56 protein-coding genes (2 of these 56 running past the window's edge) are annotated in these 55,769 nt (G+C 65.3%); 22 read left to right on the top strand and 34 right to left on the bottom strand.

The annotated features are described in order from the left end of the window. The 3 genes from lafA to MST27_RS17940 all read left to right on the top strand — a co-directional run. Nucleotides 1-816, top strand: the 3' portion of a protein-coding gene (gene lafA / locus MST27_RS17950) for a lateral flagellin LafA (RefSeq protein WP_243607306.1). The gene continues 21 nt to the left of window position 1, outside the view; only the last 816 of its 837 coding nucleotides appear in the window; its start codon lies beyond the left edge, outside the window; the stop codon is at nucleotides 814-816. A 315-nt stretch (nucleotides 817-1,131) separates the two neighbouring features. Continuing rightward, complete coding sequence (locus MST27_RS17945) at nucleotides 1,132-1,998, top strand: transcriptional regulator (RefSeq protein WP_243607305.1); 867 nt, start codon at nucleotides 1,132-1,134, stop codon at nucleotides 1,996-1,998. Then, nucleotides 1,995-2,477, top strand: coding sequence for a hypothetical protein (locus MST27_RS17940; RefSeq protein ID WP_243607304.1), 483 nt, complete (start codon nucleotides 1,995-1,997; stop codon nucleotides 2,475-2,477). The genes MST27_RS17945 and MST27_RS17940 overlap by 4 nt, the downstream gene beginning before the upstream one ends. A gap of 19 nt (nucleotides 2,478-2,496) precedes the next feature. On the opposite strand, the gene MST27_RS17935 is transcribed toward MST27_RS17940, so the two are convergent. The 17 genes from MST27_RS17935 to MST27_RS17855 form a co-directional block, all read right to left on the bottom strand. Further along, entirely contained in the window at nucleotides 2,497-3,405 is a 909-nt protein-coding gene (locus MST27_RS17935) for an OmpA family protein (protein WP_243607303.1), read from the bottom strand. Beyond that, entirely contained in the window at nucleotides 3,402-4,274 is an 873-nt protein-coding gene (gene motA, locus MST27_RS17930) for a flagellar motor stator protein MotA (RefSeq protein WP_243607302.1), read from the bottom strand. The genes MST27_RS17935 and motA overlap by 4 nt, the downstream gene beginning before the upstream one ends. Nucleotides 4,275-4,276: 2 nt before the next feature. Then, the gene (locus tag MST27_RS17925; RefSeq protein ID WP_243607301.1) at nucleotides 4,277-5,011 is read right to left on the bottom strand and encodes a FliA/WhiG family RNA polymerase sigma factor; all 735 of its coding nucleotides are present in this window, start codon (nucleotides 5,009-5,011) and stop codon (nucleotides 4,277-4,279) included. Nucleotides 5,012-5,021: 10 nt separating this feature from the next. Continuing rightward, entirely contained in the window at nucleotides 5,022-5,483 is a 462-nt protein-coding gene (locus MST27_RS17920) for a flagellar basal body-associated FliL family protein (RefSeq protein WP_243607300.1), read from the bottom strand. A gap of 34 nt (nucleotides 5,484-5,517) precedes the next feature. Next, nucleotides 5,518-6,669: a flagellar hook-length control protein FliK gene (locus MST27_RS17915; protein WP_243607299.1), complete on the bottom strand. Its 1,152-nt coding sequence runs from the start codon at nucleotides 6,667-6,669 to the stop codon at nucleotides 5,518-5,520. Continuing rightward, nucleotides 6,666-6,989: a hypothetical protein gene (locus tag MST27_RS17910; protein ID WP_243607298.1), complete on the bottom strand. Its 324-nt coding sequence runs from the start codon at nucleotides 6,987-6,989 to the stop codon at nucleotides 6,666-6,668. The genes MST27_RS17915 and MST27_RS17910 overlap by 4 nt, the downstream gene beginning before the upstream one ends. Then, the gene (fliS, locus tag MST27_RS17905; RefSeq protein ID WP_243607297.1) at nucleotides 6,973-7,371 is read right to left on the bottom strand and encodes a flagellar export chaperone FliS; all 399 of its coding nucleotides are present in this window, start codon (nucleotides 7,369-7,371) and stop codon (nucleotides 6,973-6,975) included. Before fliS ends, MST27_RS17910 begins: the two co-directional genes overlap by 17 nt. After that, a complete protein-coding gene (fliD, locus tag MST27_RS17900) occupies nucleotides 7,368-8,639 on the bottom strand; it encodes a flagellar filament capping protein FliD (protein WP_243607296.1) in 1,272 nt (423 codons plus the stop codon). The genes fliS and fliD overlap by 4 nt, the downstream gene beginning before the upstream one ends. Before the next feature lie 451 nt (nucleotides 8,640-9,090). Next, on the bottom strand, nucleotides 9,091-9,531 hold the full coding sequence (flgN, locus tag MST27_RS17895) for a flagellar export chaperone FlgN (protein ID WP_243607295.1): 441 nt from the start codon (nucleotides 9,529-9,531) through the stop codon (nucleotides 9,091-9,093). Beyond that, a complete protein-coding gene (gene flgM, locus MST27_RS17890) occupies nucleotides 9,528-9,797 on the bottom strand; it encodes a flagellar biosynthesis anti-sigma factor FlgM (protein ID WP_243607294.1) in 270 nt (89 codons plus the stop codon). Before flgM ends, flgN begins: the two co-directional genes overlap by 4 nt. Before the next feature lie 559 nt (nucleotides 9,798-10,356). Then, on the bottom strand, nucleotides 10,357-10,782 hold the full coding sequence (locus MST27_RS17885) for a flagellar FliJ family protein (RefSeq protein WP_243607293.1): 426 nt from the start codon (nucleotides 10,780-10,782) through the stop codon (nucleotides 10,357-10,359). Next, nucleotides 10,779-12,110 carry a flagellar protein export ATPase FliI gene (gene fliI, locus MST27_RS17880; protein ID WP_243607292.1) on the bottom strand — a complete coding sequence of 444 codons (1,332 nt, stop codon included), beginning with the start codon at nucleotides 12,108-12,110 and terminating at the stop codon, nucleotides 10,779-10,781. Before fliI ends, MST27_RS17885 begins: the two co-directional genes overlap by 4 nt. Before the next feature lies 1 nt (nucleotide 12,111). Then, the gene (gene fliH, locus MST27_RS17875) at nucleotides 12,112-12,810 is read right to left on the bottom strand and encodes a flagellar assembly protein FliH (RefSeq protein WP_243607291.1); all 699 of its coding nucleotides are present in this window, start codon (nucleotides 12,808-12,810) and stop codon (nucleotides 12,112-12,114) included. A gap of 6 nt (nucleotides 12,811-12,816) precedes the next feature. Further along, entirely contained in the window at nucleotides 12,817-13,884 is a 1,068-nt protein-coding gene (locus tag MST27_RS17870; RefSeq protein ID WP_243607290.1) for a FliG C-terminal domain-containing protein, read from the bottom strand. Beyond that, nucleotides 13,856-15,532, bottom strand: a complete 1,677-nt coding sequence (fliF, locus tag MST27_RS17865) for a flagellar basal-body MS-ring/collar protein FliF (protein WP_243607289.1) — start codon at nucleotides 15,530-15,532, stop codon at nucleotides 13,856-13,858. Before fliF ends, MST27_RS17870 begins: the two co-directional genes overlap by 29 nt. A gap of 20 nt (nucleotides 15,533-15,552) precedes the next feature. Further along, a complete protein-coding gene (fliE, locus tag MST27_RS17860; protein ID WP_243607288.1) occupies nucleotides 15,553-15,873 on the bottom strand; it encodes a flagellar hook-basal body complex protein FliE in 321 nt (106 codons plus the stop codon). An 18-nt stretch (nucleotides 15,874-15,891) separates the two neighbouring features. Next, complete coding sequence (locus MST27_RS17855) at nucleotides 15,892-17,274, bottom strand: sigma-54 dependent transcriptional regulator (RefSeq protein ID WP_243607388.1); 1,383 nt, start codon at nucleotides 17,272-17,274, stop codon at nucleotides 15,892-15,894. 3 nt (nucleotides 17,275-17,277) lie between these two features. Here MST27_RS17855 and MST27_RS17850 point away from each other — a divergent pair, with 3 nt between their 5' ends. From MST27_RS17850 to flhA, 8 genes are all read left to right on the top strand, one after another. Beyond that, entirely contained in the window at nucleotides 17,278-17,589 is a 312-nt protein-coding gene (locus MST27_RS17850; RefSeq protein ID WP_243607287.1) for a hypothetical protein, read from the top strand. Between the two features lie 132 nt (nucleotides 17,590-17,721). Then, entirely contained in the window at nucleotides 17,722-18,561 is an 840-nt protein-coding gene (locus MST27_RS17845) for a FliM/FliN family flagellar motor switch protein (protein WP_243607286.1), read from the top strand. Beyond that, nucleotides 18,558-18,929, top strand: a complete 372-nt coding sequence (gene fliN, locus MST27_RS17840) for a flagellar motor switch protein FliN (protein WP_243607285.1) — start codon at nucleotides 18,558-18,560, stop codon at nucleotides 18,927-18,929. The genes MST27_RS17845 and fliN overlap by 4 nt, the downstream gene beginning before the upstream one ends. After that, complete coding sequence (gene fliP, locus MST27_RS17835) at nucleotides 18,926-19,681, top strand: flagellar type III secretion system pore protein FliP (RefSeq protein ID WP_243607284.1); 756 nt, start codon at nucleotides 18,926-18,928, stop codon at nucleotides 19,679-19,681. Before fliN ends, fliP begins: the two co-directional genes overlap by 4 nt. A gap of 1,117 nt (nucleotides 19,682-20,798) precedes the next feature. Then, nucleotides 20,799-21,071: a flagellar biosynthetic protein FliQ gene (locus tag MST27_RS17830; RefSeq protein ID WP_045422699.1), complete on the top strand. Its 273-nt coding sequence runs from the start codon at nucleotides 20,799-20,801 to the stop codon at nucleotides 21,069-21,071. 20 nt (nucleotides 21,072-21,091) lie between these two features. Continuing rightward, nucleotides 21,092-21,871: a flagellar biosynthetic protein FliR gene (fliR, locus tag MST27_RS17825; RefSeq protein WP_243607387.1), complete on the top strand. Its 780-nt coding sequence runs from the start codon at nucleotides 21,092-21,094 to the stop codon at nucleotides 21,869-21,871. After that, nucleotides 21,864-23,003, top strand: a complete 1,140-nt coding sequence (gene flhB / locus MST27_RS17820; RefSeq protein ID WP_243607283.1) for a flagellar biosynthesis protein FlhB — start codon at nucleotides 21,864-21,866, stop codon at nucleotides 23,001-23,003. The genes fliR and flhB overlap by 8 nt, the downstream gene beginning before the upstream one ends. After that, the gene (gene flhA, locus MST27_RS17815; RefSeq protein WP_243607282.1) at nucleotides 23,000-25,096 is read left to right on the top strand and encodes a flagellar biosynthesis protein FlhA; all 2,097 of its coding nucleotides are present in this window, start codon (nucleotides 23,000-23,002) and stop codon (nucleotides 25,094-25,096) included. The genes flhB and flhA overlap by 4 nt, the downstream gene beginning before the upstream one ends. Before the next feature lie 1,472 nt (nucleotides 25,097-26,568). Here the strand turns inward: flhA and MST27_RS17810 are convergent. Then, nucleotides 26,569-27,264: a dienelactone hydrolase family protein gene (locus MST27_RS17810; protein WP_243607281.1), complete on the bottom strand. Its 696-nt coding sequence runs from the start codon at nucleotides 27,262-27,264 to the stop codon at nucleotides 26,569-26,571. A 272-nt stretch (nucleotides 27,265-27,536) separates the two neighbouring features. Between MST27_RS17810 and MST27_RS17805 the strand changes: the two genes are divergently transcribed. After that, the gene (locus MST27_RS17805; protein ID WP_243607280.1) at nucleotides 27,537-28,847 is read left to right on the top strand and encodes an MFS transporter; all 1,311 of its coding nucleotides are present in this window, start codon (nucleotides 27,537-27,539) and stop codon (nucleotides 28,845-28,847) included. On the opposite strand, the gene MST27_RS17800 is transcribed toward MST27_RS17805, so the two are convergent. Further along, the gene (locus MST27_RS17800) at nucleotides 28,848-29,180 is read right to left on the bottom strand and encodes a PilZ domain-containing protein (protein ID WP_243607279.1); all 333 of its coding nucleotides are present in this window, start codon (nucleotides 29,178-29,180) and stop codon (nucleotides 28,848-28,850) included. A gap of 182 nt (nucleotides 29,181-29,362) precedes the next feature. Beyond that, on the bottom strand, nucleotides 29,363-29,569 hold the full coding sequence (locus MST27_RS17795; protein ID WP_243607278.1) for a hypothetical protein: 207 nt from the start codon (nucleotides 29,567-29,569) through the stop codon (nucleotides 29,363-29,365). Nucleotides 29,570-29,762: 193 nt separating this feature from the next. On the opposite strand from MST27_RS17795, the gene MST27_RS17790 reads away from it, so the two are divergent. Together MST27_RS17790 and MST27_RS17785 are read left to right on the top strand one after the other, a co-directional pair. Beyond that, nucleotides 29,763-31,211: an iron-containing redox enzyme family protein gene (locus MST27_RS17790; protein ID WP_243607277.1), complete on the top strand. Its 1,449-nt coding sequence runs from the start codon at nucleotides 29,763-29,765 to the stop codon at nucleotides 31,209-31,211. A 23-nt stretch (nucleotides 31,212-31,234) separates the two neighbouring features. Beyond that, entirely contained in the window at nucleotides 31,235-32,182 is a 948-nt protein-coding gene (locus MST27_RS17785; RefSeq protein WP_243607276.1) for a methyltransferase, read from the top strand. 120 nt (nucleotides 32,183-32,302) lie between these two features. Here MST27_RS17785 and MST27_RS17780 read toward each other — a convergent pair whose 3' ends face one another. The 4 genes from MST27_RS17780 to MST27_RS17765 all read right to left on the bottom strand — a co-directional run bounded on the left by MST27_RS17780 (nucleotide 32,303) and on the right by MST27_RS17765 (nucleotide 37,018). Then, on the bottom strand, nucleotides 32,303-33,235 hold the full coding sequence (locus MST27_RS17780; RefSeq protein WP_243607275.1) for an AEC family transporter: 933 nt from the start codon (nucleotides 33,233-33,235) through the stop codon (nucleotides 32,303-32,305). Between the two features lie 854 nt (nucleotides 33,236-34,089). After that, nucleotides 34,090-34,614 carry a transcriptional regulator gene (locus MST27_RS17775; protein WP_243607274.1) on the bottom strand — a complete coding sequence of 175 codons (525 nt, stop codon included), beginning with the start codon at nucleotides 34,612-34,614 and terminating at the stop codon, nucleotides 34,090-34,092. A 68-nt stretch (nucleotides 34,615-34,682) separates the two neighbouring features. Then, entirely contained in the window at nucleotides 34,683-35,855 is a 1,173-nt protein-coding gene (locus MST27_RS17770) for a zinc-dependent alcohol dehydrogenase (protein ID WP_243607273.1), read from the bottom strand. Between the two features lie 299 nt (nucleotides 35,856-36,154). Then, on the bottom strand, nucleotides 36,155-37,018 hold the full coding sequence (locus tag MST27_RS17765) for an NAD-dependent epimerase/dehydratase family protein (protein WP_243607272.1): 864 nt from the start codon (nucleotides 37,016-37,018) through the stop codon (nucleotides 36,155-36,157). Nucleotides 37,019-37,185: 167 nt separating this feature from the next. On the opposite strand from MST27_RS17765, the gene MST27_RS17760 reads away from it, so the two are divergent. From MST27_RS17760 to MST27_RS17750, 3 genes are all read left to right on the top strand, one after another. Further along, complete coding sequence (locus MST27_RS17760; protein WP_243607271.1) at nucleotides 37,186-38,106, top strand: hydrogen peroxide-inducible genes activator; 921 nt, start codon at nucleotides 37,186-37,188, stop codon at nucleotides 38,104-38,106. Nucleotides 38,107-38,110: 4 nt separating this feature from the next. Further along, entirely contained in the window at nucleotides 38,111-40,186 is a 2,076-nt protein-coding gene (gene recG / locus MST27_RS17755; RefSeq protein ID WP_243607270.1) for an ATP-dependent DNA helicase RecG, read from the top strand. A 76-nt stretch (nucleotides 40,187-40,262) separates the two neighbouring features. Further along, nucleotides 40,263-41,666 (top strand): aminoacyl-tRNA deacylase and HDOD domain-containing protein, encoded by a 1,404-nt coding sequence (locus MST27_RS17750; protein WP_243607269.1) that lies wholly within the window; start codon nucleotides 40,263-40,265, stop codon nucleotides 41,664-41,666. Nucleotides 41,667-41,702: 36 nt separating this feature from the next. On the opposite strand, the gene MST27_RS17745 is transcribed toward MST27_RS17750, so the two are convergent. The 9 genes from MST27_RS17745 to gspE form a co-directional block, all read right to left on the bottom strand. Then, the gene (locus tag MST27_RS17745) at nucleotides 41,703-42,215 is read right to left on the bottom strand and encodes a type II secretion system protein M (RefSeq protein ID WP_243607268.1); all 513 of its coding nucleotides are present in this window, start codon (nucleotides 42,213-42,215) and stop codon (nucleotides 41,703-41,705) included. A 2-nt stretch (nucleotides 42,216-42,217) separates the two neighbouring features. Continuing rightward, the gene (gene gspL / locus MST27_RS17740) at nucleotides 42,218-43,354 is read right to left on the bottom strand and encodes a type II secretion system protein GspL (RefSeq protein ID WP_243607267.1); all 1,137 of its coding nucleotides are present in this window, start codon (nucleotides 43,352-43,354) and stop codon (nucleotides 42,218-42,220) included. Between the two features lie 3 nt (nucleotides 43,355-43,357). After that, nucleotides 43,358-44,335, bottom strand: coding sequence for a type II secretion system minor pseudopilin GspK (gspK, locus tag MST27_RS17735; protein ID WP_243607266.1), 978 nt, complete (start codon nucleotides 44,333-44,335; stop codon nucleotides 43,358-43,360). After that, nucleotides 44,332-45,045 carry a type II secretion system minor pseudopilin GspJ gene (gene gspJ, locus MST27_RS17730; protein ID WP_243607265.1) on the bottom strand — a complete coding sequence of 238 codons (714 nt, stop codon included), beginning with the start codon at nucleotides 45,043-45,045 and terminating at the stop codon, nucleotides 44,332-44,334. The genes gspK and gspJ overlap by 4 nt, the downstream gene beginning before the upstream one ends. After that, nucleotides 45,042-45,443, bottom strand: a complete 402-nt coding sequence (gspI, locus tag MST27_RS17725; RefSeq protein ID WP_243607264.1) for a type II secretion system minor pseudopilin GspI — start codon at nucleotides 45,441-45,443, stop codon at nucleotides 45,042-45,044. Before gspI ends, gspJ begins: the two co-directional genes overlap by 4 nt. Next, nucleotides 45,440-46,015: a type II secretion system minor pseudopilin GspH gene (gene gspH / locus MST27_RS17720; protein WP_243607263.1), complete on the bottom strand. Its 576-nt coding sequence runs from the start codon at nucleotides 46,013-46,015 to the stop codon at nucleotides 45,440-45,442. Before gspH ends, gspI begins: the two co-directional genes overlap by 4 nt. 4 nt (nucleotides 46,016-46,019) lie before the next feature. After that, the gene (gspG, locus tag MST27_RS17715) at nucleotides 46,020-46,454 is read right to left on the bottom strand and encodes a type II secretion system major pseudopilin GspG (RefSeq protein WP_243607386.1); all 435 of its coding nucleotides are present in this window, start codon (nucleotides 46,452-46,454) and stop codon (nucleotides 46,020-46,022) included. Between the two features lie 5 nt (nucleotides 46,455-46,459). Beyond that, complete coding sequence (xcpS, locus tag MST27_RS17710) at nucleotides 46,460-47,674, bottom strand: GspF family T2SS innner membrane protein variant XcpS (protein WP_243607262.1); 1,215 nt, start codon at nucleotides 47,672-47,674, stop codon at nucleotides 46,460-46,462. 105 nt (nucleotides 47,675-47,779) lie between these two features. Next, a complete protein-coding gene (gene gspE, locus MST27_RS17705) occupies nucleotides 47,780-49,291 on the bottom strand; it encodes a type II secretion system ATPase GspE (RefSeq protein WP_243607261.1) in 1,512 nt (503 codons plus the stop codon). 531 nt (nucleotides 49,292-49,822) lie between these two features. On the opposite strand from gspE, the gene MST27_RS17700 reads away from it, so the two are divergent. From MST27_RS17700 to MST27_RS17680, 5 genes are all read left to right on the top strand, one after another. Then, complete coding sequence (locus MST27_RS17700) at nucleotides 49,823-50,944, top strand: Re/Si-specific NAD(P)(+) transhydrogenase subunit alpha (RefSeq protein WP_243607260.1); 1,122 nt, start codon at nucleotides 49,823-49,825, stop codon at nucleotides 50,942-50,944. Between the two features lie 13 nt (nucleotides 50,945-50,957). Next, on the top strand, nucleotides 50,958-51,284 hold the full coding sequence (locus MST27_RS17695) for an NAD(P) transhydrogenase subunit alpha part 2 (protein WP_243607259.1): 327 nt from the start codon (nucleotides 50,958-50,960) through the stop codon (nucleotides 51,282-51,284). Continuing rightward, nucleotides 51,281-52,732, top strand: coding sequence for an NAD(P)(+) transhydrogenase (Re/Si-specific) subunit beta (locus MST27_RS17690; protein WP_243607258.1), 1,452 nt, complete (start codon nucleotides 51,281-51,283; stop codon nucleotides 52,730-52,732). The genes MST27_RS17695 and MST27_RS17690 overlap by 4 nt, the downstream gene beginning before the upstream one ends. A 164-nt stretch (nucleotides 52,733-52,896) precedes the next feature. Beyond that, on the top strand, nucleotides 52,897-54,486 hold the full coding sequence (locus tag MST27_RS17685; protein WP_243607257.1) for a gamma-glutamyltransferase family protein: 1,590 nt from the start codon (nucleotides 52,897-52,899) through the stop codon (nucleotides 54,484-54,486). 89 nt (nucleotides 54,487-54,575) lie between these two features. Further along, entirely contained in the window at nucleotides 54,576-55,271 is a 696-nt protein-coding gene (locus MST27_RS17680) for a GntR family transcriptional regulator (RefSeq protein ID WP_243607256.1), read from the top strand. Here the strand turns inward: MST27_RS17680 and mdaB are convergent. Further along, nucleotides 55,258-55,769: the 3' portion of an NADPH:quinone oxidoreductase MdaB gene (gene mdaB / locus MST27_RS17675; protein WP_243607255.1), read on the bottom strand. It continues 85 nt past the right edge of the window; only the last 512 of its 597 coding nucleotides appear in the window; its start codon lies off the right edge, out of view — the gene reads right to left on this strand; its stop codon occupies nucleotides 55,258-55,260. The genes MST27_RS17680 and mdaB overlap by 14 nt on opposite strands.

Genomic DNA, 55,769 nt, shown 5'->3' with positions numbered 1-55,769 from the left:
AACTACTCCGCTCTGACTACTAACACCGCCCTGAACAAGTCGAACAATGCTCTGACCACCAACCAGCAGCGTCTGGGTACTGGCCTGCGCATCAACTCCGCTGCCGACGACGCCGCCGGCCTGCAGATCGCCACCCGCCTGAACGCCCAGAGCCGCGGCATGGGCGTTGCCATGCGCAACACCGGCGACGCCATCTCCATGCTGCAGACCGCCGAAGGCGCGTTCAGCGAAACCACCGACATCCTGCAGCGCATGAAGGACCTGTCGACCCAGGCCGCGAACGATACCAACACGGCCGATGACCGCACCTCGCTGCAGGCTGAGTTCGACGAGCTGGGCAAGGAACTGACCAATATCTTCAACAACACCAAGTACGCTGGCGAAGAGTTGTTCACCACCAAACTGGCCGCACCCGTCAATTTTCAAATCGGTGCTAGCGCTGCTGAAACAATGGCATTTGACGTCAGTGCTGATATCGGCACGCTTACCACTACCCTGACCACCACAGTCCAAGCCCTGACGCTGGACTCAGCCGCGAACGCCGGTGCCGCCATCACGGGTCTGGAAACAGCTCTGGACGAAGTCGGTTCGATGCGCGCCCAGTTCGGTGCCACCATCAACCGCCTGAACCACGTCAACAACAACCTGGCGAACATGAAGGACAACACCGAGATGGCCAAAGGCCGGATCATGGACGCCGACTTCGCCGTGGAAAGCGCCAACATGAGCAAGAACTCCATGCTCATGCAGTCGGGCATCTCCATGCTCAAGCAAGCCGGCCAGATGCCGGGCATGGTCATGGGCCTGCTGGGCTAAAACCCCCGCGATCCATGCACCCAAAGGAAACCCCGGCTTGCCGGGGTTTCTTCGTTTCCGATCAGCGGCAGCCCGCCACGCCCCGCCTGCACCTAGAATGCCGCGCGCCTGATCGCGCCCGTTTCCCGCCGTTCGCCTCCGTTTCCGCATTCCGCGCCGTACCACCGCCTCAGCGCCGCTCAGGCCGTTCAGCAGATTCTTCGATCGAAGCGCTTGCCAGTTCAAATAACTGGCGCCAAGATGCCGCCACTTTGTTTTGCCAAGGTTTTCACAGCGGCGGAACCTTTTCAGCGAAAACCACGAACTCAGGCGCTCATGACCTCATCTCTGACCCCTTCGGCCACCGATGCCTTCGTCTGCCCTCTGTTGAAAACCGGTCGCGACGGCTGCTCGGCCCGTTTCGACCGCGCGCTCTACCAGCTGGTGCTCCAGCACGACGACCAAGAGCAAGTCCTCGATCTCGGCTTCGCCGGCAGTCGCGTCCTGGAGCGCCTGTTGCAGGTGCCCGGAGAAGTCGTGTCTCGCGACGAACTGCTCGGCTTCGCCTGGGAAGGCCGCGTCGTCGGTCAGGGCAGCCTGAATCAGCAGATCTACACGCTGCGCCAGGCGCTCTTCGACGGGCGCAGCCAGATCATCCAGACGTTGCCGCGACGCGGTTACCTGTTCAACCCGAACTATCTGCTCATCGACACCCCGTCCGCAGTGGACACCCCGCTGCTGGTCGACGCGCCTGTTGCGCCCGTCGAAGCGGCGATCATCGACCTGCCACTACCGGCACCGGCGCCGGCCCCTGTCGAGCCGCGCCGGACCCGACGCGCCTGGCAGCCGGCCCTGCTCGCCGGCAGCGCGATGATGGTGCTGCTGGGGCTGGCCATGCTGGGGTTCCGGCTGGCCAGCAGTGCCGCACCGTCGTTCACGCATCGGGTCGAAGCCGGCGCGCTGGAAGTGCTCTATGTGGAGAAAAACCAGCGCCTGCTCGATTCGCTGGTCAAGGAAACCGCTTCGCTGGTCGATACGTTGGGTGGCCTGAGCGCCGAGCCGGGCCGGCTGATCGTCAACGTGTCTCCCGGCTTCTATGAAATTCGCTGTCTGCAAGACGACGGTCGAGTCAACTGGCTAAAGGTTCACAAATCGCGCATAGCATCGATACCCAACGAACATCTGCAAGGTTGCCTGCAATGACACAGCACAACGAGACCGGCGCCGCAGCCAAGCGCATGCTGCAAGTGATGGTGCCATCGGCCTTGTTGCTATGGGCCTTCGTGGCGATGGGAACAAGCGGCAAGATGGCTTCGAGCCTTGACGGTCGCTACAGCTCCAGCGGGCATGTCGTGCTCAAGGACGGTACCTCGGTTCGGATCAGCCAGAGCCTGGTGTTCAACAAGGGCCGCTTCTATTCCATGACGCGCAACGCACCGGCGATCGTCGAGGCGTCGGGGCGGCTGGAAACGGATCTGCTGGGGCGCACCTCGCTGGTCATCGAGCAAGGCGAAGTCCATGGGCTGGACGCCGAGGCTCAGCTGGACGAAGAACTGGTCTTCAACCTCTTCTACGGCTCGCACACCGGCACCCGCATCACGCTGGAGCAGATCGGCAGCTGCCTGTACGGTGTCGAGACCCGGCAGGTCTATTGCGCCGACGATCATCCACATCGCGGCTGACCCTGCGGCCAACGTCCGGTCAGCCTTCCTTCCTGTTGTAGCTCGCGCCGCGTTCCGAGAAGCGCACCTGCCCGTAGCTGTCCCCGAACAGCTCCTTGTACAGCGCCTCGGCCGAGGCGGTCAGCAGGAGGATTTCGACACGACGGTTGGCGCCGTTCTGCGGATCCTCGGGACGTAGCGGCATGACATCGGCCTGAGCGGTCACCTGCAGCACCGACTGCTCAGCCAGCCCCGCCTCGACCAGCGCATGGCGGGCGCGCAAGGCGCGGTCACCGGAAAGATTCCAGTTGTTGTAACCGTTCGCCTGTCGGTAGGGCGTGGCGTCCGTGTGGCCACTGATGATCAGCTTGTTGTCGACCTTCGCCAGGACACCGGCGAGCACGCCGAGCAGCGTCTGGAAATGCGGGTTCAGGGTCGCGCTGCCGCGCTGGAACATGAAGCGTTGCTGGTCGTCCTTGATCAGGATGCGCAGGCCCTGAGGCACCACATCCACCTCCAGATTCGCCAGTGCGTCGACCTCGCTGGCCACTTCGCGCATCAGCTCGGCGAGCTTTTTCAGCTCCTCGGTGGAGCCGTACGTCTGGCTGCCGTCGGCATTGGCCGTCGACTCGCGGCGTTCCGACGGCTCGACTTGCGGCGGGCGGACCGGCACACCGTCGAGCTCCAGCGGTGAGGTGCTGGTGCCGTCGAAGATGCCGGCGCCGCCATCCACCAGCGGATTGCTCTCCATCTCGCCATAGGACGGGTTGGTCAACTCCATCTGCGGCTGGATGATCCAGAGCACCATGAACAGCGCCATCATCGCCAGCGTGAAGTCGGCAAAGGCCACCTTCCAGGCACCACCGTGCTCATCACCGTGGCCCTTCTTGCTGCGGCGCTTGATGATGATCTCGTGGTCGCCGCCCTTGCTCTTGTCCCGGCTTCTCATGCGGCGTCCCTTTGCTCCTCGTACTGGTTGACCCAGTTCTCGAGCTGCTTGAAGGCGGGTTTGACGTCCTGCTCGATCAGCTTGCGCCCGGCGTCGACCGCCAGCAGCGTGGGCTTGCCTGCGACGTGGGCGACCAGCGTGGTGCGCACGCATTCGAGCGCGGAGAGTTCGGTCTTGATGCGCTGGCTCATGGCGTTGGAGAGCGGGTCCATCAGGCAGTAGCAGAAGAAAATGCCGAGGAAGGTGCCGACCAGCGCCGCCGCCACGTGCGCGCCGATCTCGGCCACGCTGCCACCGATGCTGCCCATGGTGATGATGATGCCCATGATCGCCGCCAGGATGCCGAAGCCGGGCATCGCCTCGCCGATCTTGTGCAGCGAGCGCGCCGGCTGCAACAGCGCGTGTTCCATGGCTTCGAGTTCCTGTTCGAGGAAGCCTTCGAGCTCGTGCGCGCTGATCTTGCCCATGGCCATCAGGCGGAAGTTGTCGGCGATGAAGGCCATCAGGTTCTTCTCCGCCAGGATCAGCGGATAGCGGACGAACAGCTCGCTCTGGTCCGGCTCCTCGATGTGCGAATCGAGCACCTTGAGGCCACCGACGTCGACCATTTCCAGCAGCTCGTACAGGAGCATCAGCAACTGGCGCTGGAATTCCTCGCCGCGCCGCTTGTAGGCAAAGACGTCCTTGATCTGGTGCAGCATCTCGATGAGCACTTCCTTCGGATTACCCACCACCAGACTGCCCAGCGCTGCGCCCAGGATGATGACCACCTCGGCCGGCTGCCAGAGCACGCGCATGTCGCCGTTGGCCATGGCGTAGCCGCCAAGCACGCAACCGATGATGATCAAGGCACCTAATACTTTCTGCATGACTACTGACTTCTCTCTGATAGGTAACGACTGGCCTTGCCGATCGCCTGTTTGCTCAGCTGACAGACCCGCGCATCGCTGACGTCCAGCACCAGCGCGATCTCTTTCAGGCTCAGTTCGTGCTGGTAATAAAGCGTCAGCACCAGCCGCTCGCGCTCGTCCAGCCGCGCCAGCGCCTGGGCCAGCACGCGCTCCTTGATCAGGCGTTCCTCGAACAGCTCGGTGGCGTCGGGGAAATGCTCGTGGCCGCTCTGCAGCAGTTCGTCGAGGCTTTCGATGGCCTCGGACGAGTCGGCCCAGAGAAAGCCCTGGTAATCCTTCTCGCTCAGGCCGGTATGGGCCTTGATCTCCTCGTCGCTGGGCTCGTGGCCGAGCTGCCGGTTGAGCTCGCGGATGGCGTCGCGGACCTTGTGCGTCTGTTGGCGAACCTGGCGGGGCCGCCAGTCCTGACGGCGCAGCTCATCGAGAATCGCACCGCGGATGCGCAACGCGGCGAACTTGCCGAAGCCCTCGTCCGGCTCGCCGTAGCGTCGCAGCCCCTCGAGTAGGCCCATCATGCCGATCTGCTCCATGTCCTCTCGATCGAGCACCTGATTGGCCTGCAGCGACAGCTGCCGGACGATGCGCTTGACCAGCGGCAGGTACTGCATCAGCCAACGCTGCTCGACAGCCGGGGCGAAGACCGAGTGACTGGCCGGCGTGGCGCCGTAGTAGTCGACGGGGCAAGTGGCGCTCATGGCGGGGCCTTTATTGCACGATCAGCTTGTTGACCAGCACGTGCTTGAACGGCACGGCTGCGTTCTTGCTGGCAAAGTCAGCGAACAGGATGGTTTCGAGGCGTTCCTGCAGCTCGCTGATCTTCAATCCGCGAAGCTCGTCGAAGGGCAGCGAGGACAGGTAGCCGACCACGGAGTTGCGCACCAGCGGCTCGGCCTGTTCGAACTTCTTCGGCTCGTCAGAGAGATCGGCCTGCAGCGCCAGGTCGAGCACGAAGTAGTGCTCGCGACCGTCACCGCGGACACTGACGATGACCTTCGGAATCGCGTAGAACTCGTACTCCGAGGGCTCGACCGGCTCGGCGGCGGCCACCTCGGACGAGGCGGCGCCTTCCAGACCCGGCTTCAGCAACCAGTAGCTGACGCCGACGCCACCGGCCACGGTGACCACGTTGAGAAGCAGCATCAGCAGAACGAGACGGGGCGTCGTCATAACACACTCACAAATTGGCTAAGGGTTGGAACGGTCAAACAGTGATCAATACATCGCGGGCACGCTGTTCGCCGCCCGGGTTATCCGCCTGCGCCTCGGCACGGGCCGCCAGGGGCGCCTCGTCCGCCGGCAGGGCCGCTCGCTGGCGCTGCTGGCCCTGCTGCCCCCCGCTCTCGGCACCGACCTGCACGTTGACCTGCACGAAATGCTGGCCCACCAGTTCCTGGCGCAGCCGGTCACTGGTCTGTTGCAGCAGGCGGGCGACATCGGCGTTGGCGGCAGAGAGCTGAACGTTGAGCCGGCCGGATTCATGGCTGAGCAGAATTTCCAGGCTGCCCAACTCCGGCGGATCCAAACGGATGGTGGCGCTCTGGATCTTCTGCTGGATCTGCAGCTCCACGTTCTCGCGCAGGGCCATGAGCATCTGCTCGCCCCACTTGGCCTCGGGGCCCTGCAGCTTCAGGCCACGGTCCGTGGCCAGCGCTTGCGGTGCCTGTCCACGCTCGGCGCCGGCCTGCGGCTCGACCGCCTCGATCGACTCCGCAACGGCACGCATCTGCTCCAGCGCCGGCTCCAGCAAGGCTTGCGTAGCCTCGTCGCCGGACAGGCTCGCGACGCCGACCAGCACCGGCTCGATCACGCGGCCGGCGACCGGGCCGGGCCATCCGGACGGGCTGACCGGCACGCGATCGGCCGTTGCGGCACCTGGCAACGCCTCGTCAGGGGTCACGCCCCATTGCGATGCTACGAGTGCCTGCTCCGGCGCCGGCAGACCGGCGAACAGGGGCTCGAGCGGCGCCTGCGCGGTCGTGTCGACGGCCTCCGGCGACGCACCTTCGAGGCGAACGCCATCGCGCGCCTCGACCGCCGCCGATTGCTGATCGATCATCGCGAGCAACCACTGCTCGGGCGTCAAGCCCTGGCGCGTCTCGTCGACCTGACGGCTATCCTCGCGCGACGCCTGCTGTGGCTGCTGCGCGACGGCGGCGGCAGCAGCGGACGGCGGTACGTCCGGCAGCGCCTCGCCGGCTGCCGCCGCCTGCGCCATGCCGGCCTCGAAGTGACGCCGGGCCAGGTCAAGGGACGATGCGCGGGCAAAGCCCTTCACATCGCCGCCCGACGTCACGGCCGGTTGTGCGCCGGGCTCCGTCGCAGAGGCGCGCGCCATTGAAATCGAGGGGATCATCGCCTGTCTCCGGCCTGGAACATGTCGATCCGCTGATAGGCCGCACGGCCCTCGGCGTACTCCAGATGGTTGAGCAGCAGCAGGCGCAGCCGCTCGCATTCATCGGCGCAGGCTTGCAAGCCTTCGCCATGCAGTTGCTTGAGGCGGTGTTTGGCGGCGAGCGCCGGCTCGTCGAGCTGCAAGCGCTCGGCGAGGGCCTCCAGGCACTGGCGAATCGCGCCGTCGACGCTCGCGACCGCGGCCCAGTCGTTGGCCTGCAACGCCTGCTGCAGCTGCCCGTGCAGCGCCATCAGGCGTTCGCTGTCACTTACGCGCGGCACTGACGCCCTCCCAGCCTTCACGCAGGATGCCGAGCAGGTTGACCACTTCATCCAGGCCTTCGAGCGACAGCGTCACGCTGACGTCGGACAGCCGATAGATGCAGTACTCGTACAGGCGCGACAGGCCCTGAACCACCTCGCCACCGCCCTCTTCGTCCAGCGCGCCGTTCAGGCCGTTGAGGATGTTCATGCACTTTTCCAGCGAAGCGCCCTTCTGCTGGTAGCGCTTGTGCTCGATGTGCCCACGGGCGCGGGCCAGCTCGTCGAGCAGACCGTCCATGAGCACCAGCACCAGCTCGTAAGGCGAAGCCGATGCCGCACGGGCCTCGAGGTCTACCGAGCGGTAGCTGTCGTAACTGTCGTTGGGGAGATAAGTGTTCATCCGAACAATCCGTAGGTCTGCTCCATGGTCTGCATCGTCTGCATCATGGTGGTGTACTGCCTGAGGTAGCGGTTGTAGTGGGTGTCGTATTGCTGCTGGAGGTTCTCGAACTGCTCGTCGATGCGCCGCAGGCTCATGTCCAGCGTGTCCATGCGGTTCTTCAGCATGCCGTTGACGCTGCTGGTGTAGGCGGCAACGGTCTTGTCCATGCTGTCGAGCAGCTTGTCCTTGCCGCTGAAGAGCGCTTCGAAGCCCTCCGGATCGGCGGTGACGGCGGCCTCGAAACGGGTGCTGTCGAGGGTCAGCTTGCCGCTGCGATCGGCGCTGATACCGAAGTCGATCAGGCTCTTGCCGCCGAAGTCGGTGCGCAGCAGGTTGTTCAGGCGGCCCTCGATGGAGCGCACGCTGGAGTCGCCAGCCAGGGCGCCGCGAGCCGCACTGTCGCTGCCACTGCCGGTCAGCGTGTCGAAACTGGTCATCAGCGCGTTGAAGGCGTCGATGAAGCTCTGCACATTCGCCTTGGTGCCGGCCTTGTCCTGGCCGACGGTGACGGTCAGGGGCGTGTCAGTGGCGGTGTGCACCTTGCTGACGGTCATGCTCACGCCGTCGATGACGTTGTCGAAGGTGTTGCTGGCGCTGGTCAGCTCGATACCGCCGGCGCCGTAACTGCCGCCCAGGCGGATCAGCGCATCCTGCGCGGTGGATAGCGTCGTGGTGGTGGCCGCGGCGTTGCCTGCCAGGTCCAGCGTGAAGCCGTTGGCCGCGCCGCTCTCGTCACTGGTGATCACCAGGCTGACGGCACCGTTGCTGCGAACCAGCGTCGCCTGCGCCCCGAGGGCGGCGTCGTTGATGGCCTTAGCGGCTTCATCCAGGGTCGCGTAGCTGCTCAGGTCGAAGGCCTGGGCATTGAGCGTGAGCGTGCCGTTCAGGCTGCCATCGACCAACCCCTGCACCGCCACCTGCTGCTTGCCCGCCAGGCGCTCGACGAAGAAGTCGTAGGTACCCGGCTTGGCGGTCGCGCCCACGGTCGCGGTCGCATACCCCTCCTGGCTGAAGGTCGCGCTGTTGGTCAGCATGTTCGACGTGCTGCTGTTGAGCTTGGTCATTGCCGACTTGAAGGTCGTCAACGAGGTACGCAGCGTACTCAGTGCGTCGCGCTGGGCCTTGTAGCGCGCTTCGTTGCGGTTGAGCCGATCCAGCGAAGATTGCACTTCGTAGGTCGCCAACTGCGTCGACATCTGCTGTACGTAATCGGAATCTATAGCCATCACCATCCCCTCTTGAAGCAGGTAGAGCAAGTTGAATGCCAGTTCCTGAAAGCCCGAATTAAGGGGCTTTCAGAGCCAGTCATGCAGAAAGAAGCCTTCCGCTACAGCACGCGACGAGGAAACGGGGAAACGCCGTTTCCGCTTGAGCGAAGCGCGGAACATCTCCCTGTAAAGGCGACAGGATGGAAGGCTCGGTTAAGGGTGCGCGGCCCGGATTAATTCCAGCGAGCCGGCCCCTGGCGGAGGCGATGGGATTGATGCAATGTGCGGGATGCGTGATGTTCCATTCGGCTGGCGGGGCCGGGCGAATGAATTCGCCCCTACGGTTCGCGGCGGCGGGGTCGCAGCACGGCGTGCTTGGGCGTGGCTTTGGTGGAGCGGGATTTATCCTGCCGGCGGTGGCGGGCGAACGAATTCGCCCCCACGGCGTGGGTGCCGAGTGGCTCGCGCCTCAGTAGGCCTGGGGGGCGTAAAGGCGGGCGTCCTGACCACCGGCGAGCAGCTGCTGCAGGATGTCGTGGTGCATGGCCAGCAGCTTGCCGTTGTGCTCGTTGAATTGCTGGCACTGCACGGCCAGATCGCCGACCCGTTGCCAGTGCCGTTGGAGCGATTCACCCAGCGGGCCGGAGCAGCTGGCGAGCAAGCGCCGCATGCCGACGCCCGACGGCTCCAGGCGGAAGGCCGTGAGCACCTTGCTACGCCGTTGCGCGCGCGCCGCGATGGCTTCGACGCGCACAATGATCTGCAGGTTGATCCGATCGATCTCCGGCACGTCGCGCTCCAGCAGACGTCCGTAGAGCTCCTGCATCAGCTCGCGCAGCGCCAGGTAATCGCCGCAGTCCTGCTGCAGGTCTTCATCGACGACCGTTAGCAGCTTGTCGCGCTGATTCACGCATCGCTCCCGCGGTGATAGCTGAGCATGCTGCTCGCCAGCTCAGCCACATCGGTGGAAATTTCGCCGCGCTGCAGCGCCTGCTTGATCGCGGCGACGCGATCCAGGTCGACGTCCGGCATGGCACGCAGGGCGTCGTGCATCTGCTCCAGCGGCAGGCTTTCGGCCGGGCGCGGGGCGGATTGGGCGGCAGGGCGAGCGGTGGTCGGGCGAACCGTCTCGCTGGAGGCCGTGATGGCGGGCTTGAAGTGCCGACTGATTTCCATGATCTCGTTCCAACTCGGTGGTTACTGCCAAAGAAGCGACCGCACGGGCGAAAACCTTAAATCTTTTTTACGAGCGGGCTGCGCCCACCCATGTGGTGAGCCTGATCAAAGCCGCCCCTCACCCCAGCCCTCTCCCCGCAAGCAGGGAGAGGGAGCCGGTCGTGTCGCGCCTGCCAGTGCTGTGCGCGCCTTCGCCCACCAGGCCGTCAGGGCGCCGATCAGCACCCCTCACCCCAGCCGTCTCCCCGCAAGCAGGGAAAGGAAGCCGGTCGTGCGGGCCTGCCAGTGCTATGCGCGCCTTCGTCCATCAGACCGTCAGGGCCCATCACGTCGACCAGCCCCTTCACCCAGCTCTCTCCCTGCAAACCAGGAGAGGGAGCCGGCCGTGCGGGACCAGGCCGCGTGCTTTGCGCGACGAAGCAACCATGCGATGGATCAGGCGCCCCAGCGGCAAAGCGCGTACATCGGAGCGGCGGCTTGCACCTGCTCCCTCGCCCCTCCGGGGAGAGGGCCGGGGTGAGGGGCGCGGAGCCAAGCCAACGCCGAGCCCCATCACACCTCAAGCAATCTGGTTGCGCCACCAAGTCTGCGCCGCCAGCCCGTCCTGGATCTTCTGCTCCTGCGCCAGCAACGTCTGCTGCCATTGCTGCATCTTGGCGTCGATGACGTACTCGATCACCTTTTCGCTGCGCATGGCCTGCAGCAATTCCTGTTGAATCCGCGCCAGCGCCTGTTCGGCCACCGCCAGTTCGCGGCGTTGCAGCTCGACCATCTTGTACAGCGTGGCCTTGTAGCGTTGTTGGTTGTCGCGCTGCAGGGGTGTGTTCATCGGCACGGAGAACCCACAGAGCCGGCTGAGGCCCGTGATGTTGTTGCGATAGCGCTGGCAGAGGTTCTGCTGGTACTGAACCTGCCCGAGCATCTGCTTGACCCGGTTGCCGCGCAGGCTCGCCAGGCGCGTGAGCGTTTCGATCTGCTGTTTCATGGCTGTTTAATGAGGCTCTGCAAGATGGCCAGACTGGTTTCCAGCTCCGCGGGCTCACCGACGTCCTGGCGCAGGAAGCGCTCGATGCCGGGTGCCAGCTTCACCGCCCGATCGGTCTTGGGATCGGCGCCGGGGCTGTAGCCGCCCAGGGGAATCAGCTCCCTGATCTTCTCGTAGGTGCTGTAAAGCTCCTTGAGCTGGCGCGCCGCACCCAGGTGCGGCGGCTGGCCGACCTGGCTCATGCAGCGGCTGACCGAGGCGCAGACGTCGATCGCCGGGTAGTGGCCGGCATCGGCCAGGCGCCGCGAGAGCACGATGTGCCCGTCGAGAATCGCCCGCGCGCAATCGACGATGGGGTCCTGCTGGTCGTCGCCCTCGGCCAGCACCGTGTAGAGCGCGCTCAGGCTGCCCCGGTCGTTGGCGCCGTTGCCCGCGCTTTCCACCAGCTCCGGCAGCATGCCGAACACCGACGGTGGATAGCCCTTGGTGGCGGGCGGTTCGCCGAGCGCCAGGGCAATCTCGCGCTGGGCCATGGCGTAGCGGGTCAGCGAATCGACCAGCAATAACACATCGTTGCCCTGGTCGCGGAAATAGGCGGCGATGCTGTGGCACAGCTCGGTGGCCTTGAGGCGCATCAGCGGTGATTCGTTGGCGGGCGCCACCACCACCACGGCCTTCTTCAGGCCCTCTTCGCCCAGCGAATGCAGCAGGAACTCCTGCACCTCGCGCCCACGCTCGCCGATCAGGCCGACCACCACCACGTCGGCCTTGGTCTGGCGGGTGATCATCCCCAGCAGCACGCTCTTGCCCACACCGGAGCCGGCGAACAGCCCGACGCGCTGGCCCTTGCCCAGGGTCAGGGTGGCGTTGATCGCGCGTACGCCGACGTCCAGCGCTTCGCTGACCGGCTTGCGCTTGAGCGGGTTGACCGAGGGCAGTTCGGCCGGCAGCGGGTCGCGCCCGCTGAGCTTGCCCAGCTCGTCCAGCGGCTCGCCGAGCCCATTGACCACTCGCCCCAGCCAGGATTCATCGATATGCAGCTTGGCGTCGTCCGGCGCCGGAAAGACCCGCGAACCGGCGGTCAGCCCCACCGGCTTCTTGAACGGCATCAGATAGGTGATATCGCGGTTGAAGCCCACCACCTGCGCTTCGAGCATGCTGCCATCGCCCTGTTCGACATAGCAGCGCTGGCCGGTCATGCGCTGGCAGCCGAGGCTTTCCAGCAGCATGCCGGAGACGCGCACCAGCCGGCCGCTGACCTTGGCCAGCTGCACGGTATCCAGCGAACGCAGCGCCTCGTCGAGCCGGAAGCTCTCGCGCAGCGACATCTCAGGCTTCCGCCCGGATGTGGTCGGCCAGGGTGTCCATGCACGAATCCAGGCGCTGCTGGCAGCCGATGTCGGCCTCGGCCTGGGCGGTCACCACGCGGCATTCGCCCAGGGCCAGCTTTTCGTCCGGGATCAGACGCCAGGCCGCGGCGCGCTCGGGCGCCAGCTCCTTGATGCGGGTGCACTCCTCGGGGTTGAGCAGGATGCGCACGTCCTCCTGGTCGCCCGGCATGGCCGCCAGGGCCTCCTCCGCCAGGGTCAGCAGTTGCGTCGGATGCAGCGTCAGTTCGCAGCGGATCACCTGCTTGGAGACCTTCTGCACCAGCTCGAGCAACTGCTCACGACGGGCCTGTTCGAAATCCCGACGGAAACGCTCGACCTGCTCGACCAGTTGATCCAGCGGGCGCGCCGCCTGATCGAAGGCCTGGCGCCCCAGGGCGCGACCTTCTTCCCGGCCAATCGCCTTGCCATCTTCCAGCCCGCGCTCGAAGCCTTCCCGGTGCCCGGCCTCGCGGCCCTGCTCCAGGCCCTGCTCGTAGCCCTTGTCAATGCCTTCCTGAAAGCCATCGGCCACGGCGCGCTGCAGCGCCGCCGGGTCGCCGGCCATGCTGTCGGCCATCTCGGCGGCGCTGCGCACCCGCGGCGGGAAGCGGAATGGGCGCCAGGCGCGGCCTTCGCCCTTGATGATCTTGATGCTCATCGGCGCTTACTCGACCGTCTGCTCGCGGAACAGCTGGATCTGCAGCTCGCCATCGGCGGACATCTCGCGGACCACCGCCATGATGTCCTTGCGCACCTGCTCCACGCGGCTCAGCGGCACCGGGCCCTGGCGGCGGTTGATCGACTCCATCTGCTGCGCCTGGCGCTTGGGCAGTGCCGCCTGGATCGCCTTGACCAACGCCGGTTCGGCGCCCTTCAGCGCGACTACCCATTCGTCCAGCGGGATCACTTCCAGCAGGGTCTGCAGCACATCCGGGTTCTGCCGCGAAAGGATGAAGAAGTCATACATTTCATCCTCGATCTTCTCGACCAGCTCCTCGTTGTGCGCGCGCAGCAGCTCGAACATCTGGTCACGGTTGCCCTTGAAGCGGTTCATGATGTCGGCCGCCTGCTTCACACCACGGACCTGCGAGCCCTGCGTGCTGAGCACCTGCAGGCTGCGATCGATCAATTGCTCCAGCTCGGCGATGACATCGCTGTTGACCTCACTGAGATTGGCGATGCGATAGAGCAGCTCATCCTGGCGCTCGGCCGGCATGCATTCGAGCACGTCGGTGGCCATGCCTGGCGGCAGGAAGGCGAGGAACACCGCCTGCATCTGCGCGTGTTCTTTCGCGATCAACGCGGCGAACTGCTTCGGATCGAGCCATTCCATCTTCGCCATCTTGGCGCGGATCTCCTCGCCATAGATGGAATCGAGCAGCGAACGGGTGATGTCGCCGCCCAGCGCCTTGCCGAGCATGCCGGCGAGGTAGCTGCGCGAGGCGCCCTTGATGCTGCTCTGCTCCTTGTAGTCGTCGAAAAAGCGGCTGATCACATCGGAAACCATCGGCTGCTTGACGTTGGACAGCCGCGCCATGGCCTGGCTGATGCTGATGATTTCTTCACGGGTGAAGTTACGCAGGATGCCGGCGGAAATGTCGTCACCCATGCTCAGCATGAGAATCGCCGCCTGGTCCAGCGAACTCACCGAGCGCAGGTGTACCGGGCGCGGCTTGATTTCCCTGCTCGAGCCGGCTTCCGACTCAGCTGGCTGGGTTGAGGTCTCTTTCATTGCGGCCTATCCAATGCTTGATGACTTCCGAAACGCGTTCCGGGTCGTTCTTGGCGAGCATCTGCAGGTGCTCGATCTGCAATTCGAGGCCCGAGCCCGGCGCCGGCAGGCGGATCTCCGAGAGCGGGTTGAGTTCGCCGAAAATGTGCGCGCCATCCGGCGCTGGTGCGCGCGGGCTGGCCAGCGCCGCACGGGTCTCGGCCTCGATGGCGCTAGGCACTGGCGCAGCGGTCAGGGTGCCTTCCAGCGCATCGGTTTCAGTCACCGTGCTGCGCTGGGTCAGGCTGCGCACGGCCGGGCGAACCACGATCAGCAACAGCAGCAGGGCGATGAGTCCGGCGACGCCAAGCTTGGCCAGCGCGTGGACCTGGTTGTTCTCCCACCAGGGCACCTCTTCGGCGACGGTTTCCACCGCGGCGAAGGGCAGCACGCTGAGGGTCAGCAGATCGCCGCGATCCTGCTTGAAGCCCACGGCGCTGCGCACCATGGCCTCGAGCTCGGCACGGGCTTCGTCGCTCCAGCCGCCTTCCGGCGCGGCGGCAGCGTTCAGCACCACTGCGATGCTCTGCTGACGCAAGGCAAAGCCGGCGTGTTTCACATGGATGACGCTCTGGTCGTAGTCCAGCTGGCGGGTCGATTCCTCTCGCAGGGAAGTCGCGCCCTTGGTCTCGTTCTGAGCCGGCGCCGGCTCTTCGCCCTCTTTCGGCGGTGCCACTGGGCGGTTGGCCAGCGAGCCCGGAATCCCCAGCGCCAGTTGGTCCAGCGCGCTTTCGTTGCTCAGCACTTCGCGGCGCAGGCGCGGCGTCTCGCCGTAGGCCTGGAAGGTTTCTTCCTTCTGGCTGAAGTCGATGTCCGCGGCGACGCTGATGCGGTAGTTGCCGTTGCCCAGCACCGGCGCCAGGACCTGCTCGATATTGGCGACCGCCTTCTGCTGGTAATCCTCCACCGCACCCCAGTTCTGCGCCGGGCCCCCGCCGACGTTCAGCCCGCGTGACAGCAGCGCGCCGTACTGGTCGACCACGCCGACATCCTCGGGCTTGAGGTTGGGCACGCTGCCGGCCACCAGGTTGATGATGGCGCCCACCTGGTCGGCGCCCAGCTTGTAACCGGGCTCGAGCTGCAGCATTACCGACGCCTTGGTCGGCGCGCGCTTGCTGACCACGAAGGAACTGGTTTCCTCCTGAGCCAGGTGCACGCGGGCGTGCTGCACCCCCTTGAGCGACATCACGGTGCGCGCCAGCTCGCCCTCCAGGCTGCGTTTCAAGCGCACGTCCTGGACGAACTGGCTGGTGCCCAACGGCTCTTCCTTGTCGAACAGCTCGTAGCCGGCCGGCAATGCGACCTTGACGCCCTTGGCCGCCAGCAGCAGGCGCGCGCGGGACAGCTGGTCCTCACGCACCAGGATCTGTCCGCTCTGCGGATGGATGCGGTACTGCACCGCCTCGCTGTCCAGCACCTGCATGACTTCGGCGACCGGGAAGGCTTCGCCGGCACCGTGCAGCGGGCGGAACGAGCCATTGTCGCGCCACATGTAGAAGGCTACGGCGACCGCCAACGCGGCGGCGATCACCGCCATGCCGGCGAGGGTCACCCGGGGGTCGAGTTGAAGGCCACCGGGCGGCAGTTTGCTTTTCAGTTTATCCAGCACGTTTCAGCTCTCACGCCCGGTCACAGCGGCATTCTCATGACGTCATCGAACGCCGTGGTCAGTTTGTTGCGCACCTGCAGCAACGCGGAAAACGACACGCTGGCCTTCTGGCTGTCGATCATGGCGCCGACCAGGTCATCGCTCTTGCCGCTGTCGACCGCCGCCATTGCGGCGCCGGCCTGATGCTGCTGGGCATCCACCGAGCGCATCGCGGCCATGAACAGGCCGCCGGCATCATCGGTCGCCTGGCTCGCCGGCTTGATCGCCGGGCCCGTGGCGGACTCCGCGAGCTGCTGCATGCGGCCCAGCAGTTCCTGCTGGACCTGCGTGATTGAACTCATCGCTGGTGCTTCCTCGTGTCAGAAATTCAGCTCGATGCCCTGCTCGCGCATGGCATTGAGGCGGTAGCGCAGGGCGCGCGAGGTCATGCCGAGGCTGGCGGCAGCCTTGGTCTTGTGTCCGTCGAACCTGCGAATGGTGTCGATCACGTGCTGGTACTCGGCCCACTTGCCGCTGGCGCGCAGCGCCGCCTTGCCACTTTCGGCGAACAGCGCCTGGGGCTTGTCGACCCGCGTTTCGCTCTGCGGCGACACGGCAAGGCCAAGATCCTGCGGCTGAATGAACAGCCCATTGCGCAGCACCAGGGCGCGCTGCACGGTGTTTTCCAGCTCACGGGCGTTGCCCGGCCAATCGTGCTGCAGCAGGGCGCGGCAGGCATCGCTGGTGAACAGCTCCTCGCCGGCTTCCTGCGGCGCGTACTTGGCGACGAAGCGACGAGCCAGCGGCAGGACATCTTCCTTGCGCTCGCGTAGCGGGCTGATGTGCAGCGGCAGCACGTCGAGGCGGAACATCAGGTCGGCGCGGAAACGCCCTTCGGCGACTTCCACCTGCAGGTCACGGTTGGTCGCGGCGATGATGCGCACGTTGAGTTCGATTTCCTTGCGACCGCCGAGGCGCTCGACGCGCTGCTCCTGCAGCACGCGCAGCAGCTTGGCCTGCAGCCCCAGCGGCAGTTCGCCGATCTCGTCGAGCAGCAGCGTGCCGCCGTTGGCGAGTTCGAACTTGCCCGGCTGGGCGGCCACCGCGCCGGTGAAGGCGCCCTTCTCATGGCCGAAGAGAATGGATTCGAGCATCTGCTCGGGAATCGCGGCGCAGTTGACCGCGATAAAGGGCGCATCGGCGCTGGCCGAGAAACGATGAATGTAGCGCGCCATCAGCTCCTTGCCGGTGCCGGTCTCGCCAGTGATGAGGATGGGCGCACGGGTCAACGAAACACGCTGCGCCATGGCCAGCAACCGACGGCCAGCCTGCGAACAGGAGACGAAACTTTCCTGCGCGGCATTGGCATATTCCTGGCGGCGCAAAAGGGCTTCGAGCTGGCTTTCACTGAAGGGTGAGAGCAAGTAATCGACACAACCCAGTTCAAGTAACGTGGCGGCCTTTTCCTGGTCGGCATATTCGACGACGGGAATAACACTGATATTACGAACCCGACGGACCAGGGCATCGACATCGGCATACAGTGTTTTGCCGGCCACGCCGCTGATCAAGACGAAGACCAGTGCGCCTTCCTTGAGTTTCGCATTATTCAGTTCGGCAAACGCCCGCTGCACCGATACATCGCAACCCTGTCTGCGCAATCCGTCGCGCAGAAAGTTATCGCCTTCGGCGGCCTCGCCAAGTATCAGAACTTGCTTGCGCACCGGCATGTGGGCGACGGACGCCTCGCACGAGTAGTTCATTGCATGACTGAAACTGTTCAATGTGACCACCTTGCCGTGGGCGCACTTCGCTGTTCTGGCGAAGTGCAACGCCGGGCGTCGCTGACAAAAAATTTATTTAAGCGATTCGGAACTTCGGTCGCCTTGCCTGTTCAACTGGGCAACCAACCTGAAACTTCAACGACCGGCCATTCCGAAACATCTGCGCGCACGGTATCCCGTGCCGAACGAACAGCCCAATCAGTTCCGCTAAAATTAAATCAATACCAAACAAGCGATCTCAAAAGAGATCATTTGATATCTATTGATTTAATCCTTCCTCGCGCCCATGCCTAGACTGGCGGCACGCTAGAGCCGTGCCTGCTGGATCAGGTGCCGCATGCACGGCCTGGCCACACCCTCTTCTGCTTATAGGCGCCGCACCGACCCACCGGAACGCGCACGACTTCAGGACATACAGTTCACAACATGTCTGGCAATTCAAAAGTCCATCATGGCGTGCCCGCCCAAAGCCTGACTGTATTGAAACCGCAGAAGCTGGGCCGGCATCACCACAAGATCCCGCAGTTCATCAAGGAAAGTACCAACAAGAATCCACGCTTGATGGGCGATTACTTCCTGCGCAACTACCGGATCAGCCTCGAACTCTGCAGAGTGGACGTACAAGAAGCCGGCGAACAGACGCCCGACTGCATCTATCGGTCGCCCATGGGCAAAGTGGGGTTTTCGATTGATCGCGCCCTGTTGACCGAAGCGCTGGAGTGTTATTACGGCGGCACCGTCGTGCCCAACCAGGACACGCCGCCACTTAGCACGTCGGAACATCGAATGCGCCATCGGCTGGGCCTGGACCTGAGTTATATCTTTGCGCGCTCGATATTGTCCGGCGAAACCTTCGGCCCACTCGAACACTATGAAAACGACTATGAAGAAATCACCTGGGAATATGTCGCCCAGTTCGAATACATCAGTCACCTGACCCAGAGCCGCTCGTCGATCTTCATTTATCTCGACGCCGAACTGGTCGATGAACTAACCCTGCGTCTGGCCGGCCCGTTGCCGGCCCGGCTGCCCGGCAACCCGCTCGATCACATCCAGCATCTGCCGGTACGCCTCGATTGCGTCGTTGCCTCGGTACAGATGCCGCTGTCGCAAGTCCTCGCGCTGCAGCTCAACGACATCCTCATGGTGCGCCCGCTGGACCGCTACGAGGTGCGCATCAACCAGCAGAAGCTTTTCCGGGGGACCGTCTTCGAGGAAGACGGCGCCCTGTTCCTTACTTCTCTTGAAAGCGTGAAAGCCCAATGACCGGTCAACTCTCCGACAACGAATTCGAGAACCTCATCAGCGAGGGCGACCTGAGCCTCGACGGCGCCGATGAGCCCGCCGCCGCCCCGGCTCCGCAGCCCCAGGCCCAGCGCCCGGATCTGAGCTTCTTCGGCAAGATTCCGGTCAACGTCACCCTGGAAGTGGCCTCAGCCGAGATCTCGCTGAAAGAACTGATGGAGTGCGACACCAGCAGCGTCATCGTCCTCGACAAGGTCGCCGGCGAGCCGCTGGACGTGAAGGTCAACGGCACCCTGTTCGCTAAGGCCGAAGTGGTGGTGATGAATGGCAGCTATGGCCTGCGCATCGTCGAACTGTCCGGCGCCGGCCTGGATGCGCTGACGCCATGAAACTGCGCCGCGGCCTGTCGCTGCTGTGCCTGGTGCTGATCAGCCTGTTTCCGCTGATGGCCCAGGCCGCTAACGGCGAAATCACGCTGTTCAACCTGAACGATACGGAGAACGGCCAGGAATTCAGCATCAAGCTGCAGATCCTGATCATCATGACGCTGCTGGGCTTCCTGCCGGCGATGCTGATGATGATGACCTGCTTCACCCGCTTCATCATCGTGCTGGCCATCCTCCGTCAGGCCATCGGCCTGCAGCAGAGCCCGCCGAACCAGGTGCTGATCGGCATCGCGCTGATCGTCACCCTGCTGGTGATGCGCCCGGTCTGGCAGGACATCCACAGCGCGGCCTTCGAGCCCTTCCAGAACGACGAAATCAGCCTGGAGCAGGCGCTGGACGTTTCGAAGACCAGCCTGTCGGCTTTCATGCTGGCGCAGACCAACAAGACCTCGTTGGAAACCATGGTTGCGCTGGCGGGTGAGGAAGTCCCGGAGAACCTGGAAGACCTGGACTTCTCCCTGTTGCTGCCGGCATTCGTGCTGAGTGAGTTGAAGACGGCGTTTCAGCTGGGCTTCATGATTTTCGTGCCCTTCCTGGTGATCGATCTGGTGGTGGCCAGCGTGCTGATGGCGATGGGCATGATGATGCTGTCGCCGATGATGATCTCGCTGCCGTTCAAGTTGATGATTTTTGTGTTGGTGGATGGGTGGGCGTTGTTGATGGGGACGCTGACCACCAGTGTTCAGCCGTTTTAGGGGGCGCTGTGATGAGTCATCGCTCCTCCTATGCCTCAGCGGCCGAACGATCTATCGCTTCTCGTAACAGCGTGATGGTGCGCCCAGTCTTTTCTTGCGATCAGGCGCTGGCGCAGACCTTCATGCACGACGCCGCGCTTTCCTCGGCTGGGACTACAGGTTGCGCCTTGCACGGCGCGTCACTTTTTCTTGTGTGGCCAAGAAAAAGTAACCAAAAAGAAGGCCACCCCTGCATGCGGGTTTTGCTGCGCAAAACTTCCCTCGCTCCGGCGCTGCTTCGGGGGTCGTCGCGAAGGGACATCCAGGTCCCATCGCTCCTCGCTCGGCATCCATGCCTCGCGCCCCCCTACGCACCGCCTACGCTCGGCCTCCTGAAGGGGACTCGGGACCGAGTCGTCTGGGAGTTTTTGAACAGCGAAAGCAACAAAGCGCTTCAACCTTTGGCAGGTTTCGCCGGGTGGAAAACTGCGAAGCATTTTCCACCGCAATCGACGCCGCGATCGGTATCGAACCTAGCCTTCGAAAACCGGTGGGTAAGCTTCGCGTTACCCACCCTACGATCCGTTGAACCCCGCACGACCAATTCGTTGTACGGCCTCTCAGACGCCACAGAACCGCCCCTTTCAGGAGGCCGAATGGAATCGCTGCGCAGAGGGGCGAGCGGCATGGATGCCGCGAGAGCCGTGAAGGGCCATGGATGGCCCTTGCGCGGCGACCCTCGAAGCAGCGATGGAATGAGGGAAGTCGAGCGCAGCGAGACCCGGATGCAGGGGCAAGACCTTTTGGTTCCTTTGGGCGGGGCCGGCCATCCGGCGACTGCCAAAAGGGACTCGCCCAGCAGGGCGAAACCACTGCCTCAGCCAACCCGGCCAATAGGGGTCGCCCAACGAACCCAAAGCCAAAAAGCTTCACTAGGGAAGACTCGGTGCCGCTTCCCGCTCCTACAAAAAGCGTCGGAACCACTGCAGACGGCGCACCCCGTAGCACCGGCCAGGGAAAGCGCGGCGCGATCTAGCAGCATACGGGCTGCCAACACCGGATCGCGAGCAAGCTCGCTCCTACACGGACTCGCTGCTGCTCTGAACTGCAAAACCGCCTTCACCTCGCAGGTGCCTAAATGCTGACCCCCGACACCGCCGTCAACATCATCTCCAACGCCATCCACGTCATCGTCCTGGTCGTCTGCGTGCTGGTGGTGCCGAGCCTGCTCGGCGGCCTGCTGGTGAGCATTTTCCAGGCGGCCACTCAGATCAACGAACAGATGCTCAGCTTCCTGCCGCGCCTGCTGATCACCCTGGGCATGCTGGTATTCGCCGGGCACTGGATCCTGCGCACCTTCAGCGACCTGTTCATCGAAACCTTCACCCAAGCCGGACGGCTGGTCGGTTAGCCGTGGGCAACGAACCCATCATGCAGGTCGGTCAGTACCTGCAGTCGCTGCTCGGTTACTGGTGGCCGTTCTGCCGCATCATGGCCGTGTTCAGCCTGGCGCCGATGTTCAGCCACAAGTCGCTCAGCGTGCGCGTGCGGGTGCTGCTGGCGATTGCCCTGACCGTGGTGCTCACCGCCGCACTGCCGGCAACGGCGCCCATCGACCCGCTGTCCCTGAAGGGCCTTCTCACGGCGCTGGAACAGATCGCCATGGGCCTGCTGCTGGGCGTGGCGCTGATGCTGGTGTTCACGGTGTTCACGCTGATCGGCGATATCGTCTCGACCCAGCTGGGCCTGTCCATGGCGGTGTTCAACGACCCCATGAACGGCGTGTCCTCGGCCTCGATCATCTACCAGCTGTATTTCATCCTGCTGGCGCTGCTGTTCTTCGCCACCGATGGACACCTGGTGATCGTCACCATCATCTACCAGAGCTTCGTGCTCTGGCCGGTCGGCAGCGGCATTCACTTCGATGGCCTGCAGACCATCGCCATGTCGCTGAGCTGGGTGATTTCCGCCGCGCTGCTGATCGCCCTGCCGATCGTGTTCTGCATGACGCTGGTGCAGTTCTGTTTTGGCCTGCTCAACCGTATTTCGCCGGCGATGAACCTGTTTTCCCTGGGTTTTCCCATGGCGATCATCGCCGGGCTGGTGCTGATCTACCTGACCCTGCCGAACCTCTCGGAAGCCTACCTGCACCTGACCCGGGAGCTGCTGGGCAACATCGGCGAGATCCTGCGGAGCGGTCGCGATGGCTGAGCAGAACAGCACCCAGGACAAGACCGAAGAGGCCTCCGAGCAAAAACTCAAGAAGAGTCGCGACGAAGGCCAAGTCACCCGCTCCAAGGATGTCGCCACCACGGTCTCGCTGCTGGTGACCCTGCTGGTGCTGAAGTTCAGCATCGGCTTTTTCTTCGATGGCATGCAGCAGGCGTTCAGCTACTCGTACATCGACTTCTACAAGAGCGAAATGACAGTCGACGACCTGCAGCTGATCCTCACCCACAACCTGCTGGTGTTCATCAGCGTGCTGCTGCCGTTGCTAATCACGCCGATCCTGGTCATTGCCTTCGCCCTGGTGCCGGGTGGCTGGGTCTTCGCCTCGAAGAACTTCACGCCGACCTTCAGCAAGCTCAACCCCATCACCGGCCTCGGGCGGATGGTGGGCGCGCAGAACTGGACCGAGCTCCTCAAATCGCTGCTGAAGATCGCCACGCTGCTCGCCGTGGCCGTCGGCCAGCTCTATTACGCCGCGCCCCAGCTCATCGCCCTGCAGCGCAGCGACATCAGCAACGCAATCGGCAGCGCCTTCTCGCTGACGTTCGACCTGGCGATCACGTTGCTGCTGGTGTTCGTGCTGTTCTCCTTTATCGACATCCCGCTGCAGCGCTTCTTCTTCCTGAAAAAAATGCGCATGACCAAGCAGGAGCGCAAGGAAGAACACAAGAACCAGGAAGGCCGGCCCGAGGTGAAGGCGCGGATCAAGCAGCTGCAGCGCCAACTGGCCCAGCGCCAGATCAGCCGGGTGATCAAGGATGCAGACGTGGTGATCGTCAACCCGACCCACTACGCCGTGGCGCTCAAGTACGACCCGAAGAAGGCCGAAACACCCTTCGTCATCGCGCGCGGTGTCGATGAAACCGCGCTGTACATCCGCAAGCTGGCGCAGGCCAACGGGCTGGAAGTGGTCGAGCTGCCGCCGCTGGCGCGGGCGATCTACTTCAGTACCCAGGTCAACCAACAGATTCCGGCGCCGCTCTACACCGCGGTGGCCCATGTGCTGACCTACATCCTCCAGCTCAAGGCCTGGAAGCAAGGCCGGCGCGCGAAGCCCAGGCTGGCCAGCGACATCCATATTCCCGAAGAACTGTTCAACCGAGCCCGATCATGAGCCTGATTCAGAAACTGACGCCGACCTTCAGCAGCGGACGGATTGGGATTCCGCTGATCATCCTGTCGATCCTCGCGATGATCATCCTGCCGCTGCCGCCGCAGCTGCTGGACGTGCTGTTCACCTTCAACATCGCTATGTCGATTCTGGTGTTGCTGGTCAGCGTGTCGTCGAAAAGTCCGCTGGATTTCTCGCTGTTCCCGACGGTGATCCTGATCACCACGCTGATGCGCCTGACCCTCAACGTCGCCTCGACGCGCGTGGTGCTGCTCGAAGGTCATACCGGTACTGGCGCGGCGGGCAAGGTGATCGAGGCCTTCGGCGAAGTGGTCATCGGCGGCAACTTCATCGTCGGCTTGGTGGTGTTCGTGATCCTGATGATCATCAACTTCATCGTCATCACCAAGGGCGGTGAGCGGATTTCGGAAGTGACCGCGCGCTTCACCCTGGACGCCCTGCCGGGCAAGCAGATGGCCATCGATGCCGACCTCAACGCCGGCCTCGTCACGCAGGAAGAGGCCAAGGCGCGGCGCCAGGAAGTGGCCAAGGAAGCCGACTTCTACGGGGCCATGGACGGTGCCTCGAAGTTCGTCCGCGGCGACGCCATCGCCGGCATCCTGATCCTCCTGATCAACCTGTTCGGCGGTTTCGCCATCGGCGTGTTCGCCCACGACCTGGCGGCTGGCGAAGCCTTCAAGCAGTACGCCCTGCTGACCATCGGCGACGGCCTCGTCGCGCAGATTCCGGCGCTACTCTTGTCCACCGCGGCGGCGATCATCGTCACGCGGATCAACGAATCCAGCGACATCACCAGCCAGGTGCAGCGCCAGCTGCTGGCCAACCCGGCCTCGCTGTACACCGTGGCCGGTATCCTCTTCGTGCTCGGCCTGGTGCCGGGCATGCCGCACCTGGCCTTTATCGGCTTTGCCGCGCTGATCGGTTTCATCGGCTGGCGGGTGTCGCTGCACGAGCCGCCGGCTGCCGGAGCGGATCTCAAGGAGATCCAGCAGCTCGGCCAGGCGATGGACAAGGAAAAGGCCCAGACGCTGGCCTGGGAAGACATCCCGCTGGTCGAGCGACTGTCGATTTCGCTGGGCTACAAGCTGGTCGGGCTGGTCAACGAAGCCTCGGGCGCGCCGCTGCCGGCACGGGTGCGCGGCGTGCGCCAGACGCTCTCCGAGCACCTGGGCTTCCTGTTGCCGGAAGTGCAGATTCGCGACAGCTTGCGGCTCAAGGCTTCGCAATATGACATCTACATCAATGGCGAGAAGATCGACGGCGCCGAGCTGCATGCCGACCGCCTGATGGCGATCCCCTCGCCGGAGCTGTACGGCGAGATCGATGGCATCCTCGGCACCGATCCGGCGTACCGCATGCAGGTGGTGTGGATTCAGCCGACGGACAAGTCGCGGGCGCTGAACCTCGGCTATCAGGTGATCGACTGCGCCAGCGTGGTCGCCACCCACCTGAACAAAGTGGTGCGCGAGCACCTGCCGGACCTGTTCAAGCACGATGACGTCGAGCACCTGATGCAACGCCTGACCCTGCAGGCGCCAAAGCTGGCCGAAAGCCTGAAGGGCGCGCTGAGCTACACCCAGCAGATGCGCGTGTACCGTCAGCTGCTGCAGGAGGAGGTGCCGCTGCGCGACATCGAAACCATCGCCAGCACCCTGCTCGAATGCAGCGAAACCACCAAGGACCCGGTGCTGCTGGCGGCCGATGTGCGCTATGCGCTGCGTCGCAGCATCGTTTCGATGATCGCGGGAGATCGCCGCGAGCTGGCGGTGTTCGTGTTGGAAAACGCGCTGGAAAACACCCTGCTGAACGCCTTGGCGATCGCTCAGCAGGCCGGCCAGGTGAGTCTGGACAACATTCCGGTGGAACCGAGCCTGCTCAACCAGCTCCAGAACAGCATGCCGGTGGTGAAGGAAAAGCTGCGCAAGGACGGCCACCCGCCAATCCTCACCGTGATGCCGCAACTGCGTCCGCTGCTGGCGCGCTATGCGCGGGTATTCAGCCCGGGCCTGCATGTGCTGTCGCAGAACGAGATACCGGATCGGGTGGGGGTGAACATCCTTGGGACGCTGGGTTAACTCCAGGGCCGCGGGCCATTAACTCCAATGCCGCGGGCGAATGAAATTCGCCCCTACATACCGGCCCACACCGCGTTCGGAAACCCCACCGCGCCCGTAGGGGCGAATTTATTCGCCCTTGGAAGCCCCGCCCGATCCACCGCGGGCGAATGAAAGTCGCCCCTACATACCGGCCCACACCGCGTTCGGAACCCCCACCGCGCCCGTAGGGGCGAATTTATTCGCCCTTGGAAGCCCCGCCCGATCCACCGCGGGCGAATGAAATTCGCCCCTACAACCGCCCCACACCGCATTCGGAAACCCACCACGCCCGTAGGGGCGAATTTATTCGCCCGGTGAAGCCTCGCCGCCCCTCCGCGGGCGACTGGAATTCGCCCCTACAACTGCCCCACCCCACGTTCGGGAACCCACCGCGCCCGGAGGGGCGAATTTATTCGCCCTGTGAAGCCGCGCCGCCCCTCCGCGGGCGAATGGACTTCGCCCCTACAACTGCCCCACACCACGTGCGGGAACCCCCCGCGCCCGTAGGGGCGAATTTATTCGCCCTGTGAAGCCTCGCCGCCCCTCCGCGGGCGAATGGAATTCGCCCCTACAACTGCCCCACACCACGTTCGGGAACCCACCGCGCCCGTAGGGGCGACTTTATTCGCCCGTGTGAAGCCAGACCCGACCCTCCGCGGGCACACGAAATTCGCCCCTACATACCGGCCCACCCCGCGTTCGGAAACCCCACCGCGCCCGTAGGGGCGACTTTATTCGCCCGTGTGAAGCCCCGCCCGATCCACCGCGGGCGAATGGAATTCGCCCTACATAACGCCCCACACCACGCCCGGAAACCCACCGCGACCCGTAGGGGCGAATTTATTCGCCCGTGTGAAGCCACGCCCGATCCACCGCGGGCGACTGGAATTCGCCCTACATAACGCCCCACCCCACGCCCGGAAACCCACCGCGACCCGGAGGGGCGAATTTATTCGCCCTTGTGAAGCCAGACCCGACCCTCCGCGGGCAAACGAAATTCGCCCCTACATACCGGCCTACACCACGCTCGGAAACCCACCGCGCCCCGTAGGGGCGAATTTATTCGCCCTTGTGACGCCAGACCCGACCCTCCGCGGGCAAACGACATTCGCCCCTACATACCGGCCTACACCCCGCTCGGAAACCCACCGCGCCCCGTAGGGGCGAATTTATTCGCCCTTGTGAGCCACGCCGAGCCACCGCGGGCGAATGAAATTCGCCCCTACATACCGGCCACACCACGCTCGGGAACCCACCGCGCCCGTAGGGGCGAATTTATTCGCCCTCGTGAGCCACGCCGATCCACCGCGGGCGAATGGAATTCGCCCCTACATAACGCCCCACACCACGCTCGAAAACCCCGCCGCGCCCGTAGGGGCGAATTTATTCGCCCATGCCACCGCACCGGGCTAAGCGCGAGCGATTCGTTCGCCCTGTGAAGCCACGACGAACTACAGGTTGTTCGCCAGGAACACCAGGGTCCGCCCATGGGCGAGCGCCGCGGCGTTCTGGTTGTAAGCCGGCCGCGCCCAGCAGTTGAAGCCGTGGTCGACGCCGGGATAGGTCTCGATCTGCGCCCCGCCGACCTGCGCCATCTTTTCCTGTACCGCCGCGACCGCATCGCTGTCGATGTGGTCGTCTTCCTCGGCGAAGTGGTACAGCGTCGGGCACTTGATGTTCCCGGCCTGATCCAGACGCTTCTCGATGCTGCCGGGGTAGTAGCAGACGGCCGCATCGACGCCCGAGTTGGCGGCCAGGAGGTAGGACAGCACACCGCCCATGCAGTAGCCCACCGAGGCCACGCGCCCATTGCAGTCGTCACGTCCGCGCAGCAGCTCCGCGCTACGGCGCAGGTCATCGATGGCGAGGTCGAAGTCCAGCGCCTTCATCAGAGCGAATGCCCGTTCCCAGTCGTCGCCGCCATAACCGAGCTGGACGCCGGGTTCGCTGCGCCAGAACAGGTCGGGCGCGAGGACCACGTAGCCGTCGGACGCGTACTGGTCGGCGACCGACTGGATGTGCTCGTTCACGCCGAAGATCTCCTGAATCAGTACGATGCCCGGGCCGTGGCCGGCCGGAGGGAGTGCCAGGTAGCCCTTGAAGGTCTTGCCGTCTTTCGCGGGGATGTCGATCCACTGTGAAGTCATGCCTGTCTCCGATGGGTTGCGGGATATGCCGATCGCGGCGCGGCGCGCTGCGAGCACGGCTGGAACAGGTGCGACAGGCCAGCGCCGTCGCAGTTCGGGCGAAAAGTTAAGCACAGACGAGGCAGGTGATCCGCAGCGGCAAGGTCATTGAGCCGGCGGCGGTCGGCTGGGCGAATGAATTCGAGCAACCAGGGCACGCATCGGGACCGGGACTTGTCCGCTACCATGTCCGCCCCGAACACCATCGCCCATTGAACGCCCCGGAGATGACGATGCCCCAGGCGCCCGACGCCCTGACCCCGAGCAGCGAAGCAGACAGCCAGCGCCTGTACCGCAAGATCGCCTGGCGACTGATTCCCTTCCTCTGTTTCTGCTACCTGGCCGCGTATCTCGACCGCATCAACGTCGGCTTCGCCAAGTTGCAGATGGCTGATCAGCTGGCACTGGGCGAGGCGGCGTTCGGCCTTGGCGCGGGGCTGTTCTTCGTCGGCTACATCCTCTTCGAGGTGCCGAGCAACCTGATCCTCAAGCGCGTCGGGGCGCGGGTCTGGATCGCGCGGATCATGATCACCTGGGGCGTACTCTCGGCCTGCACCATGCTGGTGACCACGCCTGGGCAGTTCTATCTGGTGCGCTTTCTGCTGGGGGTCGCCGAAGCGGGCTTCCTGCCGGGCGTGCTCTATTACCTGACGCTCTGGTTCCCGACCTACCGGCGCGGCCGGATGATCGCGCTGTTCATGATCGGCCTGCCGCTGTCGAGCGTGGTCGGCGCGCCGCTATCGGGCTGGATCCTCGATTACTTCGACCAGGTCCAGGGCCTGCGCGGCTGGCAGTGGCTGTTCCTGCTCGAAGGCATCCCCAGCGTGTTGCTTGGGCTGCTGGCGCTGCGCATGCTGCCCGAGGGGCCCAAGCAGGCCGATTGGCTGGACATCACCGAACAGGGCCAGGTGCTGCGAGACCTGACGCTCGACGAGGCGCAAAGCCCGGCCAGCGGCGAAAGCTTTCGCCAGGGCTTCTTCAATCTCAAAGTGTGGATGCTCGGCGGAATCGATTTCGCGATCCTGCTCAGCGCCTACGCGATGGGCTTCTGGATGCCGACCTTCATCCGCAACGCGGGCGTCACCGATGCCTCGCAGATCGGTCTGCTGACGGCCCTGCCGAGCCTCGCCGCGGTGTTTGGCATGCTAGGTCTCGGCGCCAGTTCCGACCGCTTCCGCGAGCGCCGCTGGCACATCATCCTGCCGTTCTGGATCGGCGCCGCAGCCATGGCCGCCAGCACCGGTTTCACCGACAACCTGATCGCCACGGTGCTGCTGTTTTCCATCGCCCAGGCCGCGATCATCGGTGCGGTGCCGGTGTTCTTCAGCCTGCCGGCGACCTTTCTCACCGGCACCGCGGCGGCGACCGGCTTCGCCCTGGCCTGTTCGCTCGCCAACATCGCCGGGCTGGTCAGCAACACGCTAATCGGGGTGACACTGCAGCTGACCGGCAAGAGCGGCGGCGCGCTCTGGTTCTTTGCCGCCTGCCTGGTCCTGGGGTCGCTGCTGGTGATCGCGCTGCCGGCCAGGGTGGTCAATCGCTGATCAGCGGCGCTTGGGCAGCAGACGCCCGACCAGGTCGATGAACGCGGCGCTGGGCCGATCCAGCGAGAAGCCCATCTCGAAGGCGTCGCGCCGTGTGTCCTTGCGCACCCACTGACAGATCACCACCACCTCGACCTCGCGCAGCCGCTCGCCCTGATCGGGCACGTGCAGCACCATCTCGTAGCAGCCGCTCATCCCCAGCGGCTGCTTGGCCACCAGCCGCAGCCCGCCCATCGACAGATCGGCCACGTAGCCCATGGGCTCGCCGCTGAGGCGGTTGGTCACCAGGATTCGGCTGATGTGTCGGAAACTGAGGCGGGTGTGTTGGCGCATGGGAGGCTCGGTTGCTCGGTCGACCGATCACCGGGCAGCGAAACGCACCGGCGACACTGTGCTTACAGGCAGCAGGCGACCCTGAACGCCCCGAACTTAAGCGTCGCGATAAAAAATGTCTCGAAACGAAGCCCGCGGCGAGGTGGTCGGGCCACGCGAGGCCGACCACCAAGCGGGCCTGATCAGCGCTCGGGCTTGCGTGCCGGCTCGTCGCTGACGTCTTCGGCGACGTCCGGTGGCACGTTGTAGGCACCGCCCGGCACATCGCGGCGATCGCCGCCGGCAGCCTCGCCATTGCTGGTGCGCCCTTCGCCGGTGCCGCGCGCCTGGTCGCCCTGACGGTCTTCGATATTTTCAAGATTTTCCCGGCCGCGTTCGGATGGGTTCATGAGAGTCCTCCTGGTCTGGATGCGGGTTGGGCTAGGCTCGCCCCTTCAGTTTAGGAAGACCGCCAGCGGTAGAAGTTGCATCGCGATCAGGCGACGTGATGGCTGGCCATTCGGCGGATGTGCTGAACTAAACCAGCGCGGCCAGGGCCCAAAAATGTATCTGGGGCCTTCCCCACTGCCGCCATGTGAACTTATGCAATTGACTCGAAGCCTGCCCGTCGACACGCTGCTCGTTGCACCCGAAACGACGGCTCCGTCCAGGGCTCTCTATTTCGAACTGCTCGACACACCTGCCAGTGAAAAGACACGGGCCAGCGCTGCCGAGTACCTCGAACGACAGCTGCAAGAAGCCGCCGAGCTGCCTTGCGACCTGCCCGAGGACCCTGCCGGCCTGGGCGCCTGGATCGAGCAGCACACCGCGAAGGTCGGCGCCGAGTATCAGGCCTACCTCGACCAGCGCCGCGCCGGCGGCCCGCGCCGTTACTTTTCCAGCAAGGCCCACGCGCTGCATTTCCTGCGCGGGGTGGCACCTACCAAGCTGGTCGACGGGGCCTGGCTGTACGGTCTATTGCAACGCTGGGACGATGCGCGCTTCACCTCGCTGATCCAGACCTACCTGGAAGAACTCGGTGAAGGCCAGCCGGACAAGAACCACGTGGTGCTCTATCGCAAGCTGCTCGCCAGCCAGGGTTGCGACGACTGGCAGAGCCTCGATGACGAGCATTTCGTCCAGGGTGCGATACAGCTGGCCCTCGCCGAGCATGCCGAGCGCTTTCTGCCGGAAGTGATCGGCTTCAATCTGGGCTACGAGCAGCTGCCGCTGCACCTGCTGATCAGCGCCTACGAACTCACCGAACTGGGCATCGATCCCTACTACTTCACGCTGCACGTCACCGTCGACAACGCTGACAACGGCCATGCGAAAAAGGCCGTGCAAGGGTTGCTGGCCGCCTGGCCGCAGGTGGGCGACAGCGAAGATTTCTATCGCCGGGTGATCAACGGCTACCGCCTCAACGACCTCGGCGCCAGCACCCTGTCGGTGATCGGCGGCTTCGACCCCGAGCAGGAAGTGCTGCGCGTTCTGGAAAAGAAAGCGGGCGTCGGTCAGTTCGTGCACTCGGACTACTGCCGATTCGACGGCCGCACCGTCAACCAATGGCTGGCCGAGCCGCAGCGCATACCGGCCTTCATCGACACCCTGCAGGGTCGGGGCTGGATCAAACGACATGAGGATCCGCAGCACAGCCGTTTCTGGCAGCTGATCACCGGCGAACAGGCGCCCATGTTCGGCGTTTTCAGCGCCCACGAGCAGCAGCTGATCCACGACTGGATCGCCGGCGACTGGCTGGCTGAACAGGCGCCAACGCGAGGCAAACCACACCCGGCCCTGGCGCAGCGTCAGGCACAGTTCAACAGCCGTCGACGCCCGGCCGAGCGCCCCGCCAAGCCCGCGCTGGTCGCGGCCGAGGGCCAGCCGAGCAGTGATTTCGATGCCGAGGCGCAACTGCTCGAGCGACAACTGGCGCAGCTGCCGAGCCGCGAAGCGCGCATGCACCACCTCGTGCCGCTGCTTGCGCCCACTCGCCACCACAGCGCGGCCGGGCTGCTGGCCACCCGCATCTTCACCGGACTGTTCAACTGACAGGCGAAAGCCAGGGAACCACCATGACCACGGAAACCACCCAGGACCGCGCGCTGCTGCAGCTGGTCAATGCGCTGCGCGAGCGCGGCTATCATTTCGTCACGCCGACGCCGCTGACCCACGAGCGGGTCAACCAGCGCCCCGAGAATCAGCTCGCCAAGGACCTGCAAGGCGTCTTCGGCTGGAGCCGGCCGTTTCAGCAGGACCTTTTGCCACCCGGCATCTTCAGCCTCATGGATCAGGCCGGTGTGCTCGCGCCTCGCGAGTCGCGCTGGTGCAGCCGGGTGCGCCTGTCGAGCCTCGACGGCCAGCTGTTCGTGCATTCGGCCTACCCGACCGACGCCCCCGACTCGGTGTTCTTCGGCCCCGACACCTACCGCTTCGCCAACGCCATCCAGGCCCACCTGAACCATCACCCCGGCAACATCCGCCGCGCGGTGGACATCGGCTGCGGCTCCGGTGCCGGGGCGATCCTCACCGCCTTGGCGCGCCCTCACGCCGAGGTGCTGGCCGTGGACATCAACCCGCTGGCGCTGCGCCTCACCCGCCTCAACGCCGCCCTGGCCGGCGCGGACAACCTGAGCACGCGCCACAGCGACCTGCTCAACGATGTCGACGGCGACTTCGACCTGATCCTGGCCAATCCGCCCTATCTGGTGGACCCGGGCGAGCGTGCCTATCGCCACGGCGGCGGCGCCCTCGGGGCGGACCTGTCACTGGCGATCGTCGACAGCGCGCTGCAACGCCTCGCGCCCTGCGGCACCCTGCTGCTGTACACGGGTGTGGCAATGAAAGGCAGCCAGGACCCCTTCCGCCGCGAGGTCGAACAGCGTCTCGAAGGGCGCGGCTTCGACTGGCGCTACCGCGAGGTGGACCCGGACGTGTTCGGCGAGGAGCTGCTCGACGGCGTCTACACCGAGTGCGACCGCATCGCCGCGGTGGTGCTGGAAGTGACGCGGCCGGCGGGCTGAACGTTAACGCGTGGAAAACGCTTCGCGGTTTTCCGCCCTACGACCGGCCCAGGCGGTTGGATAACGCCGCAGGCGCGCGTGCCAGAGCTTTATAGGGGCGACATATCCGTAAGGCCGCCTCTACACCGGCAACAGCACCAGACAGATCGACAGGGTGACCAGCGAGCCGAGCGTCGAATACAGCACGACACGCGACACCCGCGAGCCCTCCCGGCCGTAGAACTCGGCAAGCATGTAGGGGCCTGTCCCGGTGGGGAGCGCACTCAGCAACAGCGCCGAATAGGCCCAGAGCGGCGGCAACTCGAATACCTGGAACGCCAGGTAGCCGGTGATCAGCGGCTGGGCGATCAGCTTCAGCCCCACCAGCGGCCAGACGCCGGTAACCCGCCCACCCGGCTGCGGTTGCGCCAGGAACAAGCCCAGCGAGACCAGCGCACAGGGCGCCGCTGCGGCGCCGAGCAGCTTGAGCAAGGTCGCCAGGGGCACCGGCAAGGTGGCGCCACTCGCCGCCCAGAGCCCACCGAGCAAGGGTGCCACCACCAGCGGATTGCGCAGCAGCGCCGCCGCCACCTTGGCCAGCGTGCGGCCGAACCCCTGCCCGGCGTGCAGCCCCGTCTCGACGCAGGCCAGCGCAATCGCGAAGAGCACGCAGACCACCACGATCGAAGCCACCATGGCTGGCTGCAGCGCCTCATCGCCGAGCACCAGCATGCACAGCGGGATGCCGATGTACCCGGTATTGGCGTAGGACGCGCCCAGCGCATCGAGGCTGGCATCGACCAACGGCTGCTTCTGCAGCAGGCGATAACCCAGGGTAAAGGCGAACACCCCCAGGCAGCCGACAGCGAATGCGGTGATGAAGCCTGGCTGCCAGAGTTCGCTCCAGGTCGAGCGGGCCACGACGCTGAATAGCAGCGCCGGCAGTCCCAGCCAGACGACGAATCGGTTGAGCTCGGACGCGCCCGTCGGCCCCATGCGGCCGGTGCGGCGACAGACGAAACCCAGCAGGATCAGGGCGAAAACGGGAAGAACGACGTTGACGACGGCGGACATGGATTCTCATCAGGTGGTGGCCGCCAGGGGTGGCGGTGCGGGGGCGGGCTGCAGACCTTAGCAAATTTTGGGCTTCGGCTTCCGAGCCTAGGGCCCGATGGCGGAGCTGGTTGGAGCATTGGTTTCGCCCTGCTGGGCGACTTACTTTTTTCAGTTGCCCGGATGGCCGGCCCCAAAAAAAGTAAGCAAAAACGCTAGCCCCGGCATCCGGCCCCGGCTTCGCCGGGGTTCGTTCGCTCCCTCGCCGCTCCAGGGGCCGGCTTACAAGGGCCATCCCTGGCCCTTTAAGCCTCTCGCCGCATCCATGCGGCTTGCTCCCTTACGCAACGATACCGCTCACCCTCCTGATGGGGCGTTCTGCGTCGTCTGAAGGGCACGCGCACAAACGCCAACAGCAAAAGAGCGAAAGAGCGAAAGAGCGAAAGAGCGAAAGAGCCTTTCAGGATGGGGCGACCGCGTAGTGCAGCTGAACAATCGGAACGATGAGCTTCGCCCATCCGACTGACTGGCAACTCAACTGTCAGCGCCACCGGCCGCCCCTTCAGAAGGCCGAATGGAATCGCTGCGTAGAGGGGCGAGCGGCATGGATGCCGCGAGAGCCGTGAAGGGCCATGGATGGCCCTTGCGCGGCGACCCTCGGAGTAGCGATGGAATGAGGGAAGTCGAGCGAAGCGAGACCCGGATGTCGGGGCAAGCGTTTTTGGTTACTTTTTTCCCGGCCGGGTAGGCGCGTCTGGAAAAAGTGACTCGCCCAGCAGGGCGAAACCAAGCTATCAAACAGCTCGGTAATCACCTAGGCCTCAAAAACCAACCAACGCCGCCCCTTCCGCCTCGGTGATCACCGAGTTGCTTTTCTAATGCAACAACATCGAAACCGAATACCCATTCGGCTCCGCCCGCCCCGCAGCGAACTCCGCCTCGACCTTCCCACGCATCGCCTGCGGCTCCTCCGGAAATCCGCTGCGGTCGCTGTAGTCCCACTCGGTGACGTAATGACTTTCAGCCGCCAGGCCCTTCGCACAGCTGACGTCCAGCGCCGTGATGCCAGCCACGGCGCCGGCGGCGATCGCCGCGTTGACCTGCTCGGTGCCCCGCTCGATGCTCAGCCCCAGACCAACCAGGTCCAGTGCATCGCCACCGATGCGGCCATAAATCCAGGGCTTGGGATCATCCGTGAGCAGCAGCCCGACGCCAGTGGCGATTTCGCGGGCGCCGCAGGCGCGGATGAGGCCCTCTTGGCCAGGCACGCCGAGAAAGCGCGCCAGCTTGCCGGGCATCAGCACCTCGGCCAGGCCCAGGCCGATGCTGAACCAGCCGAGCCCGCGGGCCAGCGTGCGAGCGGAATGATTGGGGCGGGTGACGCGGTGTGGAACGCTCATGAAATGTCTCCTCCGTCGGGCGTGGGGTGCATGAACGAGTCCCTGCTGGAGGGACCGCTCGGGGCCTGTTAGGGCTTGAGAACCACCTTGATGCAACCGTCATGCTTGTCGCGGAACGTCTTGTACATCTCCGGGCCCTGTTCGAGGCTGACGCTGTGGGTGATGACGAAGCTGGGGTCGATCTGCCCCTCCTGGATGCGCTTGAGCAGGTCATCGGTCCAGCGGTTGACGTGCGTCTGACCCATGCGGAAGGTCAGCCCCTTGTTCATCGCCGCGCCGAAGGGGATCTTGTCGATCAGCCCGCCGTAGACACCGGGAATCGAGATGATGCCGGCCGGGCGGCAGACGTAGATCATCTCGCGCAGCACGTGCGGGCGGTCGGTTTCCATCATCAGGGCCTGCTTGGCGCGGTCGTACATGGAATCGATCGAGCGCGCCGCGTGTGCCTCCATGCCGACCGAGTCGATGCACTTCTCCGGGCCCTTGCCGCGGGTCAGCTCCTTGAGCCGTTCGAGCACGCTTTCCTCATCGAAATTGATGGTGATGGCACCGCCGGCGCGGGCCATCGACAGCCGCTCGGGCACGTTGTCGATGCAGATGACCTGCTCGGCGCCCATCATCACCGCGCTGCGGATGGCGAACTGGCCGACCGGGCCGGCGCCCCACACCGCCACCGTGTCGGTGGGCTGGATGTCGCACTGCGCCGCGGCCTGCCAGCCGGTGGGCAGGATGTCGCCGAGAAACAGCACCTGTTCGTCAGTCATCCCGTCGGGAATCACCACCGGGCCGACATCGGCATAGGGCACGCGCACGAATTCGGCCTGACCACCGGCATAACCGCCGGTGAGGTGGGTGTAGCCGTAGAGCCCGGCAGTGGTGTGGCCGAAGACCTTGTCGGCGACGTCCTTGTTGCGGTTGGTGCGCTCGCACACCGAGAAATTGCCGCGCCGGCACTGGTCGCATTCGCCGCAGACGATGGTGAACGGCACTACCACGCGGTCGCCGACCTTGAGCTTCTTGTTCGCCGAACCGACCTCCATCACCTCGCCCATGAACTCGTGGCCCATGATGTCGCCATGCTGCATGCCGGGCATGAAGCCGTCGTACAGGTGCAGGTCGGAGCCGCAGATGGCGCAGGAGGACACCTTGATGATGGCGTCGCGCGGGTCTTCTATCGACGGGTCGGGAACGTGATTGTCGCAGCGGATATCGTGCTTGCCATGCCAGCGAAGGGCTCTCATGAAAAATCTCCTGGTTCGGTGTTCGAAAACGCCGCCGTGGTGGTTCTTCCCGATGTCTTCGCCGCGTTGCGGCAGCTGCTCCTGACCCGACTGCTGCCCTGCGGCAGGGTGTACGGCGTGCGTGCTATCAGATTTTTAGTAACCGGGGTGCCGGCAGAGTTGCCTGAAAACACGCCTATCCGGCGAGATCAGCGGCAAATTGCGATAAATGGTGCAATCTGGATGAGGAATCGGGCTTGTCCGATTCATGCGAAGGTCGAGCGATGCGGGCCCCGTCAGGCAACAGGCCCGCTTGGCCGTCAGCCTTTGGCGTTCGGCCTGACGCCCGCGTAGCCGTTGCGGTAGCTCGGATACTGCGGCACCCAGCCCAGCGCGCGGGCGCGGGCATTGCTGCAGCGCTTGCTGCCGGCGCGGCGCGTCATGGTCTGCTCGGCCCAATGGGTGACGCCGAGCCGTTCGCGCAGAAAATCGACCACTTCATGCAGCGGCGCCGGGTCGTCGTCGACGCCGAGGTAACAGTCGTCCAGCGGCGCGCCGGCCAGGTCCTTCTCCAGCAGACAGGCCAGCAGCCCGGCGGCATCGTCACGGTGGATGCGGTTGCTGTACTGCGGCGGCTCGCGATCGACGCGCAGGCCGGCGCGCACCTGGTTCTGCATCCAGGGCCGCGCGGGGTCGTACAGACCGGCCATGCGCACCCGCGTCGTCGGCAGGCCGCTGGCCAGCGCCAGCGCCTCGGCTTCGAGCATCACGCTGCCGGTGTAACCCGTTGGCTCGGTGGCCGACGTTTCGTCGATCCATTCACCGGCATGCTGCCCGTACACGCCGGTGCTGGACAGAAAGAACAGCCGCCGCGGCTGCTGGTCCCGCTGTTGCAGCCAGCCGAGCGCGTTGCGCAGTCCCTCGACGTAGGCCTGTCGATAGCCCGCCTCGTCATGTTGGCTCGCCGAGGCGGCGTAGACGAGGTAGTCCAGACGACCATTCGGCCAGCCGCGAGGCACCGCCGGGGAAGCAAGGTCACCACGAACCGGAAGAATCGGCACCGGAAGCGATGCCGCCTGACGACGCAGGCCGAACACGGTCCAGCCTGCACGGCTCATCCGCAAGCCCAGACGACTACCCACGTCGCCGCAGCCGGCGATCATTACCGAAGGACGAATTGCCATGGCGGTTGCTCCATAACCGGTGCGGGCCGACGATCTGGCCCGCCTGCATCGAGTGTAATGCCGGCAGGACCGTTTTCGCTCGCTGCATTGCAACGGAACAGCGGCCTGCCAGTTGGTTCGAACACCTGCAAAGGCTATGCTAGCCGGCACTCTGATGGAATGACGCTATGACACTGACCGAACTGCGCTACATCGTCACGCTCGCCCAGGAGCAACATTTCGGCCGCGCCGCCGAGCGCTGCCATGTCAGCCAACCGACCCTCTCGGTGGGGGTGAAAAAACTCGAGGACGAACTCGGGGTGCTGATCTTCGAGCGGACCAAGAGCGCGGTGCGCCTGACGCCCGTCGGTGAGGGCATCGTCACGCAGGCGCAGAAGGTCCTCGAACAGGCCCAGAGCATTCGCGAACTGGCCCAGGCGGGCAAGAACCAGCTGGCCACCCCGCTGAAGGTAGGCGCCATCTATACCGTCGGGCCCTACATGTTCCCGCACCTGATCCCGCAGCTGCACCGCGTGGCGCCGGACATGCCGCTGTACATCGAGGAAAACTTCACCCACATCCTGCGCGACAAGCTGCGCACCGGCGAGCTGGACGCGATCATCATCGCGCTGCCCTTCCAGGAAGCCGATGTCCTGACCCTGCCGCTGTATGACGAGCCCTTCTACGTGCTGATGCCCGCAGGCCATCCCTGGGCGAAGCGCGAGACCATCGACAGCGAGATGCTCAACGACAAGAGCCTGCTGCTGCTCGGCGAAGGCCACTGCTTCCGCGACCAGGTCCTCGAAGCCTGCCCCACCACCCGCAAGGGCGAGGCACCGAGCCACACCACGGTCGAATCCTCCTCGCTGGAAACCATCCGCCACATGGTCGCCTCGGGCCTGGGCGTATCGATCCTGCCGCTCTCGGCGGTCGACAGTCATCACTATTCGGCCGGTGTTCTGGACATCCGTCCGCTGACCCCGCCGGTGCCGTTCCGTACCGTGGCCATCGCCTGGCGCGCCAGCTTCCCGCGGCCGAAAGCCATCGAAGTGCTGGCCGACTCCATCCGTCTGTGTTCGGTCGCCAAGCCACCGGCCGCGAACGCCTGACGCCATGAGCGAGCTGGCGGCGGTCCCGGTGACCGCGCTCAAGGGCGTCGGCGCGGCGCTGGCCGAAAAGCTCGCCCGGGTCGGCCTGGAAACCCTGCAGGACCTGCTGTTCCACCTGCCGCTGCGCTACCAGGACCGCACCCGGATCGTGCCCATCGGCGCGTTGCGCCCCGGGCAGGACGCGGTCGTCGAAGGCACCGTGACCGGCGCCGACATCGTCATGGGCCGACGCCGCAGCCTGCTGGTACGCCTGCATGACGGCAGCGGCAGCCTCAGCCTGCGGTTCTACCATTTCAGCCAGGCCCAGAAGGAAGCGCTCAAGCGCGGCACCCAGGTGCGTTGCTACGGCGAGGTCCGCCCCGGTGCCTCGGGGCTGGAGATCTACCATCCCGAATACCGCGCCCTGAGCGAGAGCACGACGGTGGCGGTCGAGCAGACCCTGACGCCCATCTACCCGACCACCGAAGGCCTGACCCAACAACGCCTGCGCCAGCTCACCGAGCAGGCGCTGGCGCGACTCGGCCCACACAGCCTGCCGGACTGGCTGCCCGATGAGCTGACCCGCGACTACCGCCTGGCCAAGCTGGACGCGGCGATCCGCTACCTGCATCGACCACCGCCGGACGCCGATCTCGACGAACTTGCCGAAGGCCGTCACTGGGCTCAGCACCGCCTGGCCTTCGAAGAACTCCTGACCCATCAGCTGTCGTTGCAGCGCCTGCGCGAGAGCGTACGCGCACAGCATGCGCCGCCGCTGCCGGTGGCCCGTGACCTGCCGCAACGCTACCTGACAAACCTAGGCTTCCAGCCCACCGGCGCCCAGCAACGGGTCGGTGCGGAGATCGCCTACGACCTGGCCCAGGACGAGCCCATGCTGCGCCTGGTGCAGGGCGACGTCGGTGCCGGCAAGACGGTGGTTGCCGCCCTCGCCGCCTTGCAGGCGCTGGAAGCGGGCTATCAGGTGGCCCTGATGGCACCCACCGAAATCCTCGCCGAACAGCACTACCTGACCTTCTGCAAATGGCTGGAGCCGCTCGGCATCGAGGTCGCCTGGCTGGCAGGCAAGCTCAAGGGCAAGGCGCGCGCCGCGGCGCTCGAGCGCATCGCGGCCGGCTGCCCCATGGTGGTCGGCACCCATGCGCTGTTCCAGGACGAAGTGCAGTTCCGCCGCCTGGCCCTGGTGATCATCGACGAACAGCATCGCTTCGGCGTGCAGCAACGGCTGGCGCTGCGCCGCAAGGGCGTCGAGGGCCGCCTCTGCCCGCACCAGCTGATCATGACCGCCACGCCGATTCCCCGCACCCTGGCCATGAGCGCCTATGCCGATCTGGATACCTCGATCCTCGACGAGCTGCCACCGGGCCGTACGCCGGTGAACACCGTACTGGTGGCCGACAGCCGCCGCCTGGAAGTCATCGAACGGGTGCGCTCGGCCTGTAACGAAGGACGCCAGGCCTACTGGGTCTGCACCCTGATCGAAGAATCCGAAGAGTTGACCTGCCAGGCGGCGGAAACCACGTTCGAAGACCTCAGCGCGGCGCTCGGCGGGTTGAGGGTCGGACTGATCCATGGGCGCATGAAACCGGCGGAAAAGGCCGAGGTGATGGCCGAGTTCAAGGCTGGCAAGCTGCAGCTGCTGGTTGCGACCACGGTGATCGAGGTCGGCGTGGACGTGCCCAACGCCAGCCTGATGATCATCGAAAACCCCGAGCGGCTGGGCCTGGCGCAGCTGCACCAGCTACGTGGGCGGGTCGGTCGCGGCAGCGCGGCCAGCCACTGCGTGCTGCTCTATCACCCGCCACTGTCGCAGATCGGTCGCGAACGCCTGGCGATCATGCGGGAAACCTGCGACGGTTTTGTCATCGCCGAGAAGGACCTGGAACTGCGTGGCCCGGGCGAGATGCTCGGCACCCGCCAGACCGGCCTGCTGCAGTTCAAGGTTGCCGACCTGATGCGCGACGCCGACCTTCTGCCCGGCGTTCGTGACGCCGCGCAAGCACTTCTGGCACATTGGCCCCAGCATGTCAGCCCGCTTCTGGAGCGCTGGCTGCGCCATGGGCAGCAATACGGGCAGGTCTGACGCTCGTCGGCAAACACAAACCGCATTAAAGCTGTGGCTATACTGCGCCGCACGGGAATAAGACGGAACCTCGCATATGAATTCGGCTGTCGACCAAACCAAAGAAGTCTCGCTACCGCCGCTGATCGTCCAGCTCCTGGACAAGCTGGGGCTGCCCTATCGCACCTGTGAAGACCGTACCGACCTGGATCCGGCCCGCCGCGTACAGGCCGTCTTGCTGGACGACGCCATCGGCGCACTGCTGGTCCTGTATCCCCGCGATCACCTGCTCGACCTGCCACGCCTGGTCGAGCTGACCGGGCGGCAACTGGCCGCCGTCACGCCCGAACGGCTGATGCGCATGCTCGCCAAGCAGGACCTCAAGGTCCTGCCCGGCCTGCCGCCACTGACCAGTTCACCGTGCCTGTACGAAGAGCGGCTGCTGCAACAGCCGGAACTGCTGATCGACAGCGGCCACCCCGGCCTGCTGGTGGCCATGGCCAGCCAGGACTTCAAGCAGCTGCTGAGCAAGGCCAGCGCCGGGCACTTCGCCGTGCCGCTGAGCGGCATCCGCCCCAATCTCGACCGTCCCGACGACGATAGCGCGGAGATCACCCAGGCGGTGCAGAGCTTCACCGCTCGGCGCATCCAGAAGCGCCTCGAGGAAACCCTGGAAATCCCGCCGTTGCCGCACACCGCGCAGAAGATCATCAAGCTGCGGGTGAGCCCCGAAGCCAGTGTCGACGACATCACCGGCGTGGTCGAAACCGACCCCGCGCTGGCGGCGCAGGTGGTCAGCTGGGCCGCATCGCCCTACTACCGCGCACCGGGCAAGATCCGCTCGGTGGAAGACGCCATCGTGCGGGTGCTGGGCTTCGATCTGGTGATCAACCTGGCGCTTGGCCTGGCACTCGGCAAGACCCTCAGCCTGCCGAAGGACCACCCGCAGCAGGCTACGCCCTACTGGCAACAGGCGATCTACACCGCGGCGGTGATCGAAGGGCTGAACCGTGCCATCCCGCGCACCCAACGCCCTGAAGCGGGCATCAGTTACCTGGCCGGGCTGCTGCACAATTTCGGCTATCTGGTGCTGGCGCATGTCTTCCCGCCGCATTTCTCGCTGATCTGCCGGCACCTCGAAGTGAACCCGCATCTGGATCACAGCCTGATCGAACAGCACTTGCTGGGCATCACGCGCGAGCAGATCGGTGCCTGGCTGATGCGCTACTGGGACATGCCGGACGAGCTCTCGGTGGCCCTGCGCTTCCAGCACGATCCGGACTACGCTGGCGAGCACGCCGGCCACGCCAATCTGGTGTGCCTCGCGTCGCACCTGCTGCGCAACCGCGGCATCGGCTCCGGCCCCTATGCCGAGATCCCGCAAGGTCTGTTCGACCGCCTGGGCATCAGCCGGGAAAAAGCCGACGAGGTGCTCAACAAGGTACTCGACGCCGAAGCGGCGCTGCGTGCGCTCGCCACGCAGTTCCAGGCGCAGCCCTGACCCCGCGCGCTGCGCGGCGCCGGGCGCGCTGGCCGGTCAGCCGCCGGCCAGGAAGCTCACGCGAGCATCCACCAAACCGTCACCGACCTGGCTGATGCTGACCTCGGCCAGGCTCGCGCCATTGCCCTGCATCTCGTCGAACCAGCGCAGCAGCGTCGGATAAGAGGCGCCCGGCAGGCTCACCTGCAGGCTACCGTCGCTGCCGTTATCGAAGCTCTCGATGGTCAGCCCGTTGGCTTGGGCACTCTGGGTGACCAGCCCCTGCAACGCTTCCGGTGCCAGCACGACGGGATTGCTGCGTGACATCTGTCGCGCCAGCTCGGTGTTCTGCTGCAGATACGCGTAGAGGTCCCGCTCACGCTCGAACGCCTCGCGCGCATCGCGCACCCGCTGTTGCGCCGGTTGCCAGAGCAGCAGATAGAACAATACGACCAGCAGGAAGGCCCCGAGCAGACTCAACGACAGCCGTTCGCGCGGCTGCAGGCGTTGCCAGCGCAACCACAGGGGAGACTCGGCCAGGCGGACGCGCAATTGCTGTTTCAGGTCCATCTTCATCCTCCTATCACGACGCGCGCGCTGACCGAGTCGCCGTCGCGGCTGGCCGAGCCCAGCTGCACGCTTCGCCCGGTCTGCCCCAGGCGCTGACGCAACTGCTCCAGCGCGGCGAAGTCGCTGGCACGCACCTGCAGGGCCATGTCGCCACGTCCCTGGTTGTAATCCAACTGGCTGATCGACACCGGCATTCCCTCGGCGATGGCCAGCGCCACTTCATCGAGCACGCGCATGAACTGCCCGCCCGTGGCGTCGCTCTGGCCGATGTGTTCGGCGAACTGCGCGCGCAGGTTGACGATCCGGGTGTCCTCGGGGAATAGCTCGGTGTAGAGGTCGCGGCTGGCCGCAGCGAAATCCTCGGCCTGACGCTGCAGGGACCAGGCCTGGATCAGGTTGAAGATCAGCTGCGCCGCCAGCACCAACGCCAGGACCAGCGCCAGCGGCTTCCACTGGCCGAACCCGCTGCCAGCCGCACGCACGGCGAAATCGCCCTGTGCCAGGTTGAGCGCGGCGGCGCGGCCGTTGGCGAGAAAGCGATAGGGGTCGTTCAGCGGCTGGTACTCGGGCAGCGGCGCTGGCGGCTCGGCCAGCGTGCCATGCGCATGAACGGGTGGTGGGCATTGTGCTGCCAGGTGCGCCCATTGCTCGCTGGCGAAAGCCAGGCGGGCCTCCGGCGCGCCGCCGAGCAGCGCGCGACCGTCGAGGAACAGCACCTGCGTGCCGTCACGCGGCAGCAGGTCCGCGTCAACGTGGATCGCGACGATGGTCAGCCCCAGCGTCTGCAGATCCGCCAGCCAGTCGGCCAGCTGCTGACGCCGGATGGCGATGACCCGGCGGCGGCCGTCCTCCAGCGCATCGCCATGCGTCAGGTGCAGGTCATCGACATTCTCGGCCAGCAGTTCCTCGACGGCGTAGGCCAGCGCCTGGTTGACCCAGCGCGCCTTGCGCGTCGGCAGGTTGACGGCGAAGTAGCTGCACACCTCGGCGGGCAGCACCAGGGTCAGGCCTGCGGTGGCCTGCTCGGCGCAGCGCGCCAGTGGCAGCCAGGCTCCGGCCCCTTCGCCGGGCAACCAGTAGACCTGAGTGTCGCCGTCGAGGCGGGGGCCGCAATCGGCGGGCAGAAACAGGCAGTCCATCGGCTATCGATCTCCGTCATCGGATGGGGTGGGCAGTCGCGGGGGCTGCCCGAGGTTACGCTGAAGCACGCGTACGTCACCCTCGTCTTCACGGTGCAGCTGGCTGACCAGCGCCAGGCGACGGTCGCCCAGGCGCACCTCGCTGACCGCCTGGAAATACTGGCTGGTCACCGCCAGGGTGATGCCTTGCAGTTGGACACCGCTGAGCGCCGGTTGCGCCATGAAGGTCGCCGTGTCGCGATACGGCGCGGCCTGCCGGGCCTCGACCAACGATTGCGCCACGCTCGGGGTAAGGCTGTCAGCCAGACTGGAGAGCACCATGGCGCTGGCGGTATTGACGTTCAACGGGGTGTCGGCCGGCAGCACGCTGACGTAGGGCGCCAGGCGCTGGAAATCCTCGTCGCGCATGTCCAGCAGCAGGCGCAGCTCGGACAGGTCCTCGAGCCGGCGCCCGGCGGTGCGATAGGACGGCTCCAGCAGCAGGTAGGCGTTGTCTTCGGCACCGAGTTCGCCGCTGGGTTGCTGGTCGCTGTCCAGCCAGTCGAGCAGGCGCTCGGCATAGGGGGCGCTGATCTGCAGGCGCAGCAGCAGTCGACGGAACTGCGCGAGGGCGGCGGCATTGGGTTGCTGTTCGCGCACCAGGCTGTTCAGGTTGAAGCGCCCGGCCAGGTCTTCGATGCGCACCTGCACCTGGCCCTGCCCCTCGTCCAGGTCGTAGGCCGGCTGCGGCAGGGCCCAGGGTTCGAGCAGGTGGTCGACCGCCGGCACGCCCTCGGCCGTAGCCTGCCGGTCCTGACGCAGGATCGATTGCGCCAGCGCCTCGCCGCCCAGCGCGTAGTGCCAGGCCTGACGTGCTTGCAGCTGGTTGCCGGTGCCGCGAATCGACAGCTGCTGGCGCGCGATCATGCCGGCGCAGACCACGGTGACGATCGCCACGACGAGCAGCACGGTGATCAGCGCGACGCCGCGCTCGGCCTTCATTGCATCTCTCCCACACCGCCCGGCTCGGGCACGCCTTGGGAGTCAGGCTGGACGAATTGCTGGGCTGGCGTCGGGCCGTCCGGCAGGCGCAGCAGCCGGGTGATGGTGCCGTAGCGGCGGTGATCGAAGGACACCTCGACCGCGACCGGCATGCGCCGCGCCTGCTCGGCCGGGTCACCCCGGCCGAATTCGAAGGGTGGCCACTCCTCGTGCCAACTGTTCTCAGCATCGAGGTAGCGCAGGCGCAGCGCCAGCACGTCATCCAGCACCCGCTGCACGCGCGGTTCGCTGTCGACATCGCGATCGAGCACCACCCAGTAGAGCCGCTCCAGGGCGTCGCCGGCCAGACGCCAGCGTACGCGCTGCAGGTTCGAGCGCAGCAGGCCGGTGGGGTTGCGCCAACCGCTGCGGGTCAGCTCCAGCGAGACGCCATCCTCGCCGGACAGCTGACCCATGAAGGCATTCTGCTCGTCGCCGAAGCCATCGCGCACCGGGCGCGGCGCCGCCTGGACCAGATCGTGCTCGAGCGTCCAGACGGCCCGCCCGAGCTCGCGCAGCTGGCCTTCCTGGGCGCGGATCACCTCGTCGCTGCGCAGCACCGTCTCGAGCATGCGGTAGGTCGCCAGCCCGAGCAGGGCGAACAGGGCGATGGCGATCAGCAGTTCGAGCAGGGTGAAACCCGCCTCGCTGCGGCGGCGGGGGATGGTCATGGTTCGACGCCAACGAAGCCGGTAAGGCTGGTGACGGCGCGCTCGTCGATCGAGCCGGGCGAAGCGCCGCGCCTGGCCTCGGCCGCCGCGACCCAGACGCGAATCCTGAGCAACCCCGGCGTACCGCTGGTTTCCACCTCGCTGAGGGTCTGCCATTGCCGCCCGCCGAATTCCAGCTCGGTATCCTCGCGGCCGATGCTCGGTGCCGGCTGCTGCAGTTGCAGTTCGGTCATTCGGTTGTCGGCGATCCAGCCGGCCAGGGTCAGGGTTTCCAGACGCGCCGCGTTGTTCACGCTGCGCCCGGCGGCGGTCAGCACCACGGCGGCGACGATGGCGAAGATCGCCAGCGCCACCAGCACTTCGAGCAGCGTGAACCCCTTCGCCAGACGACGACTCATCGGCGGCTGTCCAGGGGCGTAGCCTGGGGCATGCGGAAGCCATCGCTGGCAACCACCCACTGACTGCCGCCGGGGCGCTGGTCGGACAGGGTCAGGGTGAACGGCGACATCTCGCCGCTGGAGAGGATCAACAACTGCGGCTCCAGGCGGGGTGCTCGGCGGCGCTCGCGGTCACCCTCCTGTGACAGCCCGGCCCTGTCGTCCTCGCGCTGGGTCGGCGCGACCAGCTCCAGCGGCGTGCCGTCGAGTTCGAGCTGCATGCGAATGAACTCCGGCGGCTGGTGCGCCTGGGTGTCGCCGGCATCCAGCCAGCGCTGCCTGGCCTCGTCGTAGCGCAGCACGCGGTAGCTTTCGCGGTTGACCAGCAGGCCGTATTCGCGGCTGTCGAGCACGGCCTCGTCGGCCAGCAGGCCAATCAGGTTCGCCAGGCGCTGCGCCTCGTCGCGGATATCGCGCGACGAACTGCTGCTGCCGGTGGAGAGCACGGCCAGCCCGACCAGGCTGCCGAGGATGACGATCACCACCAGCAGTTCGATCAGCGTGAAGCCGCCGTCCCGGCGCGCCTGGGGCATGGAATCAGAGGTCCCAGTTGCCGATGTCCGCGTTCAGGTCGGAGCCGCCCTGCTTGCCGTCGGCGCCGTAGGAGTACAGGTCATACTGGCCCTGGGTGCCTGGCGAGAGGTACTGGTAGTCGTTGCCCCATGGGTCCTTGGGCACGCGCTTGAGGTAACCGTCGCGGTTCCAGTTCTTGGGCTGCGGGTTGCCGGACGGCTTCTCCACCAGCGCATCCAGGCCCTGCTGGGTGCTGGGATAGGCGTAGTTGTCCAGCTTGTACATGTCCAGCGCGGCGCCGATGGCCTTGATGTCGCCCTTGGCGACGGTGACCTTGGCCTGGTCCGGGCGGTTCATGACCTGGGGCACCACCAGCGCGGCGAGGATCCCGAGGATCACCACCACGACCATGATTTCGATGAGGGTGAAGCCCCTCTGTTTACGTGCGTTCAACGTCATAGTCACTAGCCCACCAGTTGATTGAGAGAAAGGATCGGCAGCAGGATCGCCAGCACGATCACCAATACCACAGCCCCCATGAACACCAGCATGAAGGGTTCGAACAGTCCCACCATCAGCGAGATCTGCGCGGCCAGGTCGTTTTCCTGGTTGCGCGCGGTGCGGGCAAGCATCTGGTCCAGCTCGCCGGATTTCTCGCCGCTGGCGATCATGTGCAGCATCATCGGCGGGAACTCGCCCGTCGCGTCCAGCGCGCGAGTGAGGCTGCCACCCTCGCGCACCCGCTGCGCCGCCTCGATGACCTTGTCGCGGATGCGCAGGTTGGCGATCACCGCGGCCGCAATACCGAGCGCATCCACCAGCGGCACGCCGCTGCGCGTGAGGATCGCCAAGGTCGAGGCGAAGCGTGCCGTGTTGGTCGCCCGTGACAGCCGTCCCACCAGCGGAATGCGCAGGATCATCGCGTGCCAGCGCCGCCGCAGGTTCTGATCGCGCAGCGCCTGGCGCAGCCCCAGGCCGGTCACCACGATCACCACCAACATCAGCCAGCCCCAGCGCTGCACCGCCTCGCTCACGGCGATCAGCCCGGTGGTCAGCGCCGGCAGTTGCTGGCCGGTGTTGACGAACACCTTCACCACGTCCGGCACCACGTAGCCGAGCAACAGGATGACGATCGCCAGCGAGGCCACCAGCAGGATCACCGGGTAGAGCAGCGCCAGCTGGATCTTCTGCCGCGATTGCTGGCGCTGGTCGGTGTAGTCGGCCAGTTGGTCGAGCACCAGCCCCAGGTGCCCGGCGTGTTCGCCCGCCGCGACGGTCGCGCGATACAGCTCGGGAAACGCGGACGGGTATTCACGCAGCGAGCCGGCCAGGCTGTGACCCTCCATGACCCGCGCACGCACCGCCAGCAGCATCGACTTGATCTTCTGCGACGTCGATTGCGCCGCCGCGGCGCGCAGCGCCTCCTCGATCGGCAGCGCCGCCTGCACCAGCGTCGCCAGCTGACGCGTGACCAGCGCCAGGTCCCGCGCCGAGAGTCCGCGGCCGAAGGCAAAGCCTCCACCGCCGGTGTCTTCCTTGGCCTTGGCCTGCTTGACCTCCAGGGGCGACCATTGCTTTTCGCGCAGCAGCTGCCGCGCCTGGCGCGCGCTGTCCGCCTCGATCAGCCCCTTCTGCTCGCGACCGCGCGGGTCCAGCGCGATGTATTCGAAGGCCGCCATCAGCTTCGAGCCTCGCCCGATTGCGGACAGCAGCCGACCGCCCATGCATCCCCGCGGCGTTGCACCTCGACCGCCCTGTCCGAGCGCCAATCAATGGCCTTCATCTCACTCCTCACGCGTGACGCGCAACACTTCCTCGATCGTGGTCACCCCTTCGCGCACCTTGCGCAGACCATCCTCGCGGATGCTCGGTCCCAACCGGCGCGCATGGCGAACCATCTCCTGCTCGGGCGCGCGGGTATGGATCATGCTGCGCAGGGCATCGTCGAACATCACCAGCTCATAGATGCCGGTCCGGCCACGGTAGCCGAGCTGGCGGCAGACGTCGCACCCCTCGGCGTGGTACAGCGTCGGTGCCTCGCTCGGGTCGAGCCCGAACAGGGCGCACTCGGCTTCGTCGGCCACGTAGGCGCGCTTGCAGTCATTACACAGGACACGCACAAGGCGCTGGGCCAGTACGGCCAGCAGCGACGAGGAGATCAGGAAGGGCTCGACGCCCATGTCCACCAGGCGGGTGACGGCGCCGATCGCACTGTTGGTGTGCAGCGTCGAGAGCACCAGGTGGCCGGTGAGCGAGGCCTGTACCGCCATGTCAGCGGTTTCCTGGTCGCGAATCTCACCGACCATCACCACGTCCGGGTCCTGGCGCAGAATGGCGCGCAGGCCGCGCGCGAAGGTCATGTCGACCTTGGTGTTGACCTGCGTCTGGCCGATGCCCTCGAGGTTGTATTCGATCGGATCCTCGACGGTGAGGATATTGCGTGTACGGTCGTTGAGCGTCACCAGACTGGCGTACAGGGTGGTGGTCTTGCCCGAGCCGGTCGGGCCGGTGACGAGGATGATGCCGTGCGGTTTCTGCACCGCCTGTTCCATCACCTTGCGGTCGCGGTCGCTCATGCCCAGGTGGCGCAGCGTCAGGCGTCCGGCCTGCTTGTCGAGCAGGCGCAGCACCACGCGCTCGCCGTTGGCCGAAGGCAGCGTCGAGACGCGGATGTCCACCTCGCGCCCGCCGACCCGCAGGGAGATGCGGCCGTCTTGCGGGATGCGCTTCTCGGCGATGTCCAATCGCGCCATGACCTTGATCCGCGAGACCAGCAGCGCCGCCAGCTCGCGCTTGGGCTGCACCACCTCGCGCAGGATGCCGTCGATACGAAAGCGGATCACCAGTCGTTTCTCAAAGGTCTCGACGTGGATGTCCGAGGCGTTTTCCTTGATCGCCTCGCCGAGGATCGCGTTGATCAGCCGGATGATCGGCGCGTCGTCCTCCTGCTCGAGCAGATCCTCGGTTTCCTGGATCTGGTCGGCCAGGCTGTGCAGGTCCATCTCGTTGCCCAGGCCCTCGACCATCTGCATCGCCGCGGACGAATCGTGCTGATAGGCCGAGCTCAGGGCCTGCTCGAACTCGTCCTGCGCCAGCCACTGCATCGCCAGCGGCCCGCCGGCGACGCGCTGCGCCTCCTGCAGTGCGGTCAGCGGCGCACCTTCACGTGCACACAGGCGCAAGCCCTCGGGGCGCTCCAGCAGCAGCACGCCGTGGCGGCGGGCGAAGGCGAAAGGCAACCGCCGTGGCAGCGGCTCCTCGAGCAAGGTCATCTCGTTCACGTTCAATTCGGTCATGCCGGCTATTTTCTCGCAGAGCGTGCGCATGGGGATGGCCGGCGGTCCGATCCTGGCGCGGCCAACAGCTATGGACTACAGGGAATGCATGACATTGCAAACCGTGCGCGGAATTTAACGTGCGGCTGGCCGCGGTCAATCGCGTAACCGGCACCAAGGTCGAATATAGACAAGGCCGCAGGCGAATACCGCGTCTATGGGCCGTCATTCATGATTGCGCCGCGCACAACCCGACATGGAACCTTAGACGAAGGTCGAATCCAATACCGACGCGGCCTGCAGCGATGCGAAGCAACCTAACGGTCACATTGTGAACGAACCGCCACACTTGCGTTCACGTTAAAACAGTTGTTTGATTTTTTCAGTCCTTGCAGAATGCCGCGCCGCACCGGGCTTTGCCTGGATGCGAGGGCCGTAGCCGATCCACGCTCGACCGCCATCCGCAGTGGTCGGGCGAAACGTAACGCCAGCGATTCATGGCCGGTCGACCGGCAGGACCGCAGGCGACGATCCAGCAGGAGAACAAGAACAATGCACATTGGTGTTCCTCTCGAAACCAGGCCCGGTGAAACGCGCGTCGCCGCGACACCGGAAACCATCAAGAAGCTGATCGGGCAAGGGCATCGGGTGACGGTGCAGAGCGGAGCTGGCGTACAGGCCAGTATTCCGGACAGTGCCTTCGAGGCGGCAGGCGCCACCATCGCCGATGCCGCTGCGGCGTTCGCAGCAGAGATCCTGCTGAAGGTGAACGCACCGAGCGAGACCGAACTGGCGCAGATCGCGCCCGGTACGGTTCTGATCGGCATGCTCAATCCCTTCGACAATGACAACATCGCACGCATGGCCGAACGCGGCGTCACCGCCTTCGCCCTGGAGGCCGCGCCGCGTACGTCCCGCGCGCAGAGCCTCGACGTGCTCTCCTCCCAGGCCAACATCGCCGGCTACAAGGCGGTGATGGTCGCGGCCAACCAATATCCGCGCTTCATGCCGATGCTGATGACCGCCGCCGGGACGGTGAAGGCCGCGCGCGTGCTGATCCTTGGCGCCGGTGTCGCCGGGCTGCAGGCCATTGCCACGGCCAAGCGCCTGGGTGCGGTGATCGAAGCCTCCGACGTGCGTCCGGCGGTGAAGGAACAGATCGAGTCCCTTGGCGCCAAGTTCGTCGACGTGCCGTTCGAGACCGACGAAGAGCGCGAATGCGCCGAAGGCGTCGGTGGATATGCCCGTCCGATGCCGGCGTCCTGGATGACACGTCAGGCCCAGGCCGTGCACGAACGTGCCAAGCAGGCCGACATCATCATCACAACCGCGCTGATTCCGGGCCGCAAGGCGCCGACGCTGCTGCAGGAAGAAACCGTGCAGCAGATGAAGCCCGGTTCGGTGGTGATCGACCTCGCCGCCTCTCAGGGCGGTAACTGTCCATTGACCGAAGCCGATCAGGTGGTGGTCAAGCACGGCGTGACCCTGGTTGGCTACACCAACCTGGCGACCCTCGTGCCGGCGGATGCTTCGGCGCTATACGCCCGCAACCTGCTGGACTTCCTCAAGCTGGTGATCGATGGCGAAGCCAAGTTCCAGCTCAATCTTGAAGACGACATCGTCGCCGCGTGCCTGATGTGCCGCGATGGCCAGGTCGTGCGCACCAACGCTTAAGGGAGCCCGAACGATGGACCTGATATCCGATGGCATCTACAACCTGATCATCTTCGTGCTGGCGATCTACGTCGGCTACCACGTGGTCTGGAACGTCACCCCGGCGCTGCATACACCGCTGATGGCGGTCACCAACGCCATCTCCGCGATCGTCATCGTCGGCGCCATGCTGGCCGCCGCGCTGACCGTCACGCCGATGGGCAAGCTGATGGGCACCCTGGCCGTGACCCTGGCCGCGGTCAACGTCTTCGGTGGCTTCCTCGTCACCCGGCGCATGCTGGAAATGTTCAAGAAGAAGGAGCGTGCCGTTGCTGGCGCCAAGGCGGAGGCCAAGCCATGAGCATGAACCTGATCACCCTGCTCTACCTCGTCGCTTCGGTGAGCTTCATCCAGGCCCTCAAAGGCCTGTCGCACCCCACTACTTCGCGCCGCGGCAACCTGTTCGGCATGGTCGGCATGGGCATCGCCGTGGTCACCACGTTATTCCTGGTGTTCAAGCTCGGCTCACAGCTGGCTGAGAGCGCCAGCCCCTGGAGCGGCCTGGGCTTCATCGTCCTCGGCCTGCTGATCGGCGGCAGCATCGGCACGCTGATGGCCAAGCGCGTCGAGATGACCAAGATGCCCGAGCTGGTCGCCTTCATGCACAGCATGATCGGCCTGGCGGCGGTGTTCATTGCCATCGCCGCCGTGCTCGAGCCGCAATCGCTGGGCATCGTCCAGGCGATCGGCTATCCGATTCCGGCCGGTAACCGTCTGGAGCTCTTCCTCGGCGCGGCCATCGGTGCCATCACCTTCTCCGGTTCGGTGATCGCCTTCGGCAAGCTGTCGGGCAAATACAAGTTCCGCCTGTTCCAGGGCGCGCCGGTGGTGTTCGCCAACCAGCACAAGGTCAACCTCGCCGTCGGCGTGGCGATTCTGGTGCTGGGCCTGATCTACACCTTCAGCGGCAATTTCACCGCGTTCATGATCCTCGTGGCGCTGGCCTTCGTCATCGGCGTGCTGATCATCATCCCCATCGGCGGCGCGGACATGCCGGTGGTGGTGTCGATGCTCAACAGCTACTCGGGCTGGGCGGCGGCCGGAATCGGTTTCTCGCTGAACAATTCGATGCTGATCATCGCCGGTTCCCTGGTCGGTTCGAGCGGCGCGATCCTCTCGTACATCATGTGCAAGGCGATGAATCGTTCGTTCTTCAACGTGATCCTCGGCGGCTTCGGTGCCGACGCCGATGCCGGACCAGCGGCCGGCAGCAAGGAGCAGCGTCCGGTGAAATCGGGCTCCAGCGACGACGCCGCCTTCCTGCTGTCGAACGCCGACACCGTGATCATCGTCCCCGGCTACGGCCTGGCGGTGGCCCGCGCGCAGCACGCGCTGATGGAGCTCGCCGAGAAGCTGACGCACATGGGCGTGACCGTGAAATACGCGATCCACCCGGTCGCTGGCCGCATGCCGGGGCACATGAACGTGCTGCTGGCCGAGGCGGAAGTGCCGTACGAACAGGTCTTCGAGATGGAGGACATCAACTCCGAGTTCGGCCAGGCCGACGTGGTGCTGGTGCTCGGCGCCAACGACGTGGTCAACCCGGCGGCGAAGAACGATCCCAAGTCGCCCATCGCCGGGATGCCGATCCTCGAGGCCTACAAAGCCAAGACGGTCATCGTCAACAAGCGCTCCATGGCCAGCGGCTATGCCGGCCTGGATAACGAACTGTTCTACATGGACAAGACCATGATGGTCTTCGGCGACGCCAAGAAGGTCGTCGAGGACATGGTCAAGGCTGTGGAATAACCGCCCCGCCAAACGAACCCCTCCCGGCCCGGCCGCGAGGGGTTTTTTATCGGCTGGCGTATGTGCCGACTGCAACCGGATGGCTTTGCCGGGATACGGAACGTTTATTGCCTTGGCGTTAGCAACCTGAAATGAGATCGCTAGCAATCAAGGAGTCACCAGAGATGTTGGCCGAATCCCGTCGTGGCGTCATCTGCACCCCTCACCCCGCCGCTACCGCCGCCGGCATGCGCATGCTCGAAGCCGGCGGCAGCGCCATCGACGCGATGCTCGCGGCCAGCGCCATGCTTGCGGCCGTCTACCCGCACATGACCGGCCTTGGCGGCGATGCACTCTGGATGATCCACGACCACCGGGTGCGCACCATTGTGGGGATCGGGCAAGCGGGGCAACGTCTTCCCGCGGGCGGCAGGATCGGCCTGCGCGGCCCGAGCGCGGTGGCCACCACCGCTGGCGCACTTGCCAGCTGGCAGATCGCGCAGACCATCAGCCGTAACGAGTGGGGCTCCCGCCTGGGCTGGGCCGACCTGCTTGGCGATGCCGCCGAGACGGCGCAACAGGGCGTGGAAATCTCCGCCTCCCAGCTCTTCTGGCAGGGGCAGCGGCGGGAGCTGATCGAGGGCCTGCCGGACCTCCACCGGTTGTGCAAGCTCGATGGCAACTGGCTGCAACAGGGCGACCGGCTGCGCCAACCACAACTGGCCGATACGCTGCGACAGTTGGCGCGCCATGGCGTGGATGACTTCTACCAAGGCGAACTGGCCCAGGCGTTCGCCGAGGCCTTCGCAAGGCTGGATTGCGGGCTGACACGGGACGATCTGGCCGCGACCCGTGCCGCAGAGGTCGACCCCATTTCCGTGCGCTATCGCCAGGGGCGGCTGTTCAACGTCGCCCCGCCCTGCCAGGGTCTCTATACGCTGCAGGCCATGGCGGCACTGCAACACAAAGCGATGGGCGAACTCGGCAACGGCAGCGCGCGCTACTACCACGTGCTGGTCGAGGCCATCAAACAGGCCTTGATGCGCCGCAACCACGAATTGCATGACCCGATCACCAGCGGCTGGGACTACGCCGCCAGCCTGAGCGATGCCAGCACCGCCGATTACGCGGAACGCATCGACGAGGGGCGCGCCGCAGCCTGGGCGGAGCCGGGACGACCGGCCGACACCGTATGGATGGCCGCCACCGACGCCGAAGGCCGCACGGCTTGCCTGATTCAGAGCCTGTTCCACGACTTCGGCTCGGGCTGCATCCTCGGCGATACGGGTGTGCTCTGGCAGAATCGCGCGGCCGGTTTCAACGCCGATCCGGCGCATCCGAACGCCTGGGCGCCGGGCAAGCGCCCGGCCCATACCCTCAACCCTTCGTGCTACCTCGCGGATGACGGCCGACGCCTGTTCTTCGGCACCCAGGGCGGCGACGGTCAGCCGCAGACCCAGATGGTCCTGGCCAGTCAGTTGGTCGATTTCCAACGGCCCATCGACGAGGCCCTGCGCATGCCGCGCTTCCTGCTGGGGCGGAGCTTTTTCGACAGCACGGACAACCTCAAGCTGGAGGCCGACATCGAGCCGTCCGTGATCCAGACGCTCCAGGCCATGGGGCACGACGTCGAAACCATTCCCGCGCTCAGTCCCTATACCGGCCAGGCGGGCGCGATTGCCATCGAGACAGACGGGCGCCGCTTCGCGATGCACGACCCACGCGGACAAGGCAACAGCCTGGGGCAGCCCGAACGTACCGGTACGCCCGATTGACGGCTTGCTCGCGCGCGGCCAGTGCAGATAATGCGGCATTGCTAGCGCGTTCGCGTTCGCGGAGCGCCATCTTGGAGTCGGCAGGAACTATGGGGTCGAGCACCGTTACCCGTAAACAGATCGAAGTGCAGCGCATCGTCGATGCGTTGTCCAAAGCCATTGCCCAGCACCGCCTGCGCCCGGGGACCCGGCTGATCGAGGCGCAGATCGTCGAGGCACTCAACGCCAATCGCAACCACGTGCAAAGCGCCCTGCAACGCCTGGCAATGCAACGCATCGTGACCATCGAGCCCAACCGCGGCGCCCTGGTGTCGCAACCCACCGCCAAGGAGGCGCGCGACGTGTTCGCGGCCCGCCGCGCCATCGAAGCGGCCGTGGTCGAAAGCATCACGCCCGAAGCCATGCACCAGAACCGCCAACGCATCGCCGCCCACATGCGCAGCGAACGCAAGGCGACCAGCGCCAGCGACCGCCGCGACATCGTGCGTGAGCTCAGCGAATTTCACCTGTTGCTAGGCGCGATCAGCGGCAACGCCGTGTTGGCGGAGATTCTCGGCAACCTGATGGTGCGCAGCTCGTTGATCGTCGCGCTCTACCAGCGTAACGACCACCCGGCCTGCGCCTCGGACGAACACGAGGCGATCATCGCCGCCCTGGAACGCGGCGACCGGGCAACGGCCGTGCAGGTCATGCTCGAGCATCTGGACGAACTCGAAGGCCAGCTTGCCCTGGAGGAGCTGGCCGAGCCCGAGGTCGACCTCAGGCAGATTCTCAGCGATCCGTGACGAGACCGAATACCTCGGCCAGGTGCCGCTCGTAACGCGCCACGTCAGCCTCGATCGCCGGGCGTTTCATCACGTCCACGCAGAGAAAGGTCGGCAGCCCGGTCAGGCCGAGGAATTCGTTGGCCTTATGGAACGGGAAGTAGACTGCGTCCACACCCTTGCCCTCGAAGAAATCCGTGGGGTCATCGAAGGCCTGCTGCGGGGCGTTCCAGGTCGCCGAGATCATGTAGCGCTTGCCTTGCAGCAGGCCGCCACTGCCGTATTTCTGCGACGCATCGGAGCGGGTACGTCCATCATTGGCATAGAGGCTGCCATGACCTTCGGTAAAGACCTCGTCCAGGTAGCGCTTGACGATCCAGGGCGCGCCCATCCACCAACCGGGCATCTGGTAGATGATCACGTCGGCCCAGAGGAACTTGGCCACTTCCTCGCTCAGGACATAGCCCTGATCGATTTCGGTGGTCTTCACATCCAGCCCGGCACGATCGAGAAACGCGA

This window comes from Stutzerimonas marianensis (genome assembly GCF_022810315.1).
Taxonomy (GTDB): Bacteria; Pseudomonadota; Gammaproteobacteria; order Pseudomonadales; family Pseudomonadaceae; genus Stutzerimonas; species Stutzerimonas marianensis.
The sequence above is the reverse complement of the archived record's forward strand: the minus strand, read 5'-3'. Positions and strand labels throughout refer to the sequence as shown.

Bases quoted from the DNA above. Each gene is read 5' to 3' on its own strand.
- MST27_RS17945 (WP_243607305.1), top strand. From the start codon at position 1,132: ATGACCTCATCTCTGACCCCTTCGGCCACCGATGCCTTCGTCTGCCCT.
- MST27_RS17940 (WP_243607304.1), top strand. From the start codon at position 1,995: ATGACACAGCACAACGAGACCGGCGCCGCAGCCAAGCGCATGCTGCAA.
- MST27_RS17935 (WP_243607303.1), bottom strand. From the start codon at position 3,405: ATGAGAAGCCGGGACAAGAGCAAGGGCGGCGACCACGAGATCATCATC.
- motA (WP_243607302.1), bottom strand. From the start codon at position 4,274: ATGCAGAAAGTATTAGGTGCCTTGATCATCATCGGTTGCGTGCTTGGC.
- MST27_RS17925 (WP_243607301.1), bottom strand. From the start codon at position 5,011: ATGAGCGCCACTTGCCCCGTCGACTACTACGGCGCCACGCCGGCCAGT.
- MST27_RS17920 (WP_243607300.1), bottom strand. From the start codon at position 5,483: ATGACGACGCCCCGTCTCGTTCTGCTGATGCTGCTTCTCAACGTGGTC.
- MST27_RS17915 (WP_243607299.1), bottom strand. From the start codon at position 6,669: ATGATCCCCTCGATTTCAATGGCGCGCGCCTCTGCGACGGAGCCCGGC.
- fliS (WP_243607297.1), bottom strand. From the start codon at position 7,371: ATGAACACTTATCTCCCCAACGACAGTTACGACAGCTACCGCTCGGTA.
- fliD (WP_243607296.1), bottom strand. From the start codon at position 8,639: ATGGCTATAGATTCCGATTACGTACAGCAGATGTCGACGCAGTTGGCG.
- flgM (WP_243607294.1), bottom strand. From the start codon at position 9,797: ATGGAAATCAGTCGGCACTTCAAGCCCGCCATCACGGCCTCCAGCGAG.
- MST27_RS17885 (WP_243607293.1), bottom strand. From the start codon at position 10,782: ATGAAACAGCAGATCGAAACGCTCACGCGCCTGGCGAGCCTGCGCGGC.
- fliI (WP_243607292.1), bottom strand. From the start codon at position 12,110: ATGTCGCTGCGCGAGAGCTTCCGGCTCGACGAGGCGCTGCGTTCGCTG.
- fliH (WP_243607291.1), bottom strand. From the start codon at position 12,810: ATGAGCATCAAGATCATCAAGGGCGAAGGCCGCGCCTGGCGCCCATTC.
- MST27_RS17870 (WP_243607290.1), bottom strand. From the start codon at position 13,884: ATGAAAGAGACCTCAACCCAGCCAGCTGAGTCGGAAGCCGGCTCGAGC.
- fliE (WP_243607288.1), bottom strand. From the start codon at position 15,873: ATGAGTTCAATCACGCAGGTCCAGCAGGAACTGCTGGGCCGCATGCAG.
- MST27_RS17855 (WP_243607388.1), bottom strand. From the start codon at position 17,274: ATGAACTACTCGTGCGAGGCGTCCGTCGCCCACATGCCGGTGCGCAAG.
- MST27_RS17850 (WP_243607287.1), top strand. From the start codon at position 17,278: ATGACTGAAACTGTTCAATGTGACCACCTTGCCGTGGGCGCACTTCGC.
- MST27_RS17845 (WP_243607286.1), top strand. From the start codon at position 17,722: ATGTCTGGCAATTCAAAAGTCCATCATGGCGTGCCCGCCCAAAGCCTG.
- fliN (WP_243607285.1), top strand. From the start codon at position 18,558: ATGACCGGTCAACTCTCCGACAACGAATTCGAGAACCTCATCAGCGAG.
- fliP (WP_243607284.1), top strand. From the start codon at position 18,926: ATGAAACTGCGCCGCGGCCTGTCGCTGCTGTGCCTGGTGCTGATCAGC.
- MST27_RS17830 (WP_045422699.1), top strand. From the start codon at position 20,799: ATGCTGACCCCCGACACCGCCGTCAACATCATCTCCAACGCCATCCAC.
- fliR (WP_243607387.1), top strand. From the start codon at position 21,092: ATGCAGGTCGGTCAGTACCTGCAGTCGCTGCTCGGTTACTGGTGGCCG.
- flhB (WP_243607283.1), top strand. From the start codon at position 21,864: ATGGCTGAGCAGAACAGCACCCAGGACAAGACCGAAGAGGCCTCCGAG.
- flhA (WP_243607282.1), top strand. From the start codon at position 23,000: ATGAGCCTGATTCAGAAACTGACGCCGACCTTCAGCAGCGGACGGATT.
- MST27_RS17810 (WP_243607281.1), bottom strand. From the start codon at position 27,264: ATGACTTCACAGTGGATCGACATCCCCGCGAAAGACGGCAAGACCTTC.
- MST27_RS17805 (WP_243607280.1), top strand. From the start codon at position 27,537: ATGCCCCAGGCGCCCGACGCCCTGACCCCGAGCAGCGAAGCAGACAGC.
- MST27_RS17800 (WP_243607279.1), bottom strand. From the start codon at position 29,180: ATGCGCCAACACACCCGCCTCAGTTTCCGACACATCAGCCGAATCCTG.
- MST27_RS17795 (WP_243607278.1), bottom strand. From the start codon at position 29,569: ATGAACCCATCCGAACGCGGCCGGGAAAATCTTGAAAATATCGAAGAC.
- MST27_RS17790 (WP_243607277.1), top strand. From the start codon at position 29,763: ATGCAATTGACTCGAAGCCTGCCCGTCGACACGCTGCTCGTTGCACCC.
- MST27_RS17785 (WP_243607276.1), top strand. From the start codon at position 31,235: ATGACCACGGAAACCACCCAGGACCGCGCGCTGCTGCAGCTGGTCAAT.
- MST27_RS17780 (WP_243607275.1), bottom strand. From the start codon at position 33,235: ATGTCCGCCGTCGTCAACGTCGTTCTTCCCGTTTTCGCCCTGATCCTG.
- MST27_RS17775 (WP_243607274.1), bottom strand. From the start codon at position 34,614: ATGAGCGTTCCACACCGCGTCACCCGCCCCAATCATTCCGCTCGCACG.
- MST27_RS17770 (WP_243607273.1), bottom strand. From the start codon at position 35,855: ATGAGAGCCCTTCGCTGGCATGGCAAGCACGATATCCGCTGCGACAAT.
- MST27_RS17765 (WP_243607272.1), bottom strand. From the start codon at position 37,018: ATGGCAATTCGTCCTTCGGTAATGATCGCCGGCTGCGGCGACGTGGGT.
- MST27_RS17760 (WP_243607271.1), top strand. From the start codon at position 37,186: ATGACACTGACCGAACTGCGCTACATCGTCACGCTCGCCCAGGAGCAA.
- recG (WP_243607270.1), top strand. From the start codon at position 38,111: ATGAGCGAGCTGGCGGCGGTCCCGGTGACCGCGCTCAAGGGCGTCGGC.
- MST27_RS17750 (WP_243607269.1), top strand. From the start codon at position 40,263: ATGAATTCGGCTGTCGACCAAACCAAAGAAGTCTCGCTACCGCCGCTG.
- MST27_RS17745 (WP_243607268.1), bottom strand. From the start codon at position 42,215: ATGGACCTGAAACAGCAATTGCGCGTCCGCCTGGCCGAGTCTCCCCTG.
- gspL (WP_243607267.1), bottom strand. From the start codon at position 43,354: ATGGACTGCCTGTTTCTGCCCGCCGATTGCGGCCCCCGCCTCGACGGC.
- gspK (WP_243607266.1), bottom strand. From the start codon at position 44,335: ATGAAGGCCGAGCGCGGCGTCGCGCTGATCACCGTGCTGCTCGTCGTG.
- gspJ (WP_243607265.1), bottom strand. From the start codon at position 45,045: ATGACCATCCCCCGCCGCCGCAGCGAGGCGGGTTTCACCCTGCTCGAA.
- gspI (WP_243607264.1), bottom strand. From the start codon at position 45,443: ATGAGTCGTCGTCTGGCGAAGGGGTTCACGCTGCTCGAAGTGCTGGTG.
- gspH (WP_243607263.1), bottom strand. From the start codon at position 46,015: ATGCCCCAGGCGCGCCGGGACGGCGGCTTCACGCTGATCGAACTGCTG.
- gspG (WP_243607386.1), bottom strand. From the start codon at position 46,454: ATGACGTTGAACGCACGTAAACAGAGGGGCTTCACCCTCATCGAAATC.
- xcpS (WP_243607262.1), bottom strand. From the start codon at position 47,674: ATGGCGGCCTTCGAATACATCGCGCTGGACCCGCGCGGTCGCGAGCAG.
- gspE (WP_243607261.1), bottom strand. From the start codon at position 49,291: ATGACCGAATTGAACGTGAACGAGATGACCTTGCTCGAGGAGCCGCTG.
- MST27_RS17700 (WP_243607260.1), top strand. From the start codon at position 49,823: ATGCACATTGGTGTTCCTCTCGAAACCAGGCCCGGTGAAACGCGCGTC.
- MST27_RS17695 (WP_243607259.1), top strand. From the start codon at position 50,958: ATGGACCTGATATCCGATGGCATCTACAACCTGATCATCTTCGTGCTG.
- MST27_RS17690 (WP_243607258.1), top strand. From the start codon at position 51,281: ATGAGCATGAACCTGATCACCCTGCTCTACCTCGTCGCTTCGGTGAGC.
- MST27_RS17685 (WP_243607257.1), top strand. From the start codon at position 52,897: ATGTTGGCCGAATCCCGTCGTGGCGTCATCTGCACCCCTCACCCCGCC.
- MST27_RS17680 (WP_243607256.1), top strand. From the start codon at position 54,576: ATGGGGTCGAGCACCGTTACCCGTAAACAGATCGAAGTGCAGCGCATC.